Below are 46,423 nucleotides of genomic sequence, written 5' to 3'. Positions count from 1 at the left end.
GGTTGAGTGGTTAGCACAGGACGTTGCAGCCATAACATATACAACTGTAAATGGAATGTTACAACAATTTATTGGCACTTATGGTGACCGTGGAAGAGGAGGAGCCTATTATTATGTGGGCCCAGAGATACATGGTGTTTGGCAAGGGACTGGAGCGGAGGTTGTGAGCAACTCGGAAGGAATTTCGGTAATGGTAGATGGAGACAGAGAGCTATTTACCTGGAAAAACGTCTTTCAATTTGGTACGTTGGCGATTGTTTTAAAAAAAGATGATGAAGCTGCTTGGACAATATCCTTAAATGAAAACTTCAATTTCCATACAGATGCTTCCATACCTGCTTCCGGAAACATAACATTATACGAAGCAACAATGGATAAAACGGTGCCATTTGTTTTGGAGAGAACAGGAGAATACGGGGAAAACTAAACCGTCAGACATAAGTGGTTAAAAATGAAACCTGACCCCCAGGACTGTAAAGCGAAATTTTAACTTACTGGAGGTCAGCGTATGATTAAAAATGAGGCGATGCATTGAGGAATTTAGCTATTTACAACGCTTATTTAAAATCTTCTTGGAAAATATACATTCTGAGTGCATCACGGTATTGACCTTCTACAAAAAACTCATCTTTTAATTCTCCCTCAATTTGAAAGCCAGCTTTCTTATAAATATGAATCGCTTTATGGTTTTCTTTATCGACGAGTAAATAGAGCTTGTGCAAATTTAAAATATGGAAGGCGTATTTCATTGCTAAATGTGTTGTTTTTAAGGCATAGCCTTTTCCTTGAGCATGAGGATCGATAATAATTTGGAATTCTGCTCTACGATGAATATAATCAATTTCAACTAATTCAACTAACCCAATTATTTCAGCATGATCTTCTATAATGAAGCGTCGTTCATTTTGTTTGTGAATATGCTTATCAAATAAATCTTGTAGCTCAACAAAGGCTTCGTACGGCTCTTCAAACCAATAGGACATGATTCTTGCATCATTGCTCAACTTATGAACATATTTTAAATCTTCTCGTTCTAGCGGTCTTAATTTGACAGTATTCCTTTGTTCCAACGTCATTTGGTTTCACCTCTAATCATTTGAATTTAAGAACTTCCTATAATATATATACATGTGCGGGTAGGTACTGTTAAGTAGAAAAATGAATGATATTCATTCATTTACCTATTGTATAAAGGAAAAAGTTAAGCGTCAAGTAAAAGGATTGCTTGGAGGATTTTTAAAAGTTATTTGAATAATACTTTTAATTGAGGGTGGAAAAATAGAGTTTAATTGGATTTTTTTAGTTAATTATTTCTTACGAAGGTATATAATAGCTTTATACTAAATTAAGGGGTGATGCTTTATGAGCCAAAGAATTTCTTACTATGAGATTGCACCTGATGGTATAAACATTATGATGGATATGGAGAAATACACGAAAAAGACAGGAATCGAACGAAAGCTTCGTGAGCTTATTAAAATTCGTGTTTCTCAAATGAACGGCTGTGCGTATTGTTTGAATATGCATACAGTGGATTCGCGAAAAATGGGTGAAACAGAACAAAGAATTTACTGCGTTAGTGCTTGGCAAGAGTGTGATTTCTATACAGAGGCAGAAAAAGTAGCCTTAGAGCTAGCTGAGCATGTGACATTAATTCCAACTAAACGTGTCCCAGATGAGCTTTATCAACGAGTATGTGAACACTATGATGAGAAACAGTTTGTTGATCTTGTTCTCATCATTAATCAAATCAACAGTTGGAATAGAATTTCTATTGCCATGGGTAACAAAGCCACTTAAAAGTAATTACTGTGAATCGTATTTTTAATAAGCGAGTTATAGCCAACACAGTTAGAAGAACATTAAATTTTATGGACTTCTTTCAGGATTTCAAATAATAAAAAGAGCTCAATGTTGGACTAACGGGTTCGATGAATGAGTACAAAAAAACAAATAGCAGTACAAATGGGGCTCTAATTCGTATATGAATTGGACCTCTTTTATTTATTTTCAGTACAATTGTTCAATTTTTACGTTAAAATAATTTCGTGGATAATTATCTTAAAATTCATTCAAAACAAAGGATTTCAAATTGAGGGGGAATTTAAATGAGTGAAGGTATAAATTATAAATTTTGGACTGTTTGTATGGTTCAAGATGGAGACTTTGTACTACTTCTAGATAGACAACATGATAACTTTAAAGGGTACATTCCTCCTGGTGGAAAAGTAGAGTTTCCTGAAAGCTTTGTTGAAGCAGCGATTAGGGAGGTAAGAGAAGAAACAGGGTTAGAAGTGAGCAACCTTATTTATAAAGGTCTTTACGAGTATATTAATCCGAAAAAGAATGATAGATATATGATTTTTAACTATTTGTCTAAAGAGTTTAAAGGTAAATTGTTAGAAAACTCCCCAGAAGGTAAACCAGTATGGGTTAATGTTAATGAAGCTCAATACCTTCCAATGCAAAATTCAATAAGAAGAAGGTTTCCATTGTTTTTTGAGGAAGGAACTTTTGAAATTCAGGTTGAATGGGATAATGTGAAAAACCAAGAAGGTAAAGTTACCATAAAGAAAACATAATTATATGTTAAAAGAGGGAGGGACAAAACTATCTATGTCTCTTAACAATGCGAACCATTGTGTAAATTGAACTGCTCACTTATACTCGGCTATTAAGAAAGGAAAGTGCGTCATATAGTTGAAGTGTGAAATGGAGGCTAGAAGGTTGAAGTGGAAAAGTGTAATGAAGGGAATCGGTCTTTTTTTGATTTTGTTAATGGCTTTTATGATTGTTAATAATAGTTCATTTTTTACAAAAGCAAGGGACACTGAACCTTATTTACTGGCACATCGCGGATTAGGGCAAACGTTTAGTATGGAAGGAATCGAAGGCGATACATGTACCGCAGAACGAATTTTTCCACCAGAGCATGTGTATTTAGAGAACACGCTCCGCTCAATGGAAGCTGCATTTGCTACTGGAGCAGATGCAGTGGAATTCGATATTCGTCCAACGAAGGATGGGCAGTTTGCCGTTTTTCATGATTGGACACTGGATTGTCGAACCGATGTTCAAGGATTGCCATCTGATTATACGATGGCTGAATTAAAAAATGTAGATATAGGATATGGATATACGGCCGATCAAGGAGAAACGTATCCATTTCGTGGAGAAGGTGTAGGTGAAATGCCATCGCTTGATGAGGTATTAAGTGAATTTCCTGAGCATTCATTTTTAATTGATATGAAGAGCAATGATTTTGAAGAGGGAAAACTATTAGCGAAAAAGCTTGGAGCTTTATCAGATGAGCGACTTCAACTTTTAACCGTCTATGGTGGTGACAAGCCAATTGCAGCATTAAAAGAGGAGCTTCCTCGGCTGAGAGTAATGTCGATGGAAACGATGAAAAATTGTATGATTCCATATATGGCAGCTGGCTGGACAGGCTATATACCAAAAGCTTGTGAACATACACAAATCCATCTACCTGAAAAATTTGCTCCATTGATTTGGGGATGGCCAGATAAATTTTTAAATCGAATGGATTCGGTTGACACTCGCGTTATTGTAGTTGCTGGTGATGGTGGGTGGTCAGAAGGTTTTGATGAAGTTAATGATCTATCAAGACTTCCAAATAATTTTAGTGGAGGAATTTGGACAAATCGTATTGATCGAGTAGGTCCCTGGTTAAAGGGCGAGGAGACAGAGTAAGCTGCAAGGTAGTAGAAAAATCATATTAACCGTGCTATTAAAATTGAATTTAGTATACTTTAATTGATAAGCTGGAGAAGATAGTGAGGTAAATATAATTTATTAACTTGTAAGGGGAGTGTGTTCATTATGGTTGGTGTAGAACTAGATATGGTTGTGAAAGATAGCTTAAAAGCATTGGAATTATACGAAAAGATATTTGATATCGAGCGTGTAGAGGTTTCAGATTTTCCACGTGGTGAAAATGAAGTCATTTTTAGCCTATACAATGTTCACTTTCATATGTTAGATGAAAACCCAGACTTCCACTTAATTGCACCAAGTCCTGATGATCCGAAAACTAGTTGGGTTAATGTGACAGTTCCAAACATTAAGGAAACCTATACAAAGGCGATGGATTTAGGTTGTACAGAGATTCAACCAGTGACTGAGATTGCTGATTACGGAGTATCGAATGCGATATTTACGGATCCATTTGGTTATGTATGGATGCTGCATCAAGTTCATAAAGAAGTTAGCCATGAAGATCGTATAAAGCTCTGGGAAGAAAAAAAGAAGAGTTAAACATGGGAAAGAGTGGATGTAGGGTAGGCTTTGTTGGATTTAAAGAACAGAAAGTTTAGAAGCTATCGTCAAAGGAGCAAGTCAGATTCAAAGCAGAGAACTCATTATTATGTGTTCAATTATAAAATCAGTATAAACTAAGACAGGATCTTAAAGTGATCCTGTCTTTTTTGATTAATATCCTTTTAATCCCTTGTCCAATAAGGGGCTTTAATCTCTTATTCTCCATTCATCATGCACAATAGGCTATGGAAATAGAAGCTGTAATAAAAGAAGAGTATTTGTCCAGATTATCTTGGTGATATAATGAGGAAAATGCAGGAATAAGTGAAGAGGGAGGAGATTGAAATGGCGACTTTGAGAGCGGGATATGGTCTAGATGCTGAGGGGTTTATTGTAAGTGATGTTAGTAAAAATAAAATCAATAATGTCTATATGCCTTGTATTCTGGAATCTGTCGAGAGTCTTAAAAAGGTGTTTCAACAGCAATTGCACAGTGTTTATTTGTATGGAAGTGTACCTAGAGGTGAAGCAGTTATTCTTAAATCGGATTTAGATCTTATCGCTCTGTTTGATAGTGAACTGAGTTCGGATAAGTTAGATGAGTTGAAGAAAGTTGCTCGTGAGTTGTCTCAAAAATACTGTGCTCTTGTTCGCGGTGTTGGCATAGCTGTTGCCTATTACGATTATACGATTGACCCCTCTAATTATTATGAAAATGCATTTCTTAAGGAACTTTGTGTTTGTGTTGACGGAGAGGATTTAGGAGAAAGATTTGGTCCATATAAACTTACATCAGAGATAGCGATCCGCTTTAATGGAGATATTCATCAGGCTCTTAAAAGGACGTTAAATAGGTTAGATACAGCTGCTGACGAAGATTTTAAGACATTTTCACAAAACTTCTGTCGAAAACTCATTCGCGCTTATTATTCTATGGTGATGGTACGTTCTCAAATTTGGTCGACACGACTCCAAGAGCAAGCTGAAGTCGTGATACATCACTATCCAAATAAAGAACCTATTATTCGTACCCTGCTAAAGTGGATAGATGAACCACCAACAGAACGCGAGACAGTATATGAGTTGTTTAAGCGTGAGGGTGAGTGGGCAAGTACTAACTTTACCGAAGAAGCTAATATTACCCCTTAATATAGTGAGAGCAATACTTGAACAATCGTATTGCTCTTTTTTATTGAATAAATGGAGCCGTATAGTGACAGAAGACTGCCTAACTATTTGCTATAAATATTAGCTTTGTTAGATTATAATGGATATATATTACATTAAGGAGTGGGTGAAAATGAGCTTTTCTTTGCCTTTCTACTTAAAGGCTTTAAAAAAAGAAGTTTTTCTATTAATTGGGTTGCTTGTAATACTTGGATTCACTTATCTGTATAAATAATCTTCTTAAATGCAATTAAATAAAGCCAGAAAGCTTATACTCTCCGACTTTGCTCTTATTATACTAACTTCTCAGTTTACTTGGATTAATATCGAACAAATGAATTCTTTTTACTACATTAACTCAAATACTAATATTTAATAATAGTTATCTTTTAAGGGACTTTAAATCTTTAATTTCTATTTCATATTGTAGTCGATGTATTCGAAGCCGAGCTAATTAGTAAACTGCTTTTTATTTAACAAGTATAAAGAAAATAAATAAATTATTACACTATATGCTATTAGGATTATTAAACCGGTTAAAAAATTCACATTTGCATTACCTGTCATTACCCCAATTGTCCCGTCTATAACTGCAGAGGAATTAAGGTATGTAAATGGTAATACATGAGCAATAGATGACAATAATCCATACTGAGTTACAGCTAAATTGAACGATACCGCAATAATTACACTTAAGCCTAATGACATTATATTACTATCAGTCAATAACGCTATTAAATTATTTAATAAAACCGTAAAAATAATCAAGAACAGAAATAATGTTGAGCTATAAATAATTTGTTTACTAATACTAATTACTGAAATCTCCTCTATAGAGAAGTATGGTAACGGATAATTAAGTGCTCCCATTCCCCCCCCAAAAATCACACCTAAAAAATACTTAATAAACAGATTAAACAAATAATAATAGCAGGAAATATAATTGCTATTAATGTTTTCGATAATAATAAACTGCTCCTACTTATTGGTTGAGTTAATAATAAATTTATTGTTCTCCTCTCAAATTCAACTGATAAAGTATCTCCCATAATGAATATTATAATAATAAAACCGAGAACACTAGTAGTTAGACCTACTATATTCTTAGCAAAATGTATTCCCTCTGTTTCAATTATTGGATGTACAGGTTCTATATCTAAATTAATGAGCTCTTGATTCTGTATAATACGTGCTTCTATTATATGTACCGGCTCTCCTCCAATAACTTTTTCAGAATTAATGTCGTGGATTATATTCTCATCTAATTGAATTTGTATAGCTAATTGTTTCCGCCAATCATCGTTGCGAATAGCATTAATTTGAGATTCCAGTAAGTCTAACTCCTCATTATAAGATTCACGAATACTATTTAATTCCGGAGTATCATCACCTGGTAAATTCTCTAAAGACTGTTTAATAGAACTAATATTATGCTCATAGTTCATTATTTTAGTGTCTGTCTCACCTGACTGTAAGCCATTCAGTAAGACAAAAATTAAAAAAATTGATATGAACAGTAGAGAAATTATGACTAAATTTTTTCTTCTTTTAGCGAATTTTTTCACTTCAAAAGCTATTAGATGTTTATTCATTCTTTTCACCATACAATTCGTGATATATATTATCAGTTTCTCCCTTTACATTAGTAATTTCATTTAAAATTATATTATTCTCTAATAATACCCCTAAAAATGGGGTAAGTTGTTCCCTTTCTAATCTTACTAACAATCTATTTTCTTGTAATTGAAATTTATCGATATTAAATTCTTTGTTTTTAAATAAAGAGAATATATCATTACTGGGAGATTCTAATTCGAATATATATGCTCTCTCTATTTTGCTATCACTAACATTTACTTCTTGAACTGTTCTACCTGCATCTATAAATATAATCCTATCTGCAACCTTATCAACTTCTGCTAAAATATGTGATGAAAAGATAATTGTGCTGCCATCCGCTTTTAATTCTTTTATTATCCTTCTAAACATTTTTATACTACTTGGATCTAAGCCATTTAAAGGCTCATCAAAAATTATTAAGGAAGGACGAGCTATTAATGCAATCGCCAACAGTAAATGTTGTTTCATGCCTAAAGAATAATTTCTTATCTTCTCATTAACGTATTTTTTTATACCGATTTGATTAATAACAGCTTCTATTATTTGATTGCTTGTTTTATGTATCTTTGCAATAAATTCTAAATGCTCATATCCAGTTAACTCTGTATATAGCATTGACGAATCAGGTAAAAAAAGGACATCAGAGTTTACCTGATTTGATTGTGCAACTCCATTTATTAGTACAGTCCCTTCATCTGGCTCTATTAGCCCCCCAATTGCTTTAAATAAGCTAGTCTTTCCAGCCCCATTTGGTCCTACGACTGCAACAATATCGCCTTTATTAACAGTAAAGCTTATGCCATTGAGGATATGTTTAGTTCCAATCTTTTTATGTATATTGTTTAATTTAACAACCACTATAATCATCCTTTTCTAGCCTACAAATAGAGAAAGCATTAAGCTCTCTCTATGTTGAAAAATATGAATTATTAACTTAAGTATAAGTTCTTATTACCAAGTTCTGTATGTTCTTGTTACTTCAGATCTAACAATTTTTGATAATGTTTCAATAACAGTTGAAACATTTTTCTTTGATTCAGTATAAGAGTAGTTTGTTCTAAACTGAATAGTTGTGTATCTTTGATTACTTAGTGTTTTTGTATTTGTTTTAGTAAACCAAGTTTCAGTATAACTTAATAACACCCTTTCACTCATCATAGCGTTTGCCGGAGTCGTAAATGTACCAAAAACACCTGCCACCATTGCCACAGCTAGTACTAATACCATCAACTTTTTCTTCATATTTTCACCTCAATTACATTATTTTGTTAAATCAATTTCGACAACAAACAAAATATTAGTATATCAAACAATTATTGTCAACATTATTTTTCATAATTTTATATAGTTCGATAATTAAACATAATCAGAATATATAACCTAAATAAATAGTTTTTTCTGAAAATAATGATGTATTTAATAATTATGTTATTATATAAAAATTAATTGGAGAGAAGGCTGTATTCTCATGGAAATTATTTCAGAAAAACTTTTGATGATTTGTTTATTTATTTTAATCATCCATTCAATTGAAACTGTTGCTTATGCAGTTCGTTTAGCAGGCGCTCGTGTAAAACTACTAGCTTCCGCATTATCGTTATTTAATATATTGGTAATCTTCTCTCGAATGGCTAATATGATGCAACAACCTTTTACGGGTAGCCTCATCGATAATGCACCCGATTTTAATACATTAGAATTTGTGGAATATCAATTTAGAATTCTTTTAGGTTCTGCAACATTAGGAACGATTATGGGATTACTATTACTTCCATCTTTTATCGCAATTTTTTCAAGGGCAATCATTCACTTATCTGAAGAAAGAGGTTCTATAACAGCATTGCTAAAAAAAGGATTTACTTTTGAATACATAAGAAGAGGAGTAAAACACTTAAGGTTCCCAAGTCTATCGTACATTAGAGATATAAAACTAAATAACATCCCTTTCAAACTTTTTTTTATTAATATGACTGTTACTGCAATTTATACAATTGGTGTTCTTTCTGCTCTTTATGCCGCGTTATTAGCTCCTGATAGGGCTTCAACAGCTATTATGGCTTCTGGTTTAATAAATGGGATTGCAACAATTTTACTCGTAATTTTTGTTGACCCTAAGATATCTATTCTAGCGGATGATGTTATTAATAAAAGAGGAAACTACTTAACACTTAAAGGATTATCAGTGATGCTAGTATCATCTAGACTATTGGGCACTGTCTTTGCACAAATAATCTTTATCCCAGGTGCGAAATATATTGCTTGGTTTACTAAATTTATATTATAAATAGTTAACAACACTCATGTACCAACGAGTTTAGTTTACCTATATAAAACATGCTTAAGTAATTTTTCGATCTTATAGTAGGTGTAATATCAAAAGGATATTAATTACTTTTGTGTTTTCAGTAAATAGATTATTAGAGAAAACCAGACAAGAAGGTTGTTTACTTGTCTGGTTTTTTGCTATCCATTTTGGCTATTCTATCCAATTTACTTATTTATTGAATTACCGCCCTTAGCGATGATTTTATTATCACCACTCGTTTCAGCCATTTTATTTTCAATAGGTATTTTGATGTTAAATGTGAATATAGCTAAAAGTATGTATCAATATAATCAAGAAAGAAGTGTGACTAACATCGTTGTTCATTTGCAGTTAAGGACTGTTGGTGTCATTTATATATTTATTTTGAGTGTATATTCAGTTCTTCTTCTTTTTAATTAATAGGAACATTATAAGATGATAAACAATGGGTGCAGGCATTACGCCTGCACCCGTTTTAAATATTGATTAAATTAACGATAAAAATCGATCTTTGATAAACGGTCAGAGATTTCTCGATTGATTTTCTCTTGTCTGATGAGCTGTTGAAGCTCTTCTTCTGAATAAGACCGCTTTTTAATCGTAATGGTAAATACGAGAAAATGAAACGTCATAAGATTGGACCTCCTTTAGCTTACTCTTTCAGGTAAATCCTTTCACCAGTGCGTACCAGTCTAATAAAATAATTTCAACATGAAGAAAAAACATGTATTATACCCCCTTTTTTTAGTTTTGACTGTTTACTTGAATGGAAACGAGATAACCTATATATGAAAACCCAACTTTAGCTGGGGAATCAATAAAAAAAACCACAGGGGATCTGTGGTTTTCGCCAATATAAAAACCACAGAGATCGCCCCTGTGGTTGGATAGACTAAAATTAGCTCTACTGGATCAATGTTTTGGATTCCAAGACAGGTAACGATGATTATATAAAGTTGTGTTGTACGTGTTCTTAGATTGTAATTTCAACATATTCATCTACCTCCTTGGATTAATTTAACAACTTACATTATTGTAACGAATTTTCTGAATAAAGTAAATGGTTTTTTTATAAATAGTAAAAGAATTGGATCCTTTATTAAGGTGAGGTTTAACAGAAAATCGTTAGGTGAATTATGGTAAAATGATCAAATAAGTAAAAAAACATTAGGGTGGTAGTGGTAAACCGATATGATACAGAAATATCAGACTAGAATAGTTGTTGCTTTAATAATTATAGCTATCTTGGTAATATTCATCGTTCATACTGCTATAACTATATGGGCATTCGGTGAAGAAAATCAGTTAGTCGTGACAGATGTGGCTGTTGTATTAGGGGCTGCTGTCTGGGAGAATGAGCCATCACCTGTTTTTCGTGAAAGGATTAATCATTCGATTTGGCTTTATGAAAATGGTTATGTGGAGAAAGTTATCTTTACTGGTGGGAAAGGTGAGGGCGATGATTATGCGGAATCAGAGATTGCAAGGGAGTATGCAATTATAAAAGGGATCAAGCCGGACGATATATTAGTAGAAGATGTATCTACAATTACAGAAGAAAATCTTCAAAATGCTTTTAGTCTTTCTAATGAGCACGGATTCGATACCTTTACGATTGTTAGTGATCCCCTACATATGAAAAGAGCGATGTTAATGGCTAATGACATTGGAATGGAAGCGTACTCATCGCCTACACAAACTTCGGCCTATACAACTTTAAAGAGTAAAATTCCATTCTTAGCACGTGAGGTTTTTTTCTATATTGGTTATATTTTAAGTATGCTTTTTAGATAAAATAACGAGAGTAAATGCTAGGTAATGATTTGAGTGTTAATCTGATTCTGATAAGAGCTCGTTTAAATGTGTATGTATAATTTAAAAGATGAAAGTGAGGATGTTAACATGACAAAGAGAAATAAAATCGAATTATCACAAGAACAGTGCGAAGAATTATTCAAAGTGTTAAAAGGCCGTTTTGAGAAAAATCTGAATCGGCATAAAGGTCTTGAATGGGGGAAACTCCAAGAAAAGTTGGAAGCGAATCCCCAAAAGCTGTGGTCGCTCAATGAAATGGAGAGAACTGGTGGTGAACCAGATGTTGTTGGTTATGATCAGGAGTCAGACGAATATATCTTTTATGATTGTTCAAAGGAAAGTCCTAAAGGGCGTAGAAGTGTTTGCTATGACCTTGAAGGATTGGAGTCTAGGAAAAATCATAAACCAGAAAATAACGCTATTGATATGGCAACTGCAATGGGTATTGAACTTTTAACAGCGGAGCAATATCAAGAATTGCAGAAACTTGAAAATTTTGATGTGAAAACGTCAAGCTGGGTACGAACACCATCTGATATTAGAGAACTTGGCGGTGCCCTTTTTTGTGATTATCGTTTTGGCCATGTCTTCGTGTATCATAACGGTGCGTCTTCATATTATGCGTCGAGAGGATTTCGTGGCTCGCTAACGGTTTAAAAACTTTTCAAAGTTAGCTTCATTTTAATTTAATTCAATATAAAATCAGGCTGGATCTAATTAATAGGTCCAGTCTATTCTTTGTTGGAAATGCCCAACCCTTATGGATTCAATCACTTTGCAAATTAAAGGATGAATCTACTTCAAGAAAATAATACTAATGTTATTAGGTAAAAACTAATTGACTGGACACCATTCAGTGTCATATAATCATGACACTGAATGGTGTCCAATTTATAAAAGAGGTGGGAGGACTATGAGTACTGCTTACCAAGAGCGTGACGTTTATGTAGCTATTGCAGATCCAACAAGACGTAAATTAATACGATTGTTGGCCGATTCAGAGGAGGTACCCCTTTACGAACTAACTCCTCATTTTCAAATAGGGCGTACGGCTGTTTCGAAACATTTGGCTATTCTTAAAAAAGCTGATTTAGTAACGAACCGTAAAGTAGGTAGAGAAACAAGGTATCGACTAAATGCAGCTCCCTTACAAGAAGTGAAGGATTGGCTAGCTTTTTATGAAAAGTTTTGGAATGAAAGAGCGATCTTATTAAAGAATATATTGGAGGAATAGATAATGGCTGATTTATCATTAGATTTTCAATTTAAAAGTCCGATCAATAAGGTATGGGATGCCTTAACTCATTCGGATACTCTTGCCCTATGGGTAATGGAAAATAATTTCAAACCGATTGTAGGATATAAATGTCAGTTTCGAAATGATGAAATAGGTTTAATTGTCGATAGTAAGGTATTGGTAGTGGACAAGCCTTATAAGTTATCTTACACATGGGTAGGAGGACCGATAAACACTATCGTTACATGGACATTACACCAAGAGGGGGAAACAACCCACTTACATCTTGAACAATCAGGGTTCGAAAAAGAAAATCAAGCGTTCAATGGTGCGAAATATGGTTGGTCGAGTATGGTCGATGGACTTAAAAAGATGTTAGAGGAAGCGTAAGGCCGAGTGCTCGGTCTGTTTTATAGAAAAAAACGGCTAAGTATTAGGCTGAGTCGTTTCGTGGAAAGGGAGATAATGAAATGAGTTTTCTTAAAGATACATTATCAATATTCAAAAAGAATGAGCTGTTATTTTTAGAAAGTTATAAAGAAGCAGAGGGTGTTTATACCTTTTTATTTGAAAAGGAAAAAGATTTAACTTGGAAAGCCGGGCAACATGGCTTGTTTTCTCTTACTCATAAAAAAATAAAAAACGGTACACGACCATTCAGTGTAGCATCTGCTCCAACAGAGGATGTTGTAAAAATCACAACAGGCATTAGCGATAAGCCAAGTGATTTTAAAAAAGCTTTGTTAGAATTGGAAAAAGGGATGAAAGTTAATATGAGTGGTCCTGTAGGCTCCTTTTATTTGAAAGACAACCGTCACTCACTCTTAATTGCAGGTGGCATTGGTGTGACACCATTTCGAGCGATTTTAAAACAATTAGAGGCAGAAGGGGACGGGAACGAGAAACAAGTAAAACTACTCTATTTAGATAGTGCAAAATCATATATATATAAGGATGAACTTGATGAAATGGTCCATAATAACTCAATAGATGTATCTTATCTTGAATCAAGGGAGGAGTTGTATCAAGAAATAGATAAGTTTATTACCGCATATAAGAATGATGGTAACTATTTTATTGCAGGCTCGAAGTCAATGGTAGACTCAATTACTACTCATTTAAAAAATCATAATATCTCAAAACGGAATATCAAGAAGGATGCCTTTTGGGGAATTAATTAAATAAAAGGATAATACATTTATTTTCGTTTTCAAACAGATACTACATGTGGTAAAATACGAATGTACGTTCTTGTTTCAAAGTATAAAAAAAGAGGTGTCGTTTGTGATTTTAGGAGTTTATGCGTATTTAAAAATGGATGGTAACGGGAAAGAGGCTGTGAAATTTTATGAAAATGCATTGGAGGCAGAAGTTCTAGGAGTTCAAACTTATGGAGAATTGCCTGACAACCCAGAATTTACACTACCTGATGAAGCAAAAGACCGTGTCATCCATGCACAATTAAGAGTCGGCAATACCTTCCTAATGCTATCTGATACATTCCCTGGTCAACCATATGAAACTGGAGCACAAGTGGACGTAGCGATCACCTTAAATGACGTAGAAAAATCAAAAGAAGTATTTGGTAAACTTCAGGACGGTGGCGAAGTCATGATGCCGCTTCAAGAAACGCCATGGAGCTCATCATATGGACAAGTAAAAGATAAATTCGGCATAACTTGGCAGATTTCCACAATCGTAGAATAACTTTTATACGTTGCTGAACAATTAGTAAATGATTAATCAATCGAATAATTAAACATAATATAATTGAGAGGCTGGGACATAACTAGCTATAGAACGAAAGCCGGTAACATTTTACTCCTATAAAATGTTACCGGCTTTTCATATAAGGAGGGTTTTGCCCCAGCCTCTTATTTAAATATTTTTTGTTTACATAAGGGACTTATCAACTACTGGACAGCATGAGCAACACATATAGAGAATGCTCCTTTCGCTACTTAGTCAGTATGAATATAACATATAATATTAAAGAGTTGTCATTTTTAATTCAACAAACGGTGGGAGGTCACTCATGTAAAATTAACGCTTAATAGACCTGCTTCATGGTAATATGAGGTTGAACACAATTGGTTGAATTTTTGAAATATGAAAGGTGAGAATAATGGAAATTCACTTTACGGAACAAGCAAAAAATGAAATGTTAAAACACTTTGAATCTAGTACAAGTTATATGTGCTTTTATTATGAACTAGGTGGGTGTTGTACGCCTCTTGATGGGGTCATCAGGTTGAAAACAATGAGTTCCATACCAGATAGCCATCTAAAAATCTCAACAAATGGTATCCCTGTTTATACAGATTCAGCCAATTTGAGGTTTTTAGAAGAGAACCTGACGATTGATCATCAACCAAATGGATTTGTAGTTAAAAGTAAAAACCAAATCTATGGGTATTCATTGCGACTTGAAAAAGAATAATTCTTTCTTAATGTAAAACTGCTGAATCGCAACAGTCATGTATCGTTTTTTAGGGGGGGAAATCATGCATTGGCAAACAAAAGAAGAGCGTTTAGCGTTATTAGAAAAATTAGTTGCTATTCCTAGCATTTCTCGAACAAAAGAAGAAAAAGAGGTAACAGGTTTTCTATATAAAGAATGTATGAAACTTGAATATTTTCAAAAACACCCAGATTTCCTTAAAAGTCGTCATTTTGAGGATAACAGTTCTTATTTTTCCGCATTATCGAAAAGAACGGGGCAGAAAAAAACAGTTATTTTAATCAGTCATTTTGATGTTGTAGGAGTGGATGACTTTGGTTCGCAACAAGATATCGCATTTAATATTTCTAAAATGACGGAATTTTATCGAAACAATCGAAAGCTTTTATCTTCTCATGCCCAGAAAGAAATACAAGATGGGGATTGGGCTTTTGGGCGTGGAACGATGGATATGAAAGCCGGTCTTGTCGTTGAAATGGGACTTTTAGAAAAGGCCACTCTCGGGGAATGGGATGGAAATATTTTGCTCATTACGGTGTCTGATGAAGAAGTGGGATCCAAAGGGATGTTGCATGCTGTAGAAGAAATAAAACAGTTAAAAGAAACACATGATTTAGAATATGTCTTATGTTTAAATACAGAATCTTCTTTTAAGGAAAACCCGTACGATCAAAATAAATATTTATATACAGGTACAATTGGAAAATTAATGCCTTCTTTTTATTTTAGAGGAAAAGAAACGCATGTTGGGGAACCTTTTTCTGGTTTGAACTCTACCTTTATGTGCTCCATTTTAACAAATGAACTAGAATTGTCTGCTGACTTTCAAGAAGAAGTGGAAGGAGAGAAAACCCCGGTTCTCACGAATTTAATGATGCGAGATTTAAAGCAACATTATAATGTTCAAACACCTGTATCATCAGTTAGCCTGTTTAATCTTTTGTATATGGAAGAATCTCTTGCTGTGATTACGAATAAACTCCTTACAAAAACAAATAACATTGCCGAACAGATAATGACATTATACAAACAAAGAGCCGATAAAGTAGGAGTACAAACGATTCCATTTAAGGTGCAGGTATTTACTTGGGAAGAATTATATAAAAAAGTAGCTCATAAAATCGGTATAGACAAAGCGAACAGTTTAATCAATCAAATCATAGAGGAACAGGCAGAACGAGACGAAAGAGAAGTGAGTTTACACATTGTGCATACATTAAGTGATGTGATAGATTCTGAATCTCCTATGATCATTCTGTATTTTAGTCCACCATTTTATCCCGCTGTTTCCTCGAGAAAGAATCAATTAGTAAAAGACTTATCGATGTCTGTTAAAACTTATGCCAAAGAGAACCATCAAATCACGCTAAAAAGTCGTTGTTTCTTTCAAGGACTGAGTGATCTGAGTTATGTTTCTTTAAGTGATGATAAAATGGAGCCTTTAACGAATAATATGCCTTTGTTTGGAAAGGGATATGATATTCCATTCGAGACGATTAAAACATTTGATTTTCCCGTTATGAATATAGGTGGGTATGGATGCGATCCACATCAAAAAACAGAACGATTGGAGTTGGACTTTTCATTTCAAATATTGCCAGAATTAATAGAGGAACTACTAAAAGAATTATTTGAATGACCTTTATAATGTATATACATTACGTGTCAGAGTTTTGAAACCTTAAAAAAGACAGGTGTCTAGAAAAATAGAAATACGCCCGTTATGTTTATTAAAAGACATCGAATTTATCACCGAATTGTAGGTAGTTGAGATGGATGATTTAAGATGTCTTATAAATATAACCGTACTACAACGCAGGTACAGACGGTGTCTATGATATTTTTCTAGAACCAGCTTGGATATTTTTAAGTTCGATACTCTGATGGTTGTCACACCAAACTGAATCGAAATCTTTCATAATGATTAATTGTGGAGATTGGTGTGTTACTTCTAAATCATTAGCAACCTGTTTAGAAACTGGTTTAGAGCGTACAACATCTATGATATATACATCCACATTTTCTTTATCATATTGACTAAAGAATTTTTCAAATTCACTGTAGGCACGCTGGCAAATGACGCAATGTTCATTGTATTTTAAAATAATGGCTTTCCTCTCTGCTGACTTCATATATATTTCTTCCCACTGTTTAAGGGTTTGGATTTCTTGAATTTTACTCACGATAGTGCCTCCGTATTTGGTATTAGTAAATAACTTAGGATGCGACCATTTCTTTATGTTAAAGAAAAGGGCTGCATCTTTTTTGCATGATTAATAGACACTGATTATCCGGCTTTTGGGTGTATCAATGCATAACAAAAAACAATTGTCTCTTTCAACGCTGACGAGGTTAGCTGTCGGATTCGGGCATAAGAGTCGCCCTACGGCTGGCAGAAGTCAGTCGATTCACCCCTAGGATTACGCTCTTCTGTAATCCTTAAAAATTGGGTCCCCCGTTTCGTATGAATTAAGCGATATACGAATTGTTCTAAAACATAGCTTTTTCATTTGTAATAAAAGATGTAAAAAAAGCCCCCTTTTAAGTGTATGAAAAAAGTTAAATAAATTGGATTGACCATAGATTACTCCTGTGTCGTTATGTTGTAAAGTCGTTAAAAGTCTAAAAAGGAGTGAATTTTAGGTGTTTTTATTGATTTTAATTGACTTAACTTAGTTTTTCTTAAACTATCTAATAAATCCTCTTATTTTTAAAATTTGAGCTGCTTTTCTTCTTATTTAAAAATAGAAGTAAAAAATTATTTATCATAATGACTCAACTTTCGCATCGAATGATTGACCCTTAACCGTTGATAGAGATTGACTTTAGGGCGATACCATACTCAAATTGACTTTACATGAACGGTTCAATCGTTGACAGTCTGAACACATCTCTTCGTAGGCTGTTGAAGGAATCTGTTCACTAAAATGAAATGCTTCGGCTATCGCTACCAAAACCATACTCCGCGTCCTGCAGGAACCTGGCGAGCCTCCTCGGTACACCTGTGGGGTCTCGCTCCACGGTTTATTCCTGCGGGAGTCTCCGTATGGTTTTGTCCGCTAAGTGTCGTGGAGAGGCTTGATGATATGGCCATTCTCAATCAGCTATTTTTAACGCAGAAGGACCTTCTTCTTCTTCACTTTGTTGGTTATGGAACTAAATAGGGAGTTTCCACCTGTTTTTTCCTAAGTCTGCAGGAATGAAAAGACAGGATTCAAATCGAAACAAGCTCGATCATCTAGCTAACCTACAGAGCATCAACACGGATTTGTTTACAACTGGAACGGAATGAGTCATGGAAGGAGAAAAATCATTCTCAAGCTCATGTACTTTGAAGGAATGACTGTTTTTTTATTCCATGAGAAAACCGAACCTAGATTCGATTCCAGTATCTAGCGGACAAACAGACACGGAGACTCCCGCAGGAATAAACCGTCCAATGAGACCCCGCAAGCGTGAAACGCTGAGGAGGCTCATGAGGTTCTCGGCAAGGAGCGGAGTGTCTGTTTGGGAGCGACCGCCGGAGGGCATATTATTGCGCAGTTTATCCGTTTGGTATGATAGTGTGTTCTCACTTTTCAAACGTGTCAAGGGCATTTGTTTAAGAGCTTCCCTTTCGCTCTGCCAACTAGTTGAACGGATTTTCTCGCTGCGAAAGTTGAGTTAATGATTATACAAATTTCTCCCAAGTATATATTGACAATTGATTAACATAGGAGTAGATTACTAGTTATGCTTAGATAGAAAAAATGAAAAGGCGTCAATTGATTTAGTTGAGAACCGTTGTTTAAACTTGCCTTTGGCTGTTTCTTGATGGAAGTAAATATTTAAGAAGTAGGATAAATGAATTTTATAGCGTAATTGATATGATAGAAGATATAGTGTGAAATGACATTGCAATGACGTAGAAAAAAAGAGAGATGTCTTGTGATGGACACCTCCCTTCATTTTTATCTCATAAAATCTTCTGGGAAGATATTTAAATCAATATTAAATACGACTGGGAGCATTAAATAAGCAAATAAAACAATGAGTATCGTTGAAAAGATATTTAGAGCAAATCCGGTTCTTACCATTTCGATAATTTTTAACTTCCCTGTTCCGAATATGATCGCATTTGGCGGGGTTCCAACCGGTAGCATAAAGGCACAGTTAGCAGCAATGGCACATGGAGCCATTAAAGCAAACGGGTGAACATTAATCGCTACAGCAAGAGAAGCTAGTATTGGCATGATCATGGTTGCCGTTGCTGTATTGGACGTGATTTCTGTTAGCATCATGATTAATAATGTTGCACCAGCAATAATGATGAAAATATGGAGTCCATCAAGTACGGTTAGTTGCTCTCCTAACCAAGTTGATAATCCACTTGATTGGAAACCAGCAGCAATCGCCAGCCCACCACCAAACAGTAATAATACTCCCCAAGGAATATCCTTTGAATCGGCCCAATCGAGTATACGGGCACTCGCTTTACCCGGGATTAAAAATAATAGAATAGTAGCCATCATAGCAATCATCCCGTCAGAAATTCCTGGTAATTGCAAAATCAGGGCACTTTCTCCGTTCCAGAAAAAGTCTTTTGAAATCCACATAAAAGCGGCAAAAACAAAGATGGTTGCGACAATGCCTTCTTCATACGAGATTTTCCCAAGCTTCTTCCTTTCATCTTGGATCAATTCTTTTCCACCTGGTAAGTGTTTAAGGTTAATTTTAAAAGCAATTTTTGCCAAATAGAACCAAGTACAAAGAAGGATTACAATCATTAGTGGAGTCGCGAACATCATCCATGAAGCAAAGGAAACTTCTACACCAAACAATTCTCTGACCTGTCCGGCAAAGATGATCGTAGGAGGTGTTCCAATTAAGGTAGCAAAACCACCAATTGTTCCCGCATAACCAACTCCAAAAAGCATCGATTTTTCAAATTTAGGTAAATCGGATCCATCTTTTTGACCTTTTAAAGTTGCGGCTACTTGTGCGGTAATCGCAAGAGCCATCGGAATCATCATCATAACAGCGGCTGTGTTAGACACCCACATTGATAAAAATGCGGTGGCGGACATGAAGCCGAGCAAAATCCGTTGCGTGCTCGTTCCGATAACAGCAATGATAAAGAGAGCAATTCTTCGATGTAAGTTCCATTTCTCCATTGCGGTCGCAATAAAGAAACCGCCTAAAAATAAGAAAATAATATCATTCCCGTAAGAAGAAGCGACATCAGGGCCTGTCATCGTTCCTGTTAGCGGCAATAAAATGAGTGGCATTAAGGACGTTACTGGAATTGGAATCGCTTCAGTAATCCACCAAGTAGCAATCCACAATGTCGCGGCTAAAATAAGTCTTCCTTCTGATGAGAGGCCTTCTGGATGGAAAAAAAGAAGGGTCAATAAAAATAATAAAGGTCCTAACAACAACCCAACTAGTTGACCTCTTGTATAAGGTTTTTTCTCATCTGGTTTTGGCTTTACTGGCTTAATCTCTTTTTGTTTCAGTTGTTCGTGTTCACTTGATTCTTTCTTTAGAGCATTGCTGCTTTTTTTAGCATAAGCAAAAACATTAAGAGCGTCTTTTGTTTTATTATGTTGTTGCCACATTTTTTCCCAAGCAAGTGAGAAGCTTTGTTTCATCGTAACCACCTCTTCTATGAAAATGTGAAAGCGTTTACTGTATTTTTCATTAAATGGGTGGTTACGTCTAGCTTATTTAATTAAATGAAACCAGCTTCTAAAAATAGAGGGGCATCTTTTGTAGCTTTATATTTTTGTAAAGGTCTTCCAGATATTTGATAGACTAGCTCTGTTTCAATTAATTTTTCTTCTTCAAAAAAACGCAAATACTTACGTAATGATACGTGAGAGATTTCACATCTGTTGGAGAGGTCAGCAGCGGTAAGCCAATCAGGTGCTTCGATTAAGCTGCGAATGACCCGAAAGGCGGTTACTTTTGTGATCCCTTTTGGCAGAGTATAGACTTTATTTTGACCACCTTTATGTAGAAGCCTATCTATCTCTTGTTGCGAAAAAATTTGTCTTGAATCAAGTCTATTGGCACGATAACGGTTTAAGGCTTCTTGAAAGCGCGAAAAGGAAAAAGGTTTAATCAAATAGTCGACGACACCAAAGCGATGACCAGTTTGAACGGTGTGAGCATCATTGGCCGAAGTAATTAAGATCACATCTATATTCTTTCCTTCTGCTCGAATTTGTTTCAGCAAGTCGAGTCCATTGTTAGAACCGATATAAACATCAAGCAAGAGCAGGTCGGGTTGATTTTGTTGGAGTTTTGTTAATCCTTCTTCAAGCGAATGGGCTTCACAAATGAGTTCAAATCCATCCACTTTATTTAAGAACAATCGGTGAAAGCGGCTAACATCTATGTCATCTTCGATCATCGCAACTTTAATCATTTTCTTGTCTCCTTTCTGTATAAGGAATATGAATCGTAATAATCGTCCCTTTATCTTTTTCTGATAAGATGTCTAATGTTCCATTAAGGGGCTGGAGTTTCTTTTTGATATTGGCAAGTCCATAGCCATGATCGCCTTTTTTTGTACTTGTTAGGAATTGTTGTTTTTCGTTTGCTGAAAAACCAATTCCATTGTCTTCAATCACATAGCGGAGTACACCACCGACTTGTTTTAATGTGAGAGTTAGATTTTTTTGTTCCTTATGCTGCATCGCTTCCCATGCATTATCAAAGGTGTTGCCAATGACAGTAACCCAGATGTCGATAAAATCAGCACTCATACTTGGCCAAGGAATTCCACTTTGGATATGGACATGAACCCCCATTTGTTCAAGCCACCCGATTCTTTTTGCTAAATAGTGAGAAATACTCACATCTTCGACAAGTTGTTCCACTTGGCTAGCCGCACTTGCGGTTTTCATGTGGTAACGTTCAGAAAGGTCTTCAATATAATCTTTTAACTCTTCATATGATTCTGTTTCGACCATTGCTTGAATAATATGAAGTTTATTCATAAATTCATGTGTTTCACTTCTTAAGCTATGAGCATATACCTCTGCTCCAATAAGATGCCTTACGATGTCGTGGAGGTGGCTGCGTTCATTAAAAGTCGCCAGAGCCCCTACACATTGATGATTGACATACATAGGGACTCGAGTAACAACTGTTTCGACATCGCCTTTTTTAATTAACTCATGAGTATCGGTGGAGGTTGTCATGAGCATCTCTTGAAGTTTTAACTCGGGCCAAATGAGATCAATAGGAGTGTGATCAAAGGGACCTTGGTAACCGGTCCGTTTTAGAAATTGTTGGGCTGCATCATTGGCTAAAAGGACTTCTCCAGCATTATTAATCGCTATGATTCCGTCATTAACTGCTTCTAGCATAGAGTTTCGTTCCTGGACGGCTAAAGCAATTTCTTTCGGCTCCATTCCATTTAATGTTTTTTTAAAATGATTTGCTAAAGTCCAAGCACCGATAAGACCAAGGATTAAACTTATTGTCGTAATCATAATCAGGATTTTTTGATTATCTAAAACAGCATTAGCAATCGCATCAGTTGAAATTCCAACAGAAACAGCTCCAATTTGATTCCCTTCGTTATCCCAAACTGGATGAAAGGCACGCATGGATGGCCCTAATGTGCCTACATTATCAGAAGTATATTTTTCCCCTGAAAATACTTGTTCGGCATCTGTCCCGACAAAGGTTCGGCCAATTTGTTCGCTGTTAGGGTGGGTAAAGCGTATTTTATTAGTATCCATAACGACAATATAGAGAAGGTCATTTTCTTCTCTAATGATCTCGATATAATGCATTAATTCTTGATTCGTTTCTCCCGCTTTAAGTGAATTTTGAACTAGGGAGTTGTATGCAACATGACTGGCACTAAGCTGAACCTTTTCAGCTAAATACTCCCTTGTATTGTTTGTTTGATTATGAGCGACAAACAAACTTAAGATCAAAAGAGATAGTAAGACAATTAGGCTTGAAAATAACATGACTTGTCCTTTGAGTGGCACCTGTTCCCATAACCGTTTCATCTATCTTACTCCTTTAATTGTCCTCACAGATTTCATGAAGGTGAAAATGTTAAAAAAAGTCTATTCTGAAAATAGAGTTTTGTTTTTTAGTATTATACTTTTCATTGCTTGTGTCAATGGTAAGAGGGGGAGGAAAGTAAGTAAATGTCTAATGTTTTTTTAACTAATACTAATAAAATAAGTTACAAAACCGGCTAACTTTATCACTTGCATAAATGTCATATACTTGAAAGGAAATTAAAAAAGAGGTGACATAGATTATGAAACTGAATCATTTGAATTTAACGGTTACTAATGTAGAGACTGCGAGAGAGTTTTTAGAAACTTATTTTGGGATGACATGCGAAGGAACTCGTGGAAATGGGTTTGCTGCCATGTTTGACGAAGATGGCTTTGTGCTAACGTTAATGAAAGGAAAGAGTGTTGAGTACCCTCAAACCTTTCATATTGGATTCCCTCAAGAGAGTAAGGAGAAGGTTGATGAAATCTATCAACGTTTGAAGGAGGATGGATTTGAAATGGATCCACCTATTGAAGCTCATGGATATACTTTTTATGTTCAAGCACCGGGAGGGTTTACTGTTGAAGTTTTAGCCTGATTGTAATAAGGCTGGTTATTTGTCTAGCATGAATGTTTATAAGAAAATATCGACAAAATGATTGAAATGAATAGTTAGAAACTCCTTCTATATCTTATTGAAAAGGGTAATAGTGTACTTTATATAAAAATAAGATACATTATTTAATTTTAATATGATATGCTATTTAATGAGAGTAATAGATAGGAGGGCGTTATTTTGAATAGAGAACTAGCGTTAGAAGTAGTACGTGTTACAGAAGGGGCGGCTTTAGCTGCGGCAAGTTGGTTAGGACGCGGAGATAAAATGAGTGCGGATGGGGCAGCTACTAACGCCATGCGGTCCATTTTTGATTCGGTTAATATGAAGGGGAAAGTGGTCATTGGAGAAGGAGAAATGGATGAAGCTCCGATGTTATATATAGGTGAAGAATTAGGAACTGGTGAAGGGCCAGAAGTTGATATTGCCGTTGATCCGATTGAAGGGACAAATATTGTAGCTAAAGGGTATTCTAATGCAATTACGGTGTTAGCGATAGCGGATAAGGGGACATTATTACATGCCCCTGACATGTATATGGAAAAGATTGCGGTTGGTTCCGTAGCTGCTGGTAAGATCAATATTAATGATCCGATTGAAACAACAATTGATATTGTCGCACAAGCAACGAAAAAAAGAGTTCAAGATTTAACTGTGATGGTTCTTGAAAGAGAACGTCATCAGGAATTAATCGAACGCATTCGTCAAAAAGGGGCGAGGGTTAAGTTGTTTTCGGATAATGATATTAGTGCAGCAATTGCGACAGCCTTTCCTAAAACAGGTGTGGATTTATTTGTTGGAAGTGGTGGTGCACCAGAAGGCGTTATTGCGGCAGCTGGTTTAAAATGTCTTGGCGGAGAATTACAAGGTCGATTACTTCCAGAAAATGAAGCTGAATTTGAAAGATGTAAACGAATGGGGATTGAAGACCCGACAAGAGTGTTAACATTAGATGATCTTGTTGCAGGTGATGATGCTATTTTTGCCGCTACAGGTGTAACTTCAGGAGATATTTTGGAAGAAGTTCGATTTTTAGGTGATCATTTAGTTGAAACACATTCGATTGTCATGCGTGCCAAAACAAAGACGCTTCGTTTTATCAGCTCTGTTCATCATCTTGATCATAAACCGTATGTGAACAAAGATAATATTTAACTTAATGTTAAGGTGACCAACTAATCTATTATAATAGATTAGTTCAAAAGGTCTATTTGTAATGGTTGCTATAAGGTGAATTTTTTTAGAAGATATTGAACATTAACAGGATGATAGCTTTAACTTCCTGTTAATGTATGATAATTTATAATTAAAATGACTCTTAAAAATGAATCGAGGTATCTAATGAATTATTTTCAAAAGTTGATAGAGATATTTGTCATATCGACGAGACTCGGTCTGACCTCATTTGGGGGACCGGTCGCCCACCTAAGTTACTTTCACCAAGAATATGTGAGAAGAAGAAAGTGGCTGAGTGAAAAGGATTATGCCGATTTAGTGGCGTTGTGTCAGTTTTTACCTGGTCCTGCTAGTAGCCAAGTTGGGATTGGAATTGGTGTGATACGAGCCGGAGTTATCGGAGGGTTTATCTCTTTTTTAGGGTTTACTTTTCCTTCTGTATTAGCTTTAATCTTGTTTGCTTTATTTGCTCAACAAGCTGGTGTTGGTGATTTTGGTTTTATCCACGGTCTCAAAATTGTAGCCGTCGTTGTTGTTGCCCATGCGATCATTGGGATGGCTCAAAATTTAACACCTGACGTTAAGAGAAAATTGATTGCTCTTTTTGCTCTTTTATTCACTTTACTAATTCCAAGTGCTTTGGCTCAAGTTGGGGCTATTTTCGGAGCAGCTGTCGTCGGGTATTGGTTGTATAAAGGGAAGAACGTAGAAAAATCAGGGGGAGAATTATCATTTCCTCTTTCAAAAAGATTCGGTGCTATTTGCCTTTTGTTATTTTTTGGTTTACTTGCTGGTTTACCGATTGCGAGTTATCTTATTCAATCCAATTGGTTAGCAATGATTGATAGTTTTTACCGAGCGGGCTCATTAGTGTTTGGTGGGGGGCATGTCGTTTTACCGCTATTAGAGCGAGAGTTTGTTCCGACTGGTATGATTAGTGAGCAAGACTTTTTAGCAGGTTACGGGGCGACACAAGCTGTGCCAGGCCCGCTATTTACATTTGCCGCATACATTGGAGCGACAATTTCTGGGTGGTCAGGTGGTGTCGTCGCAACGATAGCAATTTTTACACCGGCCTTCCTTCTTATACTAGGTTGTTTACCATTCTGGAATGTCTTAAGGCAAAATAAAAAAGTCAATGCGGCACTATTAGGTGTAAATGCAGCGGTTGTCGGGATTATTATCTCGGCTTTTTATGAGCCTATTTGGACAAGTGCGATTCTATCTTCGGTTGATTTTGCATTTGCCGCTATCTTATTTAGTATGCTTGTTTATTTGAAATTACCTCCATGGGTTATTGTTCTGACAGGAGCAATAGGAGGGACCCTTTTAGCAGCTTTAGCATAATAGAAGCTGGGACAAAACCCTCCTTTGATATGAAAAGCCGATGACATTTTACTCGTTGTAAAATGTCATCGGCTTTCGTTCTATTTAACGGAACCAAAGTGGTTGGCGATGAATGGTGTTCGTCTCACCGCTCCCGAAAATCATGCTCCGCGTCCTGTGGGGTGGCACCGAACTAACCGGCCTAGCCGGTGGATTTCGGTACTGCCACTACTTCCCACGGGAGTCTCCGCATGTTTTCGTCCGCTAGGGCACAGGCGAATCTCTGTATTCAAGCTTGTAGGTAATAGTGTGAAGTGACAAGGCTCATAACAGAGAAATATGGAACCGAGAAACAACCCAAAATATGCAATTTGACTTGTTTCTACTTTGTATAGTTAGTTATGTCCCAGCATGTTTAAACTAGCTTTTAATTAAACGTTTATTTAAAGAGTGGATAGGGTGGAAAATAAACTTATTTAACTGGGCGATAAAATGAATAATCGCTCTTGACCTTAACGTAACGTAAAGCTTTATGATGGAATTATCAGGAGGTGAACGCATGGAATACACGATAAAAAAGGTCGCGGAAATGTCAGGTGTTAGTGCACGAACCCTGCGTTATTACGACGAAATCAACTTATTAAAACCAGCAAGAATTAATTCATCTGGCTATCGTATTTACGGAGAAAACGAGATTGATAAGCTGCAACAAATTCTTTTCTACCGTTCAATCGATATGAAGCTAGAGGACATTCAGACAATGCTTGCGAAACCGGACTTTGATATTCAGGTTGCCCTCCGCTCTCATTATGAAGAATTGCTACAAAAGAGAGCACAGATTGATCACCTGTTGACGACAGTGGCAAAATCGATACGTCACCATAAAGGAGAGATTCAAATGAGCGATCAAGAAAAATTTGAAGCGTTTAAGCAAGATAAATTAGCTGAAAATGAAAAAAGTTACGGCAAGGAAATTAGAGAAAAGTATGGTAAACAAACAGTCGAAGCTTCTAATCAGAAGTGGATGAATATGAAGGAAGAAGATTTTGAGAACATGCAAAAAGTGGAGGAAGAGATGTTTGAAGCATTAGCTCGTCTAGCAAAAACCAACGACTTAGAATCGGCTGATGCCAAAGCGGTTTATGAAAAACATAAAGAATGGTTGAGTTATTCGTGGCCAGAGTATTCAACGGAAGCACACGTTGGCTTAGCAGAAACGTACGTTGCGGATGAACGTTTTGCAAAATATTATAATAACAGAGCGAAAGAACAAGTAGTTGAGTTATTACGTGATGCGATTGTTAAATATGCAAAATAAATAAAGAGTAAAAAGTGATCGATAATCGGTCACTTTTTTTGTGATGTCATTGTACTTATATTTAGAATATTGTTGTAATATAGTAATGAAGGAGTGTGAGACAGACATTATGGCGATTTTAGCAAGAATGATCACGATTATGCTTTCATCTATTTTATTTTCTACGGTAGTTGCATTTATACATTACATACCTGTTTCTCAGCAACAAGAAGGTGGAGATTACTGGAGTTTTTTTGATTTAGTCTATTTTAATTTACAATCAAGTATCCTCATTTTCACGGCCGTAGCTCTTATTATTTACTTTTTTGATCGACAGTTAAAGAAAATTGAGCCGATTAAACGATCAGCTAGAACGATTATCCATTTGGTCGGTGGTTTTTTATTTGCGATTGGTTTTTTACTCTTACTTGATAGTGTCGGAGTCGCAAGCTGGATGACTTTGATTCTAATTGCAGGAGCAGTGTCTGTTTTGCATTATTTATTTTTAAGAGGAACTAATAAGTTACTGTTAGGAGTAAAGAAAAGCAAGAAGAGTTGTTCTAAATGAACTACCTTATATCTAAACTTAAAAGAAATGTATCCTCCATGGCAGATGAAAAATCACCTAGCTGGGAGGATTTTTTATTGAAAATAGTCGTAAATTCCTTTAAGCATAAGTCAGAATCGTGAATTTTTGCTGAACGGAGTTTACTTTGTATCTTTGTAAGGAATGATAAAACTAATACAAATTATTGTGGAGGGTTGATTCGTATGAGAGATGCTATTAAAAAAGGGATGGCTTTAGGTTTTGGTTTGGCAGCAGCAAGTAAGGAACAGGCAGAAAAAGTTTTTGATGAACTTGTTAAAAAGGGTGAACTAACGAAGCAAGAGTCGAAGGAATTTATGGAAACAGTGATGGAAAAAGGAGGAGAAAAGCAGGAATTATTCGATAAAAAACTACAGGAACAGCTAAAAAAGGTGTTAAGTGAATGGAATGTTGCGACAAAGGATGAAGTGGAAAGGCTAGAACAGCGAATTACACAGTTAGAGCTTCAATTAAAAAATAAAGAATAAACGAAAGCTAAATTAATGACTGGATAATTAAGGGGGGATTCGTATTTTTGAGAGACGGTTTCGTCACATACATCGTTATCGAGAAATTGCCGTCGCCTTCTCCCGCAATGGATTTGGCTATTTAGTAAAAGAACTAGGATTACATGAGTTTTTGTCATTACCGAAAAGAATGTTTACGAAAGATCGGAAAGAAGTACAAACTAAAACAACAGGTGAGCGATTTCGCTATTTTTTAGAAGAGCTTGGCCCTACTTATGTAAAGCTTGGACAAATTGCTAGTACGCGACCCGATCTCATTCCAGCCGATATTATTAAGGAATTAGAAAAACTTCAAGATCATGTGACCCCATTTTCATATTCTGAAGTAAAGCAAATCATTGAAGAAGAACTTGAAATGGAGATGGAAGAGCTCTTTACTGAGTTTCATGAAGAGCCACTCGGTTCTGCCTCGATTGGCCAAGTGCATTATGCAGAATTAAAGTCAGGCGAAAAGGTCGCGGTTAAAGTTCAACGTCCTAATATCGAAAAGATGGTTAGGACAGATTTAGAAATTTTGCAGCATATTGCTGAAATTGCTGAACATAGGCTTGAATGGGCAGCTCAATATCAAGTAAGTGACATTATTAAGGAATTTTCTACCGCTCTTTTGGCTGAACTTGATTATTATTATGAAGGAAGAAATGCTGGAAGGATTGCGAAACAATTTAATGATGTCGACTATATCCGTATTCCGAATGTGTATTGGGATTATACAACAAAAAAAGTTTTGACAATGGAGTATGTTCAAGGAAAGAATTTACTTGATCTTGAGCAACTACACAAGCAAGGATTTAATACAAAATTAATTGCAGAAAGAATTGTTGAGTCCGTTATGCAACAGATTCTTATTGATGGATTCTTCCATGGTGATCCGCATCCTGGAAATGTAACAGCCTTGCCTGGGGATGTTGTCGTCCTAATGGACTTTGGAATGGTCGGGCGGTTAACGCCACATATGAAGTCAAATCTTGCCTCATTAATCATTGCTATGATGAATCAAAGTACCGCTGGGATTATTAAAGCGATCATGCGAATGGGGATTGTTCCAGATTCTGTTGATATTGAATTGTTAAATGCGGATGTCGAGCTTTTGCGAGATAAGTACTTTGATATTCCGTTAAGCCAGGTTAGTCTTGGTGAGGCAGTGACCGATTTATTTTCTGTTGCTCACCATCATGAAATTAAAATCCCTTCTAATTTAACCTTAGTTGGAAAAGCACTTCTCACCATGGAAGGATTAGTGGAAAGACTTGACCCAGACATAAGTATTATCGATATTGCTGAGCCATTCGGACGGAAATTAATTATTGAAAGATATCGACCTGATAATCTTGTTAAGGACTCCTTTAATCATTGGACGGAGTACTGGGAGCTATTTACCGAAGCACCGAAGCATATAAAAGATGTGACGGCCATGCTAAAAAAGGGGAAGGTTCCGATTGAAGTAGTATTTCCAAAAGCGGAAATGTTTTTAAATAAACTTGACCGGGTGAGTAACCGTTTATCGTTTGCGATTGTGTTGCTTTCATTTAGTATTATTATGGTTGGTCTTCTGATTGGTTCGGCTATTAGTAGTCAATCCTCTTTGCTTTGGGACATACCAGCGATTGAAGTTGGATTTGTGATTGCGATGCTGATGTTCGTTTGGCTGATCTTTTCGATTTTTAAGTCAGGACGTTTTTAGGGAGATAAGAACTGATGATAATTCCACTTTTTTATAAAACGACCATGATCGCAGTAATTTGCGGTCATGGTCGTTAGTTAGTGCTTTATGGTTGTTTTTTTAGAATATAGTCAAGCGAGAGATATAAATCTTTCAAGCCTAATCACAACGAATGGCTTTTTTATCAATCGGCTCTCGAATAAATGGTTTTAGTGTTTCTTTTCTGAGCGTTTAACTTCCTTTAGATCATCCTGTACACTATTTTTCCATAACGGAACTCCTACATTATATGCAGAGCGACCCATCATCAACCCAGCAGCTGGTGCTGTTATAAATACAAATAGAATAGTTAAAAGAATTTTACCAACATATTCTCCTTGTCCCAACAAAAAATATAAAAATGTACCTAGCATAACAGACATAACGCCGAGTGTTGCACTTTTAGATGCCGCATGAATTCGACTATAAACATCTTGTAAACGAACGATCCCAATAGCAGCGAGGAGGTTAAATAGAGCACCAATAATAACAAAAATACTGACGAGGATTTCAACCGCGGTCAATAATAACACCTCTTTCAATAAACTTGGACATTGCTACTGTTCCGATAAACGCTAAGATACTAATAACAAGAATGACCTCTGTATAAGCTAGCGTGTCTTGTAAGATCATAATCACACCAATAAAGCCTATTAAAGTGATGCCGAATGTATCTAGGGCTATGATACGATCAGAGGTAGTTGGCCCTATTACCGTGCGTATTAAGCAAATAAATAGAGAGAGCGACATCATGATGAGGACACCAAATAGGATCGTTTCAAACATTTCCCCGAGTCACCTCCATAATGGCACGTTCAAAAGTATCATGAATATCTCGAACCATTTGTTCTTTATTAGGAATATCTAAAGCATGAACATAAATATACTTTCCGTCTTGGGAGAAATCCATTGATAAAGTACCAGGAGTAAGTGAGATTAACGCCGCAAGTAACGAAACTTCCCAGTCTGTTGTTAATTTAGTCGGTACCGCGATAATTCCAGGTTGATTGTCTAGTTTAGGTTTTAAAACGACGCGTAGGACATCTATATTTGCTTTGATAAGCTCGACAAAGAATAAAACAGCTAGTTTAATAAGGGCCCATACTCGACGCATATAAAAGTCAAATTTCATAAAGCGACGTAAGAAAAACAAGATAAAAATCCCGATAATGTAACCAACTAAAAAATCGACGCTTGTGTAGCTATGTTGAAAGTTCACCCAAGCAAATGCAATTAAAAGATTTAATAAGATTTGAAAAGCCATAGCAACTACTCCTTAAGAACAGATTCGATATAAATTGTCGGATCTAACAATTGTTCGGCAACCTGAAGTGAATATTGAAAAATTGGTTCTGCCAAAAATCCTAATCCAATTGTTAAAGCAACAAGTGGAATAATGGGAATTAATAGTTTTCCAATTTTCATTTGTGCTTGTTCTTCTGTATGTTTTTGTTCTCCCCAGAATGCATACATAAAGATTTTCATCATTGAGAATAACGTAAGTAAGCCGACAACTAAAGCAACAGTTGCAATAATGTAGTTCTCTTGTAAAAAAGCAGCTAAAATTAATGCAAATTTACTAAAGAAACCACTTAATGGGGGAATCCCTGCTAACGAAATGGCTGAGATAAAGAAAAGCCACGCTAGTACTGGATGTGTTTTTAACAAACCGCCCATTTGTTTTAAATCGGTCGTCCCAGTTATTTTTTGTGTAGCACCTGCGAATAAAAATAACGCAGCCTTAACGATAATATGGTGGGCTATATAATAAATGGCTCCGGCAATTGCGAGTGGTGTAAAAATACCTAAACCCATAACCATGTAACCTACCTGACTAATAATGTGGTATGACAAGATTCGTTTGAAGTCAAATTGAGAAACAGCTCCTAATACCCCAAAGAACATTGTAAGACCGGCTAAGATCAAAATAAGTGTGTGGGTAAAGTCAGGATCATGGGTGAAAACAAGAGTGAAAGTACGCATAATTGCGTAAATCCCAACCTTAGTTAGGAGTGCTCCAAATAAAGCTGCAATGGCTGCTGGTGGTCCGTAATAAGAACGAGGTAGCCAAAAATATAATGGGAACAAGCCACCTTTCATTGCAAACACAACTAAAAAGATAACCGCGATCACATTTAATACCCCGACTTGTTCTAACCCTTCGATCTTAACTGCTAAATCTGCAAGGTTTAATGTTCCAGTTACTGAATAAATATAAGCTACTCCAACTAGGAATAAAATTGAAGCAAATACATTCATGACAACATATTTAAAGGACTCTCGTAACTGATATTTAGTACCCCCAATTACAATTAAGATATAAGAGGAAATTAACATCACTTCAAAGAATACGAATAGGTTAAATAAGTCCCCTGTTAAAAAGGCCCCATTCACACCTGCTAATAAGAAAAAATAAAATGGATAAAAATAGGATTTTTCCCGCTTTGTTGAAAGTGTTTGGAAAGCAAAGAACAAACAAACTAAACCAACAATACTAGATAATATCAACATCATTGTAGCAAACATGTCAGCTACAATGACAATTCCAAATGGCGCTGGCCAATTTCCTAGCTCTAGAACAGCAATCCCTTCCTGATAGACATGTATCGCAAGAAAGATAGATACTAGGAGCATACTTATCGCACTTAATCCACTAATGAAGCGTTGAATTGCAATTTTCTTTGCAAATAAAATTAAAATAGCTCCAATTAAAAATGGGATTAAAATAGGTAATAAGATTAAATTACTCATCTGCAGAACCCCTTAACTGGTCTAAATCATCTGTTTTATGTTCTTTATATGTGCGGTAAGCCAACACAAGTAAGAATGAAGTGACCCCAAAACTAATTACGATTGCTGTTAAGATTAATGCTTGAGGCAAGGGATCTGTATAAGACTCTGCCCCAAGGCTTAATAACGGTGGTGCTCCTGATTGTAATCCGGCCATTGTTAATAATAGTAAATGTGCCCCGTGTGAAAGTAACATTAAAGAAATGACTACTTTTAGTAAGCTTTTTGATAGAAGTAAATAGGTTCCTACCATAAAGAGAACACCGACTGTGATGGACATAAGTATTTCCATTACGCATCATCCTCCGCAATTGCTAATATGATGGTGAGCGCGATACTAACAACAACTAAATAAATCCCAAGATCAAATGGAAGTGCTGTTGTTAGCTCTGTTTCACCAAGAATTGGTAGTTGAAAATATTCAAAGTACTGAGTTAAATAAGCGTCACCATTGAATACACCTATAAACCCTGTAACAATTGTGATAATTAATCCGATACCAATTACAGCTTCAAAGTTAATTTTTAAGGTTTTTTTAATGCTTTTAATATCAAATACTAAATACATAAGTAATAAGGCACTAGCTGTCATTAATCCACCGATGAAGCCTCCGCCAGGACTATTATGACCGGCTAGAAAGAGGTATACAGAGAAGATTAGGATGATAATAACAACAACACGAGTGATGGTCTGTAGCAAAACATCATTTGTATTTATATTTCTCACACATCTTCCCTCCCACTCATACGTAGCTTAATTAACACAACAATACCTAGTGCTGCAATACCTAATACCAACGCTTCTAGCATCGTATCAAGACCACGGAAATCAACTAAAACAACGTTAACCATGTTGTATCCGCCTGCTAGAGTTTTAGAATTCTCAATATAATACTGTGAAATAGACTCAATTCCAGCTTCGTTTCCTAATGCTAGAGCGCTAAACGCAATTGCTGTAACAAGGATACCGACAGCCGCTGAAATAATAAAGTTCAAAATGTTAAATCTTGGTTTAGACTTTATTTTCCTTAATTCAGGCAAGTGATAAAACACAATCATAAATAAAACAACCGTTACCGTTTCAATTAATAGTTGTGTCAATGCAAGGTCAGGAGCTCTAAATACAACAAATACTAGTGCTAATAAAAACCCAATGACACCAACAACAATAACAATAGCCATTCTGTTATGAATAAATGGCACACTTAAAGTCGCAAAAATCATAATCCCAAAGATAAGCCACATATAAGGGTGAATAAATGAAACATTTGTTGTATCGATTGAAAAAGCGTCATAGCGATACATCGTGTACGTGAATAGAATAATCATAAAGATGAGCATATAAGCAAAATAATCACGTAATAATCCGGTCATTTGAGCACGCGTAACTACTTGGGAACCTTTGATGACACCGTCATAAGAGCTATCATAGAACCAGTTAAGTGGATCGCGTTCGCTTAAATAGAATTTCGTACTTGCCCATTTTTTCATTAATGTGTACAGCAATATACCAGCAGTTACAACACCGATTGTCATGAATAATTCTGTGTTAAATCCATGCCACATATAAATATCAACATAGAACGTTTCTCCGGGCTCAAGTAACATTGGTAAAATGGAACGCATAGCCGGTTCAATAAGCGTATAAGAAAGGAGGTTTGGAAATAAACCAAACACTACGACAAGTGAAGCTAAAATAATTGGACTGATTAACATTCCAATTGGTGCTTCATGAACCTTGACTTTGAAATTCTCTGGTTTAAACTTACCTAAAAATGTCTTGGTGAACATGATTAAGCAATACAAGAATGTGAAAATACTTGCAATCCAAGCGACAATTGGCAAAATGATACTAAAAGTTTCCATATTAAAGGCGCCAATTTCTTGAGCACGTATAAGGGCCGTAAAAAACATTTCCTTACTTAAGAAGCCGTTAAATGGAGGGAGACCCGCCATGGAAGCTAGTCCAATTAAAGACACGGTAAATGTGATAGGCATTATAGTCATGAGTCCACCGAGTTTTCGAATATCGCGAGAACCAGTTTCATGATCAATGATACCGACAGCCATGAACAGACTTCCCTTAAATGTAGCGTGATTAATTAAATGAAAGATTGCAGCCATCACAGCAAATGCAAAATAAGTAGGGTCAGGACTATCAGCATAGTAAATAGCAGCCGAGCCAACACCTAACAAGCTCATAATTAAACCGAGCTGACTTATGGTAGAGAAAGCTAGTATGGACTTTAAATCTTTTTGACGTACAGCTGAGACGGACCCCCAAATTAAGGTCATTAACCCAAATCCGGTTAATAGCCAGAACCATTCTGATGCACCACCAAAAATAGGAGTTAAACGTGCAACCAAATATATGCCTGCCTTAACCATTGTTGCTGAATGTAAGTAAGCACTTACAGGAGTTGGAGCTTCCATTGCATCTGGTAACCAGATATGGAATGGAAATTGAGCTGACTTTGTAAATGCTCCTAGTAAAATTAAGAGCATTGCAGGTAAGAATAGTGAACTAGATGTTACTAAATCTACACTAGCAATGATTTCACGAATGCTAAATGTTCCCGTTATTACATATAAAAAAGAGAACCCAGCAAGCATGGAGAATCCACCAAACACTGTTATTAACATGGATTTCAATGCTCCGTAAGTCGATTTCTCTCGAGCAAACCAATAACTAATAAGGAGTGATGAAGCTAAGCTAGTTAATTCCCAAAAAATATAAAGAACGATTAAATTATCTGAGATAACAACTCCTAACATTGCTCCCATAAACATGAGGAGATAGACATAGAAGTTATTAAGCTTTTCAGTACTCTTCGATAAGTAGAATATTGAGTAAAGTACTACGAGTGAGCCAATTCCAGAGATTAATAAAAGGAAAAGTAAACTCAAACCATCAATATAAACGGTGAAGTTAACCCCTAAAGACGGTACCCATTGTACGGTATGTTCAACAACTTTACCGTTCGATGTAACCGAAAGATATTGCAAGAAATAACCAAATAATACAAGTGGTAGTATTAATACAAACCAACCTGTGTGAATTCTTTTAACATACTTAAAAAGAAAAGGGACTATTATCGCGAATAAGAAAGGCGAAATTGTAGCCCAGTGCAATACAGTCAAACGACATACCTCCTTAAATCCTAATCTTTAACACATTATTACTTACGTGTTCATACATTTGTTAGTTAGAACATTTATTAAGAGTCAAATAGGATTATAACCCAAATTAAATCAGTGTGCATCAAAGTTACCGTTGGCTTCCTCTATTTTTAATTCCCTAATTAAATATGAAGAAAGAGGGTAAAATTAACTAAAAAATTTTTTTGTTCTTGCCCATCAAAAAGGAGATTATTTTCTCTTGAAATGCAGTTGGTGTATTAAAAAGGCGAATAATACATATAATGATAACCAAAGAAAAGACAATGAATTGACTATTAATAGGGATGAAAATTAACATGAACAAATTAATTAAGTTCGAAATCAAAGGATCATTGAAGTGACGCTAGAGCCTAAAGTGTATTATTATCGATAAAATAAAATTTATTCCTAATGTGTAACGAAGCTGTTCGTGTTATATGAATAGAATATGTTAATGTTGATACGCGACCTGAAAAATTTAGATTAATAAAGAGAGTGTTTTAATTCCTTCCAAACATGAGGATTCTATTGAAGTATCAAATTACCTCTTTTTTGTTTATTTCCTCCAATTTTGTATACGATCTTTTTTAGTCCCATACGTCCTAAAGATATATTGCTTTTTATATTAGGGAGGTATATATTATCTTCCATAGACTAGACAAATACGTTAGAAAATTCCTGGTTAGATTTAGCGAACTTAACAATGATGTCTCACCATACAGTATGGTAAGTAAAAATGTGCTCTAAATTATACTTCTAAAATTTTCAAAAGACCGTTGTTTTAAAATCTTGTTCTTGAATAAAAAAAGTAATCAGTAAAAATTTGAAAGGAAACGATTTATGAAGAAACAGTTTGTTGTTATTGGACTGGGTAGGTTCGGCTCAAGTTTGACTAGAACGCTTATTGAAAACAATCATGAAGTACTAGCCTTGGATAAAGATATAAATTTAGTAGAAAAAATGGCAACAATTGCAACTCATGTAGTACAAGGAGATAGTACAGATGAAACCGTTTTGCAAGAATTAGGTGTACATCATTTTAATCATGCGGTTGTAGCTATAGGTGAAAATCTTCAAGCTAGTATTTTAACAACTTTACTTCTAAAGGAGATGGGGCTTTCAAAAGTTACAGCTAAAGCAACAAATGCCACTCATGGTAAAGTATTAATGAAAATCGGTGTTGATCAAGTTGTTTATCCAGAAAGAGATATGGGAATTCGTTTAGGGACTCAACTCAGCTCTGATAATTTAGTAGACTATATTGAGTTATCACCCCACTATAACGTTGTGGAGATGAAGGCACCTCAGTCAATGAATGGCCGTACTCTTGCTCAGTTAGATATCAGAGCAACTTATGGATGTAATATATTAGCAATTAAAAGTGGTGAAAGTGTAAATATTTCTCCTAAAGCAGAAGATGTTATTCGAACAGAAGATATATTGTTAATGATTGGAAGTAATAAAGAGATTCGCCATATGGAGGATAAATATGGGCACAAGTGGTAAAAGCCAGAAAAAGGTTAGTCCACCTCAACTCATTATTTTTATATTTTTATTACTTATACTAATTGGTACGATTTTATTACGTTTTCCTGTTTCATCTAATAGCAATACGATTACATGGATTGATGCGCTGTTTACTGCAACGTCTGCTGTTTGTGTGAATGGACTTGTAGTGATTAATACCGGATCGTCTTTTTCAACGTTTGGGCAAGTTGTTATTATGATTTTGATTCAAATTGGTGGTCTTGGTTTTATGACACTAGGTGTAATGATTGCCATCCTTTTAGGGAGAAAGATAGGATTGAGACAGCAGTTAATTTTACAAGAAACAACACAAGCTAGTTCGAGAGACGGGCTTACTAAACTTTGTTTATATATATTTATGATTGCTTTTATTTTTGAGTTAGTTGCTACAATTATTTTGACCTTACGCTGGGTGGGGGAGATGGGGCTTCAAAAAGCTAGCTATTATGCTTTATTTCACTCTGTGTCTGCTTTTAATAATGCTGGTTTTTCATTATGGCCAGATAGTTTGAGTAACTACTTGGACGATCCTGTGGTCAATTTGACAATAATTACTCTGTTTATATTTGGTGGACTCGGCTATATCGTTATTGTTGAGCTTTTCAAAAAAAGAGATTGGAAAAAATTCTCTTTACATACAAAGGTAGTACTAGTCACCTCTGGATTATTAACCATTTGTGGATTTATTGTGCTTTTATTATTAGAAAATTGGAATCCAACTACATTTGCAAACTTAACAATGGGTGAAAAGATAGCAGCTGCTTTTTTTCAAAGTACAACGCCTCGAAGTGCAGGTTTTAATACAATTGATATAGGGAATATGCTTTCATCTTCACAGCTTATCATCATTATTTTAATGTTCATTGGGGCTTCATCCGGAGGGACCGGTGGTGGAATAAAGACAAATACATTTTTTGTACTTATCTTGGCAACCTTAAACACATTTCGTGGTGGTGGACCGATCCATGTATTTAAACGAAAAATAGGCACTGAGACCGTTATGAGAGCTCTAGCAGTTGTCGTAAGTTCACTCACGTGTGTATTTATTGTAGCTTTACTATTAACGATTACTGAAAATATGTTGGAAGAACATTTTTTAGAAGTTTTGTTTGAGGCTACCTCTGCCTTTAGCACGACAGGTCTTTCTATGGGCTTGACAAGTGAACTAACTTCTCTTGGAAAAATAATTGTAACTATTACCATGTTTATTGGAAGGTTAGGACCACTAACCTTAGCATATGCATTAGCTAAAAAGAAAAACTCAACAAAAATTGGCTATCCAGAAGATCAAGTTTTAATTGGTTAATTATTTTATTAAGTCAATTAAATCTTTTATTTAACGAGGGATAACGTTCTACCACTACTACCTTTAGTATTCTAAAACCTTAGTCAAAAAGAGTTCAACCAGCTATTACAGGTTAGACTCTTTTTATATGATCCTCAATACATCAGCCTTCATATACGGGGTGATAGTCTTTTTGAAGAGATTAAGAAAGTTTATAATGTTGGCTCTACCACAAATGAATTCAATTGAAGAATAAGTTATGTGACAAAATAAGAATTATAATCGGTGTTAAGTTACATACTATCTGTAATTTGAAAGTCATTGAGGTGGTTTGTAACATGCCTATTTTAGAATTAGAAGATACTATTTTGTATTATTCCGTAAAGGGTACGGGGATCCCGCTCGTTTTTATTCATCCACCGCTTCTTACGAGTGCTAATTTTATGTATCAATTAGAAGGGTTATCGCAAACGTTTAAAGTGATCACTTTTGATATTAGAGGTCATGGAAGAAGTGGCTATTCAGAAGAGGCGATTACTTATCCGCTTATTGTGGAAGATATAATAAAAATTTTAGAACATTTAGATATAGAAAAGGCTTTTATTGGTGGATATTCAACGGGTGGCTCTATCGTTTTGGAGTATTTATTGACAAAACCTAATCGAGCTTTGGGTGGAATTATTATTAGTGGGATGTCGGAAGTGAGGGATTTTTATTTAAAAGAGAGAATAAGCTTTGCTGTTAAATTAGCAGAGAAGAAAAGAGTTCCTTTTTTGAATTTGGCGATCACATGGGGAAATGCAGATAAAAGCCGAGCATTTTTGCATTTGTTTAAAGAATCATCACGTGGAGAGGTTAAAAATATCCAACAATATTACCGCTATAGTTTACGCTATAATTGTACGAGGATGTTGCCTAAAATTGATTTGCCGGTTTTGCTTGTCTACGGTACGAAAGATAAATCTTTTCATCGCTATGCCAGGCTTTTGCATAAAAAGATTCCTCATAACCAATTAGTTTTTTTAGAAAATGAAAAGCATCAACTACCAACGAAAGCGGCACTTAAATTAAATGATGTTATTCATCAATTTGTTACTCACCAATCAAATGGTTTGAAACTTGATGAGGAAACATGAGAACAATACAGGGGGCTGTCCCAAAAGTCATGAAAATGACCTTTGAGGGTTCAGCCCCTTTTTGAATATGATAAAAGTAAGAGGGAAGACATCGCTCCCGAGATGGGGGGCACGCTTTCCGCAGGCGGGCGCTGAACTAACTGTCTACGCCAGTGGATTTCAGCCTGCCCTTTCCTCCTGCAGGAGTCGGCCACCCATCTCGTCCGCTAAGTTTTATTTTCTATCAAGAAAGGCAAAAAAAGCTCTTTCCTTTAGAATGGAGTTACCACACTACAAACCAAAGAGGAGCGATTTTTATGTGTAACTAAAAGGCTACTTTCCAAGATTATAATGTAACATGAACCAACTATATCTCCCTAAAACATAAGGACCGATATGGCTAAACAAGAGACTTCAAGATTTGTGAGCGGTAAATAGAGCTCAATGTCCACCTAGTTAATTTCATTCAAAAAATAATCAAAGTCGATGTATTTTACGAGTAAAATATCATCGGCTTTTTCTATTATTTAAGATTTTTTTGGGACAGGGCTTATTTCTTTAGGGTTAAAAAATGCTTAGGTCTAAGTTGTGTAAATGTTAATTTATCATTTCTTAACAAAAGGAGGGGAGGATACTTAAACTCTTTTAGGTAATATAAAAAAAGTAAGCTGCTTCATGTTATCACTTTGGAACGTAAAGATAAAATCAAAGGGAGATGAGTAGTGTATGAAAAAGAGTTTAAAAAGAATGGTAATTGTCGCATTAAGTATTGGGTTAGTTGCTTCAGGTTTGGCACCGGGTGCTTCTGCGAAAAAAAAGGACGAGTCGCTCTACCCAGTACCGAGTTCGAAAATTCTTAATGTTGCCCATCGTGGTGCTTCTGGTTATGCCCCTGAGCATACATTGGTTGCATATGAGATGGGCGAAAAGATGAAGGCTGATTATATTGAAATTGATCTTCAAATGACCAAGGACGGTGTTTTAATTGCGATGCATGATACGACAGTTGATCGTACGACAAATGGTTCCGGGGCAGTCGCAGATATGACGCTAGAGGAGATTAAAGAACTGGATGCAGGTTCTTGGTTTAATGAAAGAAATCCAGAAAAAGCGAAGAGTAAATATGTTGGTTTAAAGGTTCCAACTCTTGAAGAAGTGTTTCGAAAGTTTGGACGTTCCTCATTATATTATATTGAAACGAAGTCGCCTGAGCTTTATCCTGGGATGGAAGCCGAGTTACTTAGACTTTTAGATAAATATAACTTAGCAGGTGTGAATGGTCGTTCAAGTAAGGTGATTATTCAATCGTTTATTCCTGAAAGTTTATTAAATATCCATGAGATGAATCCGAATTTGCCATTGGTTCAACTTCTGAGCCAGCCAGTTTTAGATGAGGGGGCAGATGCCCAGTTAGAAGCAATTAAAGAGTATGCAATTGGTGTTGGACCTAGCTTTGCAAGGATTACAGAGGAATATGTACAAAAAGTACATTCGCATAACTTGTATATCCACCCTTATACGGTCAATACGAGAGAGGCGATGGAAAGAGCATTAGACTGGGGTGTGAATGGACTTTTTACCGATTATCCGGATGTGTTTAGAGAAGTGATTAAAGAACATAAGAAGAGATAAGGCGGTAAAGATTTTGCTGTTCATTCAAAAAAAGTAGGTGAAGGTGCTCGTAGCCCTATACCTACTTTTTAGTTAAGTCATTAGATAAAGAAGTGATTTGTGCTAAAATTTGAGAGCTTTTATTGAACTCTTTCTACAATCGTTGCTACGCCTTGACCGCCACCAATACATAAAGTCGCCAGGCCAACATTACTTTGTCTTCGTTGCATTTCATGTAAAAGAGTGACAAGGATACGGGCTCCACTAGCACCGATTGGATGACCTAAAGCAATCGCGCCACCATTCACATTTAATTTATCTGGAGCAAATTGTAGTTCTTTTTGTACGGATAGAGCTTGAGCTGCGAACGCTTCGTTTGCTTCGATTAAATCAAGGTCTTCAATGGTTAATCTCGCTTTTTCTAATGCTTTTTTAGTTGCGGGAACTGGTCCAATTCCCATAATTTTAGGATCAACACCACTGCTTGCATTACTAAGAATACGGGCAAAAGGTTTAAGGCCAAGTGCTTTTGCTTTTGATTCACTCATGACAATCATACAAGCGGCTCCGTCATTAATACCAGAAGCATTACCTGCTGTTACGCAGCCCCCATCACGTTTGAACGCGGGGCGGAGCTTTCCGAGACTATCCAAAGTCGTTTGTGGTTTAATATGTTCATCAGTTGAAACGACAATCGGGTCTCCTTTTCGTTGCGGAATCGTAACGGGAACGATTTCATCAGCAAAAACTCCAGCTGAATGTGCGGTTGCTGCTCGTTGATGACTCTGCACAGAAAAATCGTCTAATTGTTCACGCGTTAACTCATATTTTTCCACTAAGTTTTCAGCGGTTATACCCATATGAATGTCATTAATTCCACACGATAATCCATCGTGAACCATACTATCAATCAGTTGTTGATTCCCCATTCGAAAACCATTTCTCGCATTCATACTTAAGTATGGAGCCTGGCTCATATTTTCCATTCCACCAGCTAAAACGACTTCCGCATCTCCTGCTATAATTGCCTGTGCGGCTAAGTGGATTGCTTTTAAACCAGAACCACATACTTTGTTAATCGTCATCGCTGATACAGATTCGGGAATGCCTGCTTTTATGGCCGCAAGCCGAGCAGGATTTTGTCCTAGACCTGCTTGAAGAACGTTGCCCATGATGACTTCATCGATTTCTTCAACATTTAAATGAGCTCGGCTAATCGACTCCTTTAAAACGAGGGCCCCTAAGTCGACGGCGGATACGTTTTTTAATGAGCCAAAAAAGCTACCAATCGGAGTTCTGACGGGCTGAATGAGGACAACATTGTCTGCCATTATTCTGTCACTCCTTCATTGACTAAATGCTCGGCTACAGTAAAGTTAGCTTCGGTAATTGCTCGAATTTCCTCGACCGTTTCGTCGCTAAGGATTTCTGTTAAGACCATTCCGTTATCTGTAAAATCAAATACAGCTCGGTCGGTAATGAGGCGGCTGACGACTTGAGTTCCTGTTAAGGGAAGGTCACATTCTTTTTTGACTTTTGCTTCTCCAGCTTTATTGACGTGATCCATAATGACAATTACACGTTTGGCACCTTGGACTAAATCCATCGCCCCGCCCATGCCTTTGACCATTTTTCCTGGGATCATCCAGTTTGCTAAATCACCAGATTCGGAAACTTCCATTCCCCCAAGAATGGCTAAGTCAATATGTCCGCCGCGAATCATCGCAAATGATTCAGCATTATCAAAATAGGAGGCACCGGTCATCGCTGTAACGGTTTCTTTTCCCGCATTGATCAGGTCAGGATCCTCCTCTCCTTCATATGGATAAGGTCCAATACCGAGTAGGCCATTTTCAGATTGTAAGAAAACGGTTTTGGTGTCGGGAATTTCATTAGCTAAAAGTGTAGGCATTCCAATTCCTAAGTTGACATACATGCCGTCTTCAATTTCTTTGGCAGCACGTTGAATGATACGTTGACGAGCTGTTAACATGTTCATTCCTCCTTAAATATAAAGCGAAGCCTGTTCGTTCAGAAGCGAGGAAAAATTAGGGGCGGCTTGTGAAGACGCTTTTTGTCTTCACAAAGACGAACCGATTTTTCTCGAGCTTCTAACAGGCGTAGCTGGATTGATATAAAGCGAAGTCCGTTTGGTCAGAAGCGAGAAAAGTGTAGTTGGATTACTCCGCCAGCAGAATACTCTATGCGTTCCGCGGGTGAAGCGGGAGCCTCCTTGCGAAACGCTGTAGGGTCTCCCGTCCTTCACTAGTCCCGTAAGAGTCTCCGGGTATTCCGCAGGATCCGTTTTGGTCATCTAAAAGTAATTGGTTTCAATTCAGTAGTGAACCGATTCCTTGGTTAATTCGATTGTTTTTGGCGAGTTGTTTTTCTTTCAATTCGTTTTTCGTATTGCTCGCCTTCTACGATATGTTGAACATATATGCCAGGAGTATGAATGAAATTTGGATCAAGTTGACCAGTTTCGACGATTTCTTCGACTTCTGCAATCGTTACTTTTCCTGCAGCTGCTGCTAAAGGGTTAAAGTTTCTCGCCGTTTTGCGATAGATAAGATTACCGAATGGATCACCTTTCCAGGCTTTCACAAAGGCTACATCTCCAGTGATGGCCCGTTCTAACACATAGGTTTTTCCATCAAACTCTTTTATTTCTTTTCCTTCGGCGACTTTAGTACCGACACCAGTTGGAGTATAGAAGCCTGGGATTCCCGCACCGCCAGCACGAATTCGTTCCGCCAATGTACCTTGTGGAACGAGTTCTACCTCAAGCTCACCGCTTAAAAATTGTGTCTCGAATAATTTATTCTCACCTACATAAGAGGCGACCATCTTTTTGATTTGGCGATTCGCAAGCAATAATCCTAAACCCCAATCGTCAACTCCACAGTTGTTGCTAACAAACGTTAAGTCTTTTACACCGCTATCTGCTAAAGCTAAAATGGCTTTTTCCGGAATTCCGCATAAACCGAAGCCACCCGCGATAATCGTATCGCCATCTTTAATAACGGAGATGAGTTCTTCCATCGATTCTGCACGTTTTGAGCTCATACTTTACACTCCCTTAAAAATTCAAAGATTATAAGTTATATTGAAAGCGTTTTCTTTATATCTATTTTACTAAATGTCAGACTATTAGTAAAATGAATAAATATTATAACTATCATTCCTATTTGGAATAAATGAAAGGGTACTAGCTATGGATATTAAACAAGTGCGTTGTTTCTTAGAGGTTTGTAGTCAGCTCAGTTTTTCAAGGGCTAGTCAAAAACTACATCTTTCCCAATCTGCCTTAAGCAAAATCATTCAAAGTATGGAGGAGGAACTTGGTATAAAATTATTTGATCGCTCTACAAGGCATCTATATATTACGGACGAAGGAAAGGCTATCATTCCTTATGCAAGAAAGCTTCTACTAAAAATGGAGGATTTTATGAAGGTTGCTTCTGAACAGTATCAAACCACAACAGGTCACGTGAAATTTGGTTTACCACCTGTAATTGGTTCTAGTTTTTTTCCGAGTGTAATTGCACAATTTCGTAAGGCTTATCCAGGAATTGAGTTAGAGATTGTGGAAGAAGGTTCAAGGATCGTGGAGCAAAAATTACTTGATGGTCAACTTGATGTAGGGGTAGCAATACTTCCACTGGATAAAGAAAAATTTGAAGTGAAGCCAATTATCGAGCGAAAATTAAAGCTTGTTTTGCCAAACCATCATCGTTTTGCTTTGCAAGAGGCGGTGAATTTAAATGATTTGAAAGATGAAGAATTTCTCATGTTTAGTCGAGGGTTTAGCCTTTATGATCGAGTTCGTGACGCCTGTATTCAAGCTGGATTTGAACCAATTGTCGTGCAAGAGAGTAGTCAGTGGGATTTTATGATCAAGATGGTTTCAGTAGGAAATGGGATATGTGTGCTACCAGAAACGGTTTGTGAACATGTTCATCTTTATAATTGTACAGCTGTTGATTTAATTGAGCCAGTCATTGAGTGGAATTTAGCGTTGATTAGGCGCAAAGATAGCTATTTATTTTCCGCTATGAAGACATGGATGGAATTTGTGTCAGTTTCCCTTAAAAACCAACAAGAAAATACGTAAAAAACCGTACAAAGCTCCAAGCATCGCCCCAAGCAACAGCCATTGCAACGCGTGCTGTATCAGCACCTAACTCAAGGGCAGGTTTATCCTATCAAGATTGAAAAAATGGAGAAATCCAATTGGGAGCAAGTCCGTGAAATATACATAGAAGGCTTAGCTACCCGTAATGCAACTTTTCAAACAGAAGCACCTTGTTGGGAAAGCTGGGACGCGGGCCATCATAAAGTGGGAAGATTTGTAGCCGTAACAGATGGAAAAGTAGTTTGCTGGTGTGCCCTAACGCCGATTTCGAGTCGAACGGTTTATCGAGGTGTGGCAGAGGTCAGTATTTATATTTCTAAAAAGTATTCAAATAAAGGGGTGGGTAGTCAATTGATGCATACCTTGATAAGGGATAGCGAAGCTCAAGGGTTTTAGACGTTACAGGCTAGTATTTTCCCTGAAAATGAAACAAGTATACTTTTGCATAAAAAATTCGGCTTTAGGATTGTGGGCCGCAGAGAAAAAATCGCTCAGCTTGATGGTATTTGGCGAGATACGATTTTGCTTGAGCGGAGGAAAGGAACTAAATAATCAACCGTCCCAAAAGGAAAAGCCATGATGAGACGGTCTTTTCGTATTTTGCGGTAATTAATATTGCTTATTTCTATTCCTTAACTCATCACGAATGTCTCTTAACAGCTCATTTCGTTCT

Annotated in this window: 48 protein-coding genes, 1 pseudogene and 1 riboswitch; of the genes and pseudogenes, 29 read left to right on the top strand and 20 right to left on the bottom strand. The window is 36.3% G+C overall.

What is annotated here, in order from left to right; genetic code table 11:
• Positions 1-427: pseudogene (locus tag BALCAV_RS22310) on the top strand (hypothetical protein); the annotation flags it as partial.
• A 130-nt stretch (positions 428-557) separates the two neighbouring features.
• Here the strand turns inward: BALCAV_RS22310 and speG are convergent.
• Positions 558-1,076 (bottom strand): spermidine N1-acetyltransferase, encoded by a 519-nt coding sequence (speG, locus tag BALCAV_RS11335; RefSeq protein ID WP_003322095.1) that lies wholly within the window; start codon positions 1,074-1,076, stop codon positions 558-560.
• A gap of 286 nt (positions 1,077-1,362) precedes the next feature.
• Here speG and BALCAV_RS11330 point away from each other — a divergent pair, with 286 nt between their 5' ends.
• From BALCAV_RS11330 to BALCAV_RS11310, 5 genes are all read left to right on the top strand, one after another.
• Positions 1,363-1,800 carry a carboxymuconolactone decarboxylase family protein gene (locus tag BALCAV_RS11330; RefSeq protein WP_003322094.1) on the top strand — a complete coding sequence of 146 codons (438 nt, stop codon included), beginning with the start codon at positions 1,363-1,365 and terminating at the stop codon, positions 1,798-1,800.
• A 308-nt stretch (positions 1,801-2,108) separates the two neighbouring features.
• Complete coding sequence (locus BALCAV_RS11325) at positions 2,109-2,582, top strand: 8-oxo-dGTP diphosphatase (RefSeq protein ID WP_003322093.1); 474 nt, start codon at positions 2,109-2,111, stop codon at positions 2,580-2,582.
• Positions 2,583-2,712: 130 nt separating this feature from the next.
• A complete protein-coding gene (locus BALCAV_RS11320; RefSeq protein ID WP_040323920.1) occupies positions 2,713-3,714 on the top strand; it encodes a glycerophosphodiester phosphodiesterase family protein in 1,002 nt (333 codons plus the stop codon).
• 129 nt (positions 3,715-3,843) lie between these two features.
• Positions 3,844-4,278: a VOC family protein gene (locus BALCAV_RS11315; protein ID WP_003322091.1), complete on the top strand. Its 435-nt coding sequence runs from the start codon at positions 3,844-3,846 to the stop codon at positions 4,276-4,278.
• 348 nt (positions 4,279-4,626) lie between these two features.
• Positions 4,627-5,430 (top strand): nucleotidyltransferase domain-containing protein, encoded by an 804-nt coding sequence (locus BALCAV_RS11310; protein WP_003322090.1) that lies wholly within the window; start codon positions 4,627-4,629, stop codon positions 5,428-5,430.
• A gap of 468 nt (positions 5,431-5,898) precedes the next feature.
• Here the strand turns inward: BALCAV_RS11310 and BALCAV_RS11305 are convergent, their stop codons facing one another.
• From BALCAV_RS11305 to BALCAV_RS11290, 4 genes are all read right to left on the bottom strand, one after another.
• Entirely contained in the window at positions 5,899-6,318 is a 420-nt protein-coding gene (locus tag BALCAV_RS11305; RefSeq protein WP_040323919.1) for a hypothetical protein, read from the bottom strand.
• Positions 6,319-6,338: 20 nt separating this feature from the next.
• Positions 6,339-7,040 carry an ABC transporter permease subunit gene (locus tag BALCAV_RS11300; protein WP_040323918.1) on the bottom strand — a complete coding sequence of 234 codons (702 nt, stop codon included), beginning with the start codon at positions 7,038-7,040 and terminating at the stop codon, positions 6,339-6,341.
• Positions 7,033-7,926 carry an ABC transporter ATP-binding protein gene (locus BALCAV_RS11295; RefSeq protein WP_003322088.1) on the bottom strand — a complete coding sequence of 298 codons (894 nt, stop codon included), beginning with the start codon at positions 7,924-7,926 and terminating at the stop codon, positions 7,033-7,035. Before BALCAV_RS11295 ends, BALCAV_RS11300 begins: the two co-directional genes overlap by 8 nt.
• 93 nt (positions 7,927-8,019) lie before the next feature.
• Positions 8,020-8,310: a hypothetical protein gene (locus BALCAV_RS11290; protein ID WP_003322086.1), complete on the bottom strand. Its 291-nt coding sequence runs from the start codon at positions 8,308-8,310 to the stop codon at positions 8,020-8,022.
• 226 nt (positions 8,311-8,536) lie between these two features.
• Between BALCAV_RS11290 and BALCAV_RS11285 the strand changes: the two genes are divergently transcribed.
• Together BALCAV_RS11285 and BALCAV_RS22060 are read left to right on the top strand one after the other, a co-directional pair.
• Positions 8,537-9,352, top strand: coding sequence for a lipid II flippase Amj family protein (locus BALCAV_RS11285; protein WP_003322085.1), 816 nt, complete (start codon positions 8,537-8,539; stop codon positions 9,350-9,352).
• A gap of 156 nt (positions 9,353-9,508) precedes the next feature.
• On the top strand, positions 9,509-9,793 hold the full coding sequence (locus BALCAV_RS22060; protein ID WP_152563045.1) for a hypothetical protein: 285 nt from the start codon (positions 9,509-9,511) through the stop codon (positions 9,791-9,793).
• Between the two features lie 71 nt (positions 9,794-9,864).
• Here the strand turns inward: BALCAV_RS22060 and BALCAV_RS21635 are convergent, their stop codons facing one another.
• Entirely contained in the window at positions 9,865-10,005 is a 141-nt protein-coding gene (locus BALCAV_RS21635) for a YrzI family small protein (RefSeq protein ID WP_003322083.1), read from the bottom strand.
• Positions 10,006-10,564: 559 nt separating this feature from the next.
• On the opposite strand from BALCAV_RS21635, the gene BALCAV_RS11280 reads away from it, so the two are divergent.
• The 8 genes from BALCAV_RS11280 (at position 10,565) to BALCAV_RS11245 (ending at position 16,525) form a co-directional block, all read left to right on the top strand.
• The gene (locus BALCAV_RS11280; protein WP_003322082.1) at positions 10,565-11,167 is read left to right on the top strand and encodes a YdcF family protein; all 603 of its coding nucleotides are present in this window, start codon (positions 10,565-10,567) and stop codon (positions 11,165-11,167) included.
• Positions 11,168-11,275: 108 nt separating this feature from the next.
• Positions 11,276-11,845: a DUF4256 domain-containing protein gene (locus tag BALCAV_RS11275; protein WP_003322081.1), complete on the top strand. Its 570-nt coding sequence runs from the start codon at positions 11,276-11,278 to the stop codon at positions 11,843-11,845.
• 256 nt (positions 11,846-12,101) lie between these two features.
• Positions 12,102-12,422: an ArsR/SmtB family transcription factor gene (locus BALCAV_RS11270; RefSeq protein ID WP_003322080.1), complete on the top strand. Its 321-nt coding sequence runs from the start codon at positions 12,102-12,104 to the stop codon at positions 12,420-12,422.
• 3 nt (positions 12,423-12,425) lie between these two features.
• Positions 12,426-12,815: an SRPBCC family protein gene (locus tag BALCAV_RS11265; RefSeq protein WP_003322078.1), complete on the top strand. Its 390-nt coding sequence runs from the start codon at positions 12,426-12,428 to the stop codon at positions 12,813-12,815.
• Between the two features lie 80 nt (positions 12,816-12,895).
• On the top strand, positions 12,896-13,606 hold the full coding sequence (locus BALCAV_RS11260; RefSeq protein WP_003322077.1) for an FAD-dependent oxidoreductase: 711 nt from the start codon (positions 12,896-12,898) through the stop codon (positions 13,604-13,606).
• A 103-nt stretch (positions 13,607-13,709) separates the two neighbouring features.
• The gene (locus BALCAV_RS11255) at positions 13,710-14,132 is read left to right on the top strand and encodes a VOC family protein (RefSeq protein WP_003322076.1); all 423 of its coding nucleotides are present in this window, start codon (positions 13,710-13,712) and stop codon (positions 14,130-14,132) included.
• Positions 14,133-14,550: 418 nt separating this feature from the next.
• A complete protein-coding gene (locus BALCAV_RS11250; protein WP_003323806.1) occupies positions 14,551-14,865 on the top strand; it encodes an iron-sulfur cluster biosynthesis family protein in 315 nt (104 codons plus the stop codon).
• 64 nt (positions 14,866-14,929) lie between these two features.
• Positions 14,930-16,525 (top strand): M20/M25/M40 family metallo-hydrolase, encoded by a 1,596-nt coding sequence (locus BALCAV_RS11245; RefSeq protein WP_003323808.1) that lies wholly within the window; start codon positions 14,930-14,932, stop codon positions 16,523-16,525.
• A gap of 193 nt (positions 16,526-16,718) precedes the next feature.
• Here BALCAV_RS11245 and ytxJ read toward each other — a convergent pair whose 3' ends face one another.
• The 4 genes from ytxJ to BALCAV_RS11225 all read right to left on the bottom strand — a co-directional run bounded on the left by ytxJ (position 16,719) and on the right by BALCAV_RS11225 (position 22,898).
• Positions 16,719-17,069, bottom strand: coding sequence for a bacillithiol system redox-active protein YtxJ (gene ytxJ, locus BALCAV_RS11240; RefSeq protein WP_003323809.1), 351 nt, complete (start codon positions 17,067-17,069; stop codon positions 16,719-16,721).
• A 144-nt stretch (positions 17,070-17,213) separates the two neighbouring features.
• Positions 17,214-17,372: riboswitch (cyclic di-AMP (ydaO/yuaA leader) on the bottom strand.
• A 1,464-nt stretch (positions 17,373-18,836) separates the two neighbouring features.
• The gene (locus tag BALCAV_RS11235) at positions 18,837-20,516 is read right to left on the bottom strand and encodes an SLC13 family permease (protein ID WP_003324352.1); all 1,680 of its coding nucleotides are present in this window, start codon (positions 20,514-20,516) and stop codon (positions 18,837-18,839) included.
• Positions 20,517-20,596: 80 nt separating this feature from the next.
• A complete protein-coding gene (locus tag BALCAV_RS11230) occupies positions 20,597-21,295 on the bottom strand; it encodes a response regulator (protein ID WP_003324351.1) in 699 nt (232 codons plus the stop codon).
• A complete protein-coding gene (locus BALCAV_RS11225) occupies positions 21,288-22,898 on the bottom strand; it encodes an ATP-binding protein (protein WP_003324349.1) in 1,611 nt (536 codons plus the stop codon). The genes BALCAV_RS11230 and BALCAV_RS11225 overlap by 8 nt, the downstream gene beginning before the upstream one ends.
• A 260-nt stretch (positions 22,899-23,158) precedes the next feature.
• Here BALCAV_RS11225 and BALCAV_RS11220 point away from each other — a divergent pair, with 260 nt between their 5' ends.
• From BALCAV_RS11220 to BALCAV_RS11190, 7 genes are all read left to right on the top strand, one after another.
• Positions 23,159-23,497: a VOC family protein gene (locus tag BALCAV_RS11220; RefSeq protein WP_003324348.1), complete on the top strand. Its 339-nt coding sequence runs from the start codon at positions 23,159-23,161 to the stop codon at positions 23,495-23,497.
• Between the two features lie 198 nt (positions 23,498-23,695).
• On the top strand, positions 23,696-24,670 hold the full coding sequence (gene glpX / locus BALCAV_RS11215) for a class II fructose-bisphosphatase (protein WP_040323916.1): 975 nt from the start codon (positions 23,696-23,698) through the stop codon (positions 24,668-24,670).
• Positions 24,671-24,856: 186 nt separating this feature from the next.
• Positions 24,857-26,038: a chromate efflux transporter gene (chrA, locus tag BALCAV_RS11210; RefSeq protein ID WP_003321470.1), complete on the top strand. Its 1,182-nt coding sequence runs from the start codon at positions 24,857-24,859 to the stop codon at positions 26,036-26,038.
• Positions 26,039-26,576: 538 nt separating this feature from the next.
• Positions 26,577-27,335 (top strand): MerR family transcriptional regulator, encoded by a 759-nt coding sequence (locus tag BALCAV_RS11205; protein ID WP_003323525.1) that lies wholly within the window; start codon positions 26,577-26,579, stop codon positions 27,333-27,335.
• A gap of 109 nt (positions 27,336-27,444) precedes the next feature.
• The gene (locus BALCAV_RS11200; RefSeq protein WP_003323524.1) at positions 27,445-27,882 is read left to right on the top strand and encodes a hypothetical protein; all 438 of its coding nucleotides are present in this window, start codon (positions 27,445-27,447) and stop codon (positions 27,880-27,882) included.
• 203 nt (positions 27,883-28,085) lie between these two features.
• Positions 28,086-28,388, top strand: a complete 303-nt coding sequence (locus BALCAV_RS11195; RefSeq protein ID WP_003323523.1) for a phasin family protein — start codon at positions 28,086-28,088, stop codon at positions 28,386-28,388.
• A gap of 43 nt (positions 28,389-28,431) precedes the next feature.
• A complete protein-coding gene (locus tag BALCAV_RS11190; protein ID WP_200880889.1) occupies positions 28,432-30,111 on the top strand; it encodes an ABC1 kinase family protein in 1,680 nt (559 codons plus the stop codon).
• Between the two features lie 188 nt (positions 30,112-30,299).
• Here the strand turns inward: BALCAV_RS11190 and mnhG are convergent, their stop codons facing one another.
• Genes mnhG through BALCAV_RS11155 form a run of 7 tightly spaced genes read right to left on the bottom strand, consistent with a single transcriptional unit; the run spans position 30,300 to position 36,059 of the window.
• Positions 30,300-30,653, bottom strand: coding sequence for a monovalent cation/H(+) antiporter subunit G (gene mnhG / locus BALCAV_RS11185; protein ID WP_003323520.1), 354 nt, complete (start codon positions 30,651-30,653; stop codon positions 30,300-30,302).
• Positions 30,640-30,915: a Na(+)/H(+) antiporter subunit F1 gene (locus BALCAV_RS11180; protein WP_003323518.1), complete on the bottom strand. Its 276-nt coding sequence runs from the start codon at positions 30,913-30,915 to the stop codon at positions 30,640-30,642. Before BALCAV_RS11180 ends, mnhG begins: the two co-directional genes overlap by 14 nt.
• Positions 30,908-31,393 carry a Na+/H+ antiporter subunit E gene (locus tag BALCAV_RS11175; RefSeq protein ID WP_003323517.1) on the bottom strand — a complete coding sequence of 162 codons (486 nt, stop codon included), beginning with the start codon at positions 31,391-31,393 and terminating at the stop codon, positions 30,908-30,910. Before BALCAV_RS11175 ends, BALCAV_RS11180 begins: the two co-directional genes overlap by 8 nt.
• 5 nt (positions 31,394-31,398) lie before the next feature.
• Entirely contained in the window at positions 31,399-32,880 is a 1,482-nt protein-coding gene (locus tag BALCAV_RS11170; protein WP_003323516.1) for a Na+/H+ antiporter subunit D, read from the bottom strand.
• Positions 32,873-33,211 (bottom strand): Na(+)/H(+) antiporter subunit C, encoded by a 339-nt coding sequence (locus BALCAV_RS11165; protein WP_003323515.1) that lies wholly within the window; start codon positions 33,209-33,211, stop codon positions 32,873-32,875. Before BALCAV_RS11165 ends, BALCAV_RS11170 begins: the two co-directional genes overlap by 8 nt.
• Positions 33,211-33,645, bottom strand: coding sequence for a Na(+)/H(+) antiporter subunit B (locus BALCAV_RS11160; protein ID WP_003323514.1), 435 nt, complete (start codon positions 33,643-33,645; stop codon positions 33,211-33,213). The genes BALCAV_RS11165 and BALCAV_RS11160 overlap by 1 nt, the downstream gene beginning before the upstream one ends.
• Positions 33,642-36,059, bottom strand: a complete 2,418-nt coding sequence (locus tag BALCAV_RS11155) for a Na+/H+ antiporter subunit A (protein WP_003323513.1) — start codon at positions 36,057-36,059, stop codon at positions 33,642-33,644. The genes BALCAV_RS11160 and BALCAV_RS11155 overlap by 4 nt, the downstream gene beginning before the upstream one ends.
• An 858-nt stretch (positions 36,060-36,917) precedes the next feature.
• Between BALCAV_RS11155 and BALCAV_RS11150 the strand changes: the two genes are divergently transcribed.
• The 4 genes from BALCAV_RS11150 (at position 36,918) to BALCAV_RS11135 (ending at position 41,636) form a co-directional block, all read left to right on the top strand.
• Positions 36,918-37,583, top strand: a complete 666-nt coding sequence (locus BALCAV_RS11150; RefSeq protein ID WP_003323512.1) for a potassium channel family protein — start codon at positions 36,918-36,920, stop codon at positions 37,581-37,583.
• Positions 37,567-38,910, top strand: coding sequence for a TrkH family potassium uptake protein (locus tag BALCAV_RS11145; protein ID WP_003323510.1), 1,344 nt, complete (start codon positions 37,567-37,569; stop codon positions 38,908-38,910). Before BALCAV_RS11150 ends, BALCAV_RS11145 begins: the two co-directional genes overlap by 17 nt.
• A 317-nt stretch (positions 38,911-39,227) precedes the next feature.
• The gene (locus BALCAV_RS11140) at positions 39,228-40,025 is read left to right on the top strand and encodes an alpha/beta fold hydrolase (protein WP_003323509.1); all 798 of its coding nucleotides are present in this window, start codon (positions 39,228-39,230) and stop codon (positions 40,023-40,025) included.
• 705 nt (positions 40,026-40,730) lie between these two features.
• Positions 40,731-41,636, top strand: a complete 906-nt coding sequence (locus tag BALCAV_RS11135; RefSeq protein WP_003321733.1) for a glycerophosphodiester phosphodiesterase — start codon at positions 40,731-40,733, stop codon at positions 41,634-41,636.
• Positions 41,637-41,755: 119 nt separating this feature from the next.
• Here BALCAV_RS11135 and BALCAV_RS11130 read toward each other — a convergent pair whose 3' ends face one another.
• The 3 genes from BALCAV_RS11130 to BALCAV_RS11120 all read right to left on the bottom strand — a co-directional run bounded on the left by BALCAV_RS11130 (position 41,756) and on the right by BALCAV_RS11120 (position 44,681).
• On the bottom strand, positions 41,756-42,946 hold the full coding sequence (locus BALCAV_RS11130) for an acetyl-CoA C-acetyltransferase (protein WP_003321734.1): 1,191 nt from the start codon (positions 42,944-42,946) through the stop codon (positions 41,756-41,758).
• Positions 42,946-43,608: a 3-oxoacid CoA-transferase subunit B gene (locus tag BALCAV_RS11125; protein WP_003321735.1), complete on the bottom strand. Its 663-nt coding sequence runs from the start codon at positions 43,606-43,608 to the stop codon at positions 42,946-42,948. The genes BALCAV_RS11130 and BALCAV_RS11125 overlap by 1 nt, the downstream gene beginning before the upstream one ends.
• 365 nt (positions 43,609-43,973) lie before the next feature.
• On the bottom strand, positions 43,974-44,681 hold the full coding sequence (locus BALCAV_RS11120) for a CoA transferase subunit A (RefSeq protein WP_004427166.1): 708 nt from the start codon (positions 44,679-44,681) through the stop codon (positions 43,974-43,976).
• 148 nt (positions 44,682-44,829) lie between these two features.
• Here BALCAV_RS11120 and BALCAV_RS11115 point away from each other — a divergent pair, with 148 nt between their 5' ends.
• Both BALCAV_RS11115 and BALCAV_RS11110 read left to right on the top strand, forming a co-directional pair.
• Complete coding sequence (locus BALCAV_RS11115) at positions 44,830-45,729, top strand: LysR family transcriptional regulator (RefSeq protein ID WP_004427167.1); 900 nt, start codon at positions 44,830-44,832, stop codon at positions 45,727-45,729.
• 105 nt (positions 45,730-45,834) lie between these two features.
• A complete protein-coding gene (locus BALCAV_RS11110; protein ID WP_004427170.1) occupies positions 45,835-46,146 on the top strand; it encodes a GNAT family N-acetyltransferase in 312 nt (103 codons plus the stop codon).
• Positions 46,147-46,423: the final 277 nt, after the last annotated feature.

It is taken from the genome of Alkalihalobacillus alcalophilus ATCC 27647 = CGMCC 1.3604, assembly GCF_000292245.2.
Lineage (GTDB): Bacteria > Bacillota > Bacilli > Bacillales > Bacillaceae_D > Alkalihalobacillus > Alkalihalobacillus alcalophilus.
The sequence above is the reverse complement of the archived record's forward strand: the minus strand, read 5'-3'. Positions and strand labels throughout refer to the sequence as shown.

Excerpts from the sequence above, each read along its gene's own strand:
- speG (WP_003322095.1), bottom strand. The coding sequence starts at position 1,076 with ATGACGTTGGAACAAAGGAATACTGTCAAATTAAGACCGCTAGAACGA.
- BALCAV_RS11330 (WP_003322094.1), top strand. The coding sequence starts at position 1,363 with ATGAGCCAAAGAATTTCTTACTATGAGATTGCACCTGATGGTATAAAC.
- BALCAV_RS11325 (WP_003322093.1), top strand. The coding sequence starts at position 2,109 with ATGAGTGAAGGTATAAATTATAAATTTTGGACTGTTTGTATGGTTCAA.
- BALCAV_RS11320 (WP_040323920.1), top strand. The coding sequence starts at position 2,713 with ATGGAGGCTAGAAGGTTGAAGTGGAAAAGTGTAATGAAGGGAATCGGT.
- BALCAV_RS11315 (WP_003322091.1), top strand. The coding sequence starts at position 3,844 with ATGGTTGGTGTAGAACTAGATATGGTTGTGAAAGATAGCTTAAAAGCA.
- BALCAV_RS11310 (WP_003322090.1), top strand. The coding sequence starts at position 4,627 with ATGGCGACTTTGAGAGCGGGATATGGTCTAGATGCTGAGGGGTTTATT.
- BALCAV_RS11305 (WP_040323919.1), bottom strand. The coding sequence starts at position 6,318 with ATGGGAGCACTTAATTATCCGTTACCATACTTCTCTATAGAGGAGATT.
- BALCAV_RS11300 (WP_040323918.1), bottom strand. The coding sequence starts at position 7,040 with ATGAATAAACATCTAATAGCTTTTGAAGTGAAAAAATTCGCTAAAAGA.
- BALCAV_RS11290 (WP_003322086.1), bottom strand. The coding sequence starts at position 8,310 with ATGAAGAAAAAGTTGATGGTATTAGTACTAGCTGTGGCAATGGTGGCA.
- BALCAV_RS11285 (WP_003322085.1), top strand. The coding sequence starts at position 8,537 with ATGGAAATTATTTCAGAAAAACTTTTGATGATTTGTTTATTTATTTTA.
- BALCAV_RS21635 (WP_003322083.1), bottom strand. The coding sequence starts at position 10,005 with ATGACGTTTCATTTTCTCGTATTTACCATTACGATTAAAAAGCGGTCT.
- BALCAV_RS11280 (WP_003322082.1), top strand. The coding sequence starts at position 10,565 with ATGATACAGAAATATCAGACTAGAATAGTTGTTGCTTTAATAATTATA.
- BALCAV_RS11275 (WP_003322081.1), top strand. The coding sequence starts at position 11,276 with ATGACAAAGAGAAATAAAATCGAATTATCACAAGAACAGTGCGAAGAA.
- BALCAV_RS11270 (WP_003322080.1), top strand. The coding sequence starts at position 12,102 with ATGAGTACTGCTTACCAAGAGCGTGACGTTTATGTAGCTATTGCAGAT.
- BALCAV_RS11265 (WP_003322078.1), top strand. The coding sequence starts at position 12,426 with ATGGCTGATTTATCATTAGATTTTCAATTTAAAAGTCCGATCAATAAG.
- BALCAV_RS11260 (WP_003322077.1), top strand. The coding sequence starts at position 12,896 with ATGAGTTTTCTTAAAGATACATTATCAATATTCAAAAAGAATGAGCTG.
- BALCAV_RS11250 (WP_003323806.1), top strand. The coding sequence starts at position 14,551 with ATGGAAATTCACTTTACGGAACAAGCAAAAAATGAAATGTTAAAACAC.
- BALCAV_RS11245 (WP_003323808.1), top strand. The coding sequence starts at position 14,930 with ATGCATTGGCAAACAAAAGAAGAGCGTTTAGCGTTATTAGAAAAATTA.
- BALCAV_RS11235 (WP_003324352.1), bottom strand. The coding sequence starts at position 20,516 with ATGAAACAAAGCTTCTCACTTGCTTGGGAAAAAATGTGGCAACAACAT.
- BALCAV_RS11230 (WP_003324351.1), bottom strand. The coding sequence starts at position 21,295 with ATGATTAAAGTTGCGATGATCGAAGATGACATAGATGTTAGCCGCTTT.
- BALCAV_RS11225 (WP_003324349.1), bottom strand. The coding sequence starts at position 22,898 with ATGAAACGGTTATGGGAACAGGTGCCACTCAAAGGACAAGTCATGTTA.
- BALCAV_RS11220 (WP_003324348.1), top strand. The coding sequence starts at position 23,159 with ATGAAACTGAATCATTTGAATTTAACGGTTACTAATGTAGAGACTGCG.
- chrA (WP_003321470.1), top strand. The coding sequence starts at position 24,857 with ATGAATTATTTTCAAAAGTTGATAGAGATATTTGTCATATCGACGAGA.
- BALCAV_RS11205 (WP_003323525.1), top strand. The coding sequence starts at position 26,577 with ATGGAATACACGATAAAAAAGGTCGCGGAAATGTCAGGTGTTAGTGCA.
- BALCAV_RS11200 (WP_003323524.1), top strand. The coding sequence starts at position 27,445 with ATGGCGATTTTAGCAAGAATGATCACGATTATGCTTTCATCTATTTTA.
- BALCAV_RS11195 (WP_003323523.1), top strand. The coding sequence starts at position 28,086 with ATGAGAGATGCTATTAAAAAAGGGATGGCTTTAGGTTTTGGTTTGGCA.
- BALCAV_RS11180 (WP_003323518.1), bottom strand. The coding sequence starts at position 30,915 with ATGTTTGAAACGATCCTATTTGGTGTCCTCATCATGATGTCGCTCTCT.
- BALCAV_RS11175 (WP_003323517.1), bottom strand. The coding sequence starts at position 31,393 with ATGGCTTTTCAAATCTTATTAAATCTTTTAATTGCATTTGCTTGGGTG.
- BALCAV_RS11170 (WP_003323516.1), bottom strand. The coding sequence starts at position 32,880 with ATGAGTAATTTAATCTTATTACCTATTTTAATCCCATTTTTAATTGGA.
- BALCAV_RS11165 (WP_003323515.1), bottom strand. The coding sequence starts at position 33,211 with ATGGAAATACTTATGTCCATCACAGTCGGTGTTCTCTTTATGGTAGGA.
- BALCAV_RS11150 (WP_003323512.1), top strand. The coding sequence starts at position 36,918 with ATGAAGAAACAGTTTGTTGTTATTGGACTGGGTAGGTTCGGCTCAAGT.
- BALCAV_RS11145 (WP_003323510.1), top strand. The coding sequence starts at position 37,567 with ATGGGCACAAGTGGTAAAAGCCAGAAAAAGGTTAGTCCACCTCAACTC.
- BALCAV_RS11140 (WP_003323509.1), top strand. The coding sequence starts at position 39,228 with ATGCCTATTTTAGAATTAGAAGATACTATTTTGTATTATTCCGTAAAG.
- BALCAV_RS11135 (WP_003321733.1), top strand. The coding sequence starts at position 40,731 with ATGAAAAAGAGTTTAAAAAGAATGGTAATTGTCGCATTAAGTATTGGG.
- BALCAV_RS11130 (WP_003321734.1), bottom strand. The coding sequence starts at position 42,946 with ATGGCAGACAATGTTGTCCTCATTCAGCCCGTCAGAACTCCGATTGGT.
- BALCAV_RS11125 (WP_003321735.1), bottom strand. The coding sequence starts at position 43,608 with ATGTTAACAGCTCGTCAACGTATCATTCAACGTGCTGCCAAAGAAATT.
- BALCAV_RS11120 (WP_004427166.1), bottom strand. The coding sequence starts at position 44,681 with ATGAGCTCAAAACGTGCAGAATCGATGGAAGAACTCATCTCCGTTATT.
- BALCAV_RS11115 (WP_004427167.1), top strand. The coding sequence starts at position 44,830 with ATGGATATTAAACAAGTGCGTTGTTTCTTAGAGGTTTGTAGTCAGCTC.
- BALCAV_RS11110 (WP_004427170.1), top strand. The coding sequence starts at position 45,835 with ATGGAGAAATCCAATTGGGAGCAAGTCCGTGAAATATACATAGAAGGC.